The 57,671-nt window shown below is 35.7% G+C and carries 63 protein-coding genes and 2 pseudogenes (1 of these 65 cut by a window edge); 6 read left to right on the top strand and 59 right to left on the bottom strand.

Annotated elements, in window-relative coordinates:
* Positions 1-196 precede the first annotated feature (196 nt).
* The 7 genes and pseudogenes from CCK98_RS34835 to CCK98_RS13780 all read right to left on the bottom strand — a co-directional run.
* Positions 197-325 (bottom strand): annotated as a pseudogene (locus tag CCK98_RS34835) (alcohol dehydrogenase); the annotation flags it as partial.
* A 26-nt stretch (positions 326-351) separates the two neighbouring features.
* The gene (locus CCK98_RS13805; protein WP_088087121.1) at positions 352-1,536 is read right to left on the bottom strand and encodes an MFS transporter; all 1,185 of its coding nucleotides are present in this window, start codon (positions 1,534-1,536) and stop codon (positions 352-354) included.
* A 240-nt stretch (positions 1,537-1,776) separates the two neighbouring features.
* Positions 1,777-2,364: an SDR family oxidoreductase gene (locus tag CCK98_RS13800; protein WP_088087120.1), complete on the bottom strand. Its 588-nt coding sequence runs from the start codon at positions 2,362-2,364 to the stop codon at positions 1,777-1,779.
* Between the two features lie 192 nt (positions 2,365-2,556).
* Positions 2,557-3,540: an aldo/keto reductase gene (locus tag CCK98_RS13795; protein WP_088087119.1), complete on the bottom strand. Its 984-nt coding sequence runs from the start codon at positions 3,538-3,540 to the stop codon at positions 2,557-2,559.
* Positions 3,541-3,642: 102 nt separating this feature from the next.
* Complete coding sequence (locus CCK98_RS13790; RefSeq protein ID WP_088087118.1) at positions 3,643-4,083, bottom strand: nuclear transport factor 2 family protein; 441 nt, start codon at positions 4,081-4,083, stop codon at positions 3,643-3,645.
* Positions 4,084-4,360: 277 nt separating this feature from the next.
* On the bottom strand, positions 4,361-4,801 hold the full coding sequence (locus tag CCK98_RS13785; RefSeq protein WP_088087117.1) for a nuclear transport factor 2 family protein: 441 nt from the start codon (positions 4,799-4,801) through the stop codon (positions 4,361-4,363).
* Between the two features lie 277 nt (positions 4,802-5,078).
* The gene (locus CCK98_RS13780) at positions 5,079-5,519 is read right to left on the bottom strand and encodes a nuclear transport factor 2 family protein (RefSeq protein ID WP_088087116.1); all 441 of its coding nucleotides are present in this window, start codon (positions 5,517-5,519) and stop codon (positions 5,079-5,081) included.
* Between the two features lie 252 nt (positions 5,520-5,771).
* Between CCK98_RS13780 and CCK98_RS13775 the strand changes: the two genes are divergently transcribed.
* Complete coding sequence (locus CCK98_RS13775) at positions 5,772-6,317, top strand: TetR/AcrR family transcriptional regulator (RefSeq protein ID WP_088087115.1); 546 nt, start codon at positions 5,772-5,774, stop codon at positions 6,315-6,317.
* A 219-nt stretch (positions 6,318-6,536) separates the two neighbouring features.
* On the opposite strand, the gene CCK98_RS13770 is transcribed toward CCK98_RS13775, so the two are convergent.
* From CCK98_RS13770 to CCK98_RS13740, 6 genes are all read right to left on the bottom strand, one after another.
* Positions 6,537-7,709 carry an MFS transporter gene (locus CCK98_RS13770; protein WP_088087114.1) on the bottom strand — a complete coding sequence of 391 codons (1,173 nt, stop codon included), beginning with the start codon at positions 7,707-7,709 and terminating at the stop codon, positions 6,537-6,539.
* Positions 7,710-8,027: 318 nt separating this feature from the next.
* On the bottom strand, positions 8,028-9,032 hold the full coding sequence (locus CCK98_RS13765) for an aldo/keto reductase (RefSeq protein ID WP_088087113.1): 1,005 nt from the start codon (positions 9,030-9,032) through the stop codon (positions 8,028-8,030).
* 237 nt (positions 9,033-9,269) lie between these two features.
* The gene (locus CCK98_RS13760) at positions 9,270-10,250 is read right to left on the bottom strand and encodes an aldo/keto reductase (protein ID WP_088087112.1); all 981 of its coding nucleotides are present in this window, start codon (positions 10,248-10,250) and stop codon (positions 9,270-9,272) included.
* Between the two features lie 587 nt (positions 10,251-10,837).
* On the bottom strand, positions 10,838-11,251 hold the full coding sequence (locus CCK98_RS13750) for a hypothetical protein (protein WP_088087110.1): 414 nt from the start codon (positions 11,249-11,251) through the stop codon (positions 10,838-10,840).
* Positions 11,252-11,401: 150 nt separating this feature from the next.
* A complete protein-coding gene (locus tag CCK98_RS13745; RefSeq protein ID WP_088087109.1) occupies positions 11,402-11,620 on the bottom strand; it encodes a hypothetical protein in 219 nt (72 codons plus the stop codon).
* A 282-nt stretch (positions 11,621-11,902) separates the two neighbouring features.
* A complete protein-coding gene (locus CCK98_RS13740) occupies positions 11,903-12,400 on the bottom strand; it encodes an ATP-binding protein (protein WP_088087108.1) in 498 nt (165 codons plus the stop codon).
* A gap of 281 nt (positions 12,401-12,681) precedes the next feature.
* On the opposite strand from CCK98_RS13740, the gene CCK98_RS36815 reads away from it, so the two are divergent.
* The 3 genes from CCK98_RS36815 to CCK98_RS13730 are packed head-to-tail and all read left to right on the top strand — an operon-like array spanning position 12,682 to position 14,009.
* On the top strand, positions 12,682-12,852 hold the full coding sequence (locus tag CCK98_RS36815; protein WP_306298939.1) for a hypothetical protein: 171 nt from the start codon (positions 12,682-12,684) through the stop codon (positions 12,850-12,852).
* Positions 12,807-13,184: a GNAT family N-acetyltransferase gene (locus tag CCK98_RS13735; RefSeq protein ID WP_306298938.1), complete on the top strand. Its 378-nt coding sequence runs from the start codon at positions 12,807-12,809 to the stop codon at positions 13,182-13,184. Before CCK98_RS36815 ends, CCK98_RS13735 begins: the two co-directional genes overlap by 46 nt.
* A 54-nt stretch (positions 13,185-13,238) precedes the next feature.
* Positions 13,239-14,009 carry a hypothetical protein gene (locus CCK98_RS13730; RefSeq protein WP_088087107.1) on the top strand — a complete coding sequence of 257 codons (771 nt, stop codon included), beginning with the start codon at positions 13,239-13,241 and terminating at the stop codon, positions 14,007-14,009.
* Positions 14,010-14,455: 446 nt separating this feature from the next.
* Here the strand turns inward: CCK98_RS13730 and CCK98_RS13720 are convergent, their stop codons facing one another.
* Positions 14,456-14,827, bottom strand: a complete 372-nt coding sequence (locus tag CCK98_RS13720; RefSeq protein WP_088087105.1) for a hypothetical protein — start codon at positions 14,825-14,827, stop codon at positions 14,456-14,458.
* Positions 14,828-15,035: 208 nt separating this feature from the next.
* The gene (locus CCK98_RS13715; RefSeq protein WP_088087104.1) at positions 15,036-15,437 is read right to left on the bottom strand and encodes a hypothetical protein; all 402 of its coding nucleotides are present in this window, start codon (positions 15,435-15,437) and stop codon (positions 15,036-15,038) included.
* A gap of 273 nt (positions 15,438-15,710) precedes the next feature.
* Between CCK98_RS13715 and CCK98_RS13710 the strand changes: the two genes are divergently transcribed.
* Positions 15,711-16,241, top strand: coding sequence for a helix-turn-helix domain-containing protein (locus tag CCK98_RS13710; RefSeq protein WP_088087103.1), 531 nt, complete (start codon positions 15,711-15,713; stop codon positions 16,239-16,241).
* 296 nt (positions 16,242-16,537) lie between these two features.
* Here the strand turns inward: CCK98_RS13710 and CCK98_RS13705 are convergent, their stop codons facing one another.
* From CCK98_RS13705 to CCK98_RS13620, 21 genes and pseudogenes are all read right to left on the bottom strand, one after another.
* Positions 16,538-17,308, bottom strand: a complete 771-nt coding sequence (locus CCK98_RS13705) for an alpha/beta hydrolase (protein ID WP_088090404.1) — start codon at positions 17,306-17,308, stop codon at positions 16,538-16,540.
* 643 nt (positions 17,309-17,951) lie between these two features.
* Positions 17,952-18,236: a hypothetical protein gene (locus tag CCK98_RS13700; protein WP_088087102.1), complete on the bottom strand. Its 285-nt coding sequence runs from the start codon at positions 18,234-18,236 to the stop codon at positions 17,952-17,954.
* Positions 18,237-18,807: 571 nt separating this feature from the next.
* Positions 18,808-19,515, bottom strand: coding sequence for a CPCC family cysteine-rich protein (locus CCK98_RS13695; RefSeq protein ID WP_218780157.1), 708 nt, complete (start codon positions 19,513-19,515; stop codon positions 18,808-18,810).
* Positions 19,516-20,028: 513 nt separating this feature from the next.
* Positions 20,029-20,433, bottom strand: a complete 405-nt coding sequence (locus tag CCK98_RS13690; protein ID WP_088087101.1) for an SMI1/KNR4 family protein — start codon at positions 20,431-20,433, stop codon at positions 20,029-20,031.
* A gap of 118 nt (positions 20,434-20,551) precedes the next feature.
* On the bottom strand, positions 20,552-21,124 hold the full coding sequence (locus tag CCK98_RS13685) for a hypothetical protein (protein ID WP_088087100.1): 573 nt from the start codon (positions 21,122-21,124) through the stop codon (positions 20,552-20,554).
* Between the two features lie 136 nt (positions 21,125-21,260).
* The gene (locus CCK98_RS13680; protein WP_088087099.1) at positions 21,261-21,656 is read right to left on the bottom strand and encodes a DUF6262 family protein; all 396 of its coding nucleotides are present in this window, start codon (positions 21,654-21,656) and stop codon (positions 21,261-21,263) included.
* On the bottom strand, positions 21,649-23,781 hold the full coding sequence (locus CCK98_RS13675; protein WP_088087098.1) for a tyrosine-type recombinase/integrase: 2,133 nt from the start codon (positions 23,779-23,781) through the stop codon (positions 21,649-21,651). The genes CCK98_RS13680 and CCK98_RS13675 overlap by 8 nt, the downstream gene beginning before the upstream one ends.
* A 29-nt stretch (positions 23,782-23,810) precedes the next feature.
* A pseudogene (locus CCK98_RS13670) lies at positions 23,811-24,981 on the bottom strand (tyrosine-type recombinase/integrase).
* Positions 24,982-25,309: 328 nt separating this feature from the next.
* Positions 25,310-25,468 (bottom strand): hypothetical protein, encoded by a 159-nt coding sequence (locus CCK98_RS35340; protein WP_179195795.1) that lies wholly within the window; start codon positions 25,466-25,468, stop codon positions 25,310-25,312.
* Complete coding sequence (locus CCK98_RS13665; protein ID WP_142292153.1) at positions 25,461-26,051, bottom strand: hypothetical protein; 591 nt, start codon at positions 26,049-26,051, stop codon at positions 25,461-25,463. Before CCK98_RS13665 ends, CCK98_RS35340 begins: the two co-directional genes overlap by 8 nt.
* Entirely contained in the window at positions 26,038-26,259 is a 222-nt protein-coding gene (locus CCK98_RS13660) for a hypothetical protein (protein WP_088087096.1), read from the bottom strand. The genes CCK98_RS13665 and CCK98_RS13660 overlap by 14 nt, the downstream gene beginning before the upstream one ends.
* A complete protein-coding gene (locus CCK98_RS13655) occupies positions 26,256-26,489 on the bottom strand; it encodes a hypothetical protein (RefSeq protein ID WP_088087095.1) in 234 nt (77 codons plus the stop codon). Before CCK98_RS13655 ends, CCK98_RS13660 begins: the two co-directional genes overlap by 4 nt.
* Positions 26,486-26,884, bottom strand: coding sequence for a hypothetical protein (locus tag CCK98_RS13650; RefSeq protein ID WP_088087094.1), 399 nt, complete (start codon positions 26,882-26,884; stop codon positions 26,486-26,488). The genes CCK98_RS13655 and CCK98_RS13650 overlap by 4 nt, the downstream gene beginning before the upstream one ends.
* 14 nt (positions 26,885-26,898) lie before the next feature.
* A complete protein-coding gene (locus CCK98_RS35335; protein WP_179195794.1) occupies positions 26,899-27,051 on the bottom strand; it encodes a hypothetical protein in 153 nt (50 codons plus the stop codon).
* Positions 27,041-27,292 carry a hypothetical protein gene (locus CCK98_RS13645; protein ID WP_088087093.1) on the bottom strand — a complete coding sequence of 84 codons (252 nt, stop codon included), beginning with the start codon at positions 27,290-27,292 and terminating at the stop codon, positions 27,041-27,043. Before CCK98_RS13645 ends, CCK98_RS35335 begins: the two co-directional genes overlap by 11 nt.
* 94 nt (positions 27,293-27,386) lie before the next feature.
* Positions 27,387-27,764: a hypothetical protein gene (locus CCK98_RS13640; RefSeq protein ID WP_142292152.1), complete on the bottom strand. Its 378-nt coding sequence runs from the start codon at positions 27,762-27,764 to the stop codon at positions 27,387-27,389.
* Between the two features lie 178 nt (positions 27,765-27,942).
* Complete coding sequence (locus CCK98_RS13635) at positions 27,943-28,497, bottom strand: hypothetical protein (protein ID WP_088087091.1); 555 nt, start codon at positions 28,495-28,497, stop codon at positions 27,943-27,945.
* 315 nt (positions 28,498-28,812) lie between these two features.
* Positions 28,813-28,995, bottom strand: coding sequence for a hypothetical protein (locus CCK98_RS13630; RefSeq protein WP_088087090.1), 183 nt, complete (start codon positions 28,993-28,995; stop codon positions 28,813-28,815).
* 381 nt (positions 28,996-29,376) lie between these two features.
* Positions 29,377-29,550, bottom strand: a complete 174-nt coding sequence (locus CCK98_RS35330; protein WP_179195793.1) for a hypothetical protein — start codon at positions 29,548-29,550, stop codon at positions 29,377-29,379.
* 64 nt (positions 29,551-29,614) lie between these two features.
* Entirely contained in the window at positions 29,615-29,956 is a 342-nt protein-coding gene (locus CCK98_RS13625; RefSeq protein WP_088087089.1) for a YolD-like family protein, read from the bottom strand.
* Positions 29,957-29,977: 21 nt separating this feature from the next.
* Entirely contained in the window at positions 29,978-30,373 is a 396-nt protein-coding gene (locus CCK98_RS13620; protein ID WP_088087088.1) for a hypothetical protein, read from the bottom strand.
* A 172-nt stretch (positions 30,374-30,545) separates the two neighbouring features.
* On the opposite strand from CCK98_RS13620, the gene CCK98_RS13615 reads away from it, so the two are divergent.
* The gene (locus CCK98_RS13615; RefSeq protein WP_088087087.1) at positions 30,546-30,755 is read left to right on the top strand and encodes a hypothetical protein; all 210 of its coding nucleotides are present in this window, start codon (positions 30,546-30,548) and stop codon (positions 30,753-30,755) included.
* Positions 30,756-31,100: 345 nt separating this feature from the next.
* Here CCK98_RS13615 and CCK98_RS13610 read toward each other — a convergent pair whose 3' ends face one another.
* The 23 genes from CCK98_RS13610 to CCK98_RS13510 all read right to left on the bottom strand — a co-directional run.
* Complete coding sequence (locus CCK98_RS13610) at positions 31,101-31,574, bottom strand: hypothetical protein (RefSeq protein WP_088087086.1); 474 nt, start codon at positions 31,572-31,574, stop codon at positions 31,101-31,103.
* Between the two features lie 141 nt (positions 31,575-31,715).
* The gene (locus CCK98_RS13605) at positions 31,716-31,961 is read right to left on the bottom strand and encodes a TA0938 family protein (RefSeq protein WP_088087085.1); all 246 of its coding nucleotides are present in this window, start codon (positions 31,959-31,961) and stop codon (positions 31,716-31,718) included.
* Between the two features lie 168 nt (positions 31,962-32,129).
* Positions 32,130-32,270 carry a hypothetical protein gene (locus tag CCK98_RS35325; RefSeq protein ID WP_179195792.1) on the bottom strand — a complete coding sequence of 47 codons (141 nt, stop codon included), beginning with the start codon at positions 32,268-32,270 and terminating at the stop codon, positions 32,130-32,132.
* Between the two features lie 186 nt (positions 32,271-32,456).
* Positions 32,457-32,807: a short-chain dehydrogenase gene (locus CCK98_RS13600; RefSeq protein WP_142292228.1), complete on the bottom strand. Its 351-nt coding sequence runs from the start codon at positions 32,805-32,807 to the stop codon at positions 32,457-32,459.
* A gap of 127 nt (positions 32,808-32,934) precedes the next feature.
* Positions 32,935-33,468: a GNAT family N-acetyltransferase gene (locus tag CCK98_RS13595; RefSeq protein WP_027323054.1), complete on the bottom strand. Its 534-nt coding sequence runs from the start codon at positions 33,466-33,468 to the stop codon at positions 32,935-32,937.
* 471 nt (positions 33,469-33,939) lie between these two features.
* Positions 33,940-34,920: a hypothetical protein gene (locus tag CCK98_RS13590; RefSeq protein WP_088087083.1), complete on the bottom strand. Its 981-nt coding sequence runs from the start codon at positions 34,918-34,920 to the stop codon at positions 33,940-33,942.
* Between the two features lie 27 nt (positions 34,921-34,947).
* A complete protein-coding gene (locus CCK98_RS13585; protein ID WP_088087082.1) occupies positions 34,948-36,624 on the bottom strand; it encodes a hypothetical protein in 1,677 nt (558 codons plus the stop codon).
* Positions 36,625-36,916: 292 nt separating this feature from the next.
* Positions 36,917-37,633 carry a hypothetical protein gene (locus CCK98_RS13580; protein WP_088087081.1) on the bottom strand — a complete coding sequence of 239 codons (717 nt, stop codon included), beginning with the start codon at positions 37,631-37,633 and terminating at the stop codon, positions 36,917-36,919.
* 52 nt (positions 37,634-37,685) lie between these two features.
* Positions 37,686-41,216: a hypothetical protein gene (locus CCK98_RS13575; RefSeq protein ID WP_088087080.1), complete on the bottom strand. Its 3,531-nt coding sequence runs from the start codon at positions 41,214-41,216 to the stop codon at positions 37,686-37,688.
* A 734-nt stretch (positions 41,217-41,950) separates the two neighbouring features.
* Complete coding sequence (locus tag CCK98_RS13570; protein ID WP_088087079.1) at positions 41,951-43,414, bottom strand: NAD(P)/FAD-dependent oxidoreductase; 1,464 nt, start codon at positions 43,412-43,414, stop codon at positions 41,951-41,953.
* A 526-nt stretch (positions 43,415-43,940) separates the two neighbouring features.
* The gene (allC, locus tag CCK98_RS13565; protein WP_088087078.1) at positions 43,941-45,185 is read right to left on the bottom strand and encodes an allantoate deiminase; all 1,245 of its coding nucleotides are present in this window, start codon (positions 45,183-45,185) and stop codon (positions 43,941-43,943) included.
* Positions 45,186-45,301: 116 nt separating this feature from the next.
* On the bottom strand, positions 45,302-45,448 hold the full coding sequence (locus CCK98_RS35320; RefSeq protein WP_179195791.1) for a hypothetical protein: 147 nt from the start codon (positions 45,446-45,448) through the stop codon (positions 45,302-45,304).
* A gap of 126 nt (positions 45,449-45,574) precedes the next feature.
* Positions 45,575-45,913: a hypothetical protein gene (locus tag CCK98_RS13560; protein WP_256942342.1), complete on the bottom strand. Its 339-nt coding sequence runs from the start codon at positions 45,911-45,913 to the stop codon at positions 45,575-45,577.
* A gap of 87 nt (positions 45,914-46,000) precedes the next feature.
* Positions 46,001-48,028 carry an ABC transporter ATP-binding protein gene (locus CCK98_RS13555; RefSeq protein WP_088087077.1) on the bottom strand — a complete coding sequence of 676 codons (2,028 nt, stop codon included), beginning with the start codon at positions 48,026-48,028 and terminating at the stop codon, positions 46,001-46,003.
* Between the two features lie 13 nt (positions 48,029-48,041).
* Positions 48,042-48,932: an ABC transporter permease gene (locus CCK98_RS13550; protein ID WP_088087076.1), complete on the bottom strand. Its 891-nt coding sequence runs from the start codon at positions 48,930-48,932 to the stop codon at positions 48,042-48,044.
* Between the two features lie 32 nt (positions 48,933-48,964).
* Positions 48,965-49,879, bottom strand: a complete 915-nt coding sequence (locus tag CCK98_RS13545; RefSeq protein ID WP_088090401.1) for an ABC transporter permease — start codon at positions 49,877-49,879, stop codon at positions 48,965-48,967.
* A gap of 39 nt (positions 49,880-49,918) precedes the next feature.
* Entirely contained in the window at positions 49,919-51,568 is a 1,650-nt protein-coding gene (locus CCK98_RS13540; protein WP_088087075.1) for an ABC transporter substrate-binding protein, read from the bottom strand.
* A 16-nt stretch (positions 51,569-51,584) separates the two neighbouring features.
* Positions 51,585-52,925: an LLM class flavin-dependent oxidoreductase gene (locus CCK98_RS13535; protein WP_373408531.1), complete on the bottom strand. Its 1,341-nt coding sequence runs from the start codon at positions 52,923-52,925 to the stop codon at positions 51,585-51,587.
* A gap of 76 nt (positions 52,926-53,001) precedes the next feature.
* Complete coding sequence (locus tag CCK98_RS13530) at positions 53,002-53,271, bottom strand: glutaredoxin family protein (protein WP_088087073.1); 270 nt, start codon at positions 53,269-53,271, stop codon at positions 53,002-53,004.
* Positions 53,272-53,293: 22 nt separating this feature from the next.
* On the bottom strand, positions 53,294-54,316 hold the full coding sequence (locus CCK98_RS13525) for an LLM class flavin-dependent oxidoreductase (RefSeq protein WP_088087072.1): 1,023 nt from the start codon (positions 54,314-54,316) through the stop codon (positions 53,294-53,296).
* A gap of 54 nt (positions 54,317-54,370) precedes the next feature.
* Positions 54,371-54,928, bottom strand: coding sequence for an NADPH-dependent FMN reductase (ssuE, locus tag CCK98_RS13520; RefSeq protein WP_088087071.1), 558 nt, complete (start codon positions 54,926-54,928; stop codon positions 54,371-54,373).
* Positions 54,929-55,340: 412 nt separating this feature from the next.
* Positions 55,341-56,399, bottom strand: coding sequence for an LLM class flavin-dependent oxidoreductase (locus CCK98_RS13515; protein ID WP_088087070.1), 1,059 nt, complete (start codon positions 56,397-56,399; stop codon positions 55,341-55,343).
* A gap of 470 nt (positions 56,400-56,869) precedes the next feature.
* Positions 56,870-57,671, bottom strand: the 3' portion of a protein-coding gene (locus CCK98_RS13510) for a Ger(x)C family spore germination protein (protein WP_088087069.1). 362 nt of this gene lie beyond the right edge of the window; only the last 802 of its 1,164 coding nucleotides appear in the window; its start codon lies beyond the right edge, outside the window; its stop codon occupies positions 56,870-56,872.

The following is a 57,671-nucleotide window of genomic DNA, read 5'->3' as shown; positions in this document are numbered from 1 at the left end:
GGATTGAAATTGTGTATTTTAGAGGGCCATCCCAGAATTAAGAGTACGTATCAATTGAAATTATTTATATTATAGAATGACGTGTCGTGGGGTTGATTGAGGATTGAAATACGTAAGACAATAATAGGGTCAACCAATAGAATTAATTGGTTGACCCATCTTCTTTGGTTCATGTTAAAAAAAGAATCGTTAAAATTTACAGAGTAGACATGTCTATGACGAATCGATAACGCACATCACTACGGAGAACACGCTCATATGCTTCGTTTACTTGGTCAGCACGAATTACCTCAATTTTAGGGGCAATGCCGTTTTGAGCTGCAAAATAAGCATCAACATCAAGATGTGTTTTTATGACTTCACTTCAACATTTTTACGAGAGGTGTTGCTAAATCCTAACGAACCAACTGAAATAATGACTGCAATTAAGGCTGATGCAGCCCCTACCCAAGTGATCGGTTGCATTGTACTTCTTGTCGCAACCCCTCCAATACCAGCTCCCGCCGCAATCCCAATCTGAATAATAGTCATGTTTAGACTTAGCAAGATACCAGATGCTTCCTGTCCAATTGTGACTATTTTGAAATTCTGGGTTGTCGAAAATGTCCAAACAGCGATTGACCAAATCATAATTAACACGATGGAGATAATTACAGAATGAGCAAACGCCATCAAAACGATAGACAAAATTGTAAGAACTAAAAATTGGACAGAAAGGCTGCCGAAGAGTGTACGATCGATGCCAATTCGGTCTGCCAGGAATCCTCCAAGTTTTGATCCAACTAAGCTAGCAATACCTAACGCAAAGAAAATAATGCTGATTTCTCCTTCTCCCATATGCAAAACTGAAGAAAGGAATGGGGTCATAAATGTATTGAATACCGAATAACTAATAAATCCAAATAAGGTAACTCCGATAGTTAACGCAATGACTGGTCTTTTTAAAAGTCCCATTTGCATTCTAAATGGGATAGGCTTTGCTGCTTCTGTGGTTGGAATCCAACGTGCAATAGCAAAGATCGCCAATAAGCTTAATAAACCAATGCCCCAAAAAATAACTCTCCAATCGTATGCTTGAGCTACAATTCGACCAATTGGAATACCAATGATAAGCGAAGTACTAAAACCCGCAAAGACAGTAGCTATCGCACTACCTTGACGGTTGGGAGATGCTAGTTTTGGTGCAACATCCATGGCGGTGATGACAAATATGCCAGTTCCTACGGCAAGTACAACACGTGATACTATTAAGAAGATGAAACTAGGAATTGCAGCTGTCATAATACTTCCGAGCACAAGGATCGCTAAAGAAATCATTAATAACTTACGCTTATCCATTTTCGCCAGAGCCATTATCACCAATGTTGGTCCAAACGCATAAGCAATGGAGAAAACGGTTATAAGCTGTCCTGCTGCCGAAACCGATATATGTGCTGAGTCAGCCACTTTATTAAGGATCCCCGCAATAACGAACTCGTTCGTACCAACGAAGAAGCCAATGAAGGCTAACATATAAATTTTCCAAGTATTTCCCATATTATTTTTCTGTTCTCCTTTTCCTTTATTGAATCTATCTATCTTTTAAAAAAACTTAAAACAATAATTTGCTCAGCTATTTCCAGAAAAAATGACTGGATAGTATTTTACTATTCCCAGTCATTTTCAGGTGCTGTTTGTATAGCAACCAAACATTAATCCTTAATCTTTAAACAACTTAGCTTTGTGATGTTCGTTTATAATTAATCGTATAGTGAGAAATAAGTGTCTTGACTATGCTTATTCAGGTTTATTTACACCCAAGCTGCTACGAACTTCCAATCCTGGCGTTACAGCCAATTTAACAATCAAATCTGCAATACTTTTTCGTGAAACATCATGCCCTTTGAATGGTTCGCCTTTTTGAGTTGTCTCATAGTCAATTTCATCCCTATTGGTAAACCATCCAGGTCTCAAAATCGTATAGTCAAGGTCTGAGGCTTCAATGACCGCAGCTGATTTTCGATATGGATTTAAGATGCTACCATGACTTTCTCCTGGGACTTCATTATATATGCCCATTGAACTAACCCAAATGAGACGATTAACACCTGTATCGTCCATTGCATCCACAATTGTTTTTGCCATTTGTTCCAGATTACCTGCAAGATTGGCATAGACAACATCCTGTCCAATCATCGCCTCTTTTAGTTTTTCAAGGTCCATAACATCGCCTTCAATTACTCGGACACGATTTGTATCAATGTTTCTTAGTCTTCGTGAGTTTCGTAAATAAAGCGTCAACTGTGCATCGGTTTCTTTAAGGAACATATCAATAGCTACACTAGCAAGTGAACCGTTTGCTCCAATGATTAAAACATTCGTCATATTTAAACTTCCTTTCATACATTCTAAAGTTGATTTTTACATTCACATTATTATTAAGAACTCCCTAGTAATAGGACTAGGGCGTTCTTAGAGATTCCTTCTGTTCAACCAAGTCTGGTTATCCAATATTTTTAGTATAAACAGCCTTCTAATCCTCTCATTAAAGAATATTGATTTATGATGGTAATACAATTAGAAAGTCATACCTAGCACTGGATGTGGAACATATGGCTCTTCAAGCATCATAATTTCTTCAGGTGTTAATTTAAGAGAAACAGCTGCTACCGCATCTTCAATATGGGGAATTTCAGTCGTACCGACAATTGGAGCTGTTACTGGTTCCTTCTGAAGTAACCATGCAAGTGCGATTTGTGACATCGGTACACTACGTTTTTCAGCTATTCCAGTTAGACGTTCAACAACTTGTCGGTCAGCATCTGCTGTTACAGAATAAATAGCTTTTCCGATGACATCTACTTTAGCACGCTCGTCCATTTCACCCCAAGGCCTTGCCAATCTTCCTGCGGCCAACGGACTCCATGGCATCACACCGATTTTATCTTCCTTACAAAGTGGCAGCATCTCTCTCTCCTCTTCACGGTATAAGAGGTTGTAATGGTTTTGCATGGTTACAAACTTGGTCCATCCGTTACGCTCAGCGACATTCTGTGCTTTTAAGAACTGCCAAGCAAATATAGTAGATGCTCCTATATACCTCGCCTTACCAGCTTTCACCACATCATGCAATGCTTCCATGGTCTCTTCAATCGGAGTATTGTAATCCCAGCGGTGGATCTGATAAAGATCTACATAATCAGTTCCCAGTCTTTTAAGAGTTTTATCAATTTCACTCATAATATGCTTTCGGGAAAGACCAGCACCATTTGGACGATCATTCACTGGGTAAAAAACCTTTGAAGTGATGACAATTTCATCCCGATTGGCATACTCCTTCAATATTTTTCCAGTAAGTTCTTCGCTTGTTCCAGCTGAATAAACATTCGCTGTATCAAAAAAGTTGATCCCTAACTCAAGGGCTTTTTTAATCATAGGACGACTTTTCTCCTCATTAAGTGCCCAAGGAAAATCTCCCCGTTCTCCTATACCAAAGCTCATACAGCCAAGACAAATCCGAGATACATCCAAGCTAGTATTTCCAAGTTTCACATATTCCATTTAATTGTTCCTCCCTTTACTATCCATGTAAAATTTAGTTTCGATTTATATATAAGGTAAATAACTATGGTATTTGCTTTTTAATCTCCCAGTTATAAACAATTAGCTTTGTAGTGTTCGTTTGTCATTAATCGAAAAGTGAGAAATACGAGTTTTGATTGACCAAGTTCCGTTTTGACGCACATACTCATCGTCATATCGAATACTACTATCGGTGATGACTTCTTTCCCATCTTCTTCGCTCACTAATTTAACTTGGCAGTAGGCAATACCTGTGGCAGTATCGCCATCAATTTTGACAACTTGTTGTCCGTTCATATGAAATGAACGTTTAACATTAGCTGTGAAACTTGTGAATACTTCTTCCAGTTGTTTTGTTCCTGAAATATCAAACAATAAATTTTCACCCATGTACACTTGAACTTTGGTATCAGGTGTAAATAAAGGCATTTGACCTGGAATGTTTTTTTCATCGGCCAAATTTGAGAATGTATCAACTAATTCTTTTAATTCTGATTTTGCTTGTAAAATTTCTAATGACATGGAATTTCCTCCTTATTTTTAATTTCTGTTCCTGTGATTTATAGCGAGCTAGTTTAGGAACAGAAAACTGTTTTCTTATTCCTCTATCTTGATGTCATTAATAATTCACATTGATGAATTATGTGACATCTGTATATAATTATAAACAGAAACAAAATGTCTACAATTGTCAATTAACCTTGATCCGTGAAATAATGCACAAACCGATTAAAATTGTTCATAATCTTTTAGAATGTTTGGTGACTACCGCATGTCTAAGGTGGATAGAAAAATCAAATTAGCTTTGTAATGTTCGTTTGTCATTAATCGAAAAGTGAGAAATACGGGTCTTGATTAACCAAGTTCCATTTTGACGCACATACTCATCGTCATATCGAATACTACTATCGGTGATGACTTCTTTCCCATCTTCTTCGCTAACTAATTTAACTTGGCAGTAGGCAATACCTGTTGCAGTATCGCCATCAATTTTGACAACTTGTTGTCCGTTCATATGAAATGAACGTTTAACATTAGCTGTGAAACTTGTGAATACTTCTTCCAGTTGTTTTGTTCCTGAAATATCAAACAATAAATTATCACCCATGTACACTTGAACTTTGGTATCAGGTGTAAATAAAGGCATTTGACCTGGAATGTTTTTTTCATCGGCCAAATTTGAGAATGTATCAACTAATTCTTTTAATTCTGATTTTGCTTGTAAAATTTCTAATGACATGGAATTTCCTCCTTATTTTTAATTTCTGTTCCTGTGATTTATAGCGAGCTAGTTTAGGAACAGAAAACTGTTTTCTTATTCCTCTATCTTGATGTCATTAATAATTCGCATTGATGAATTATGTGACATCTGTATATAATTATAAACAGAAACAAAATGTCTACAATTGTCAATTAACCTTGATCCGTGAAATAATGCACAAACCGATTAAAATTGTTCATAATCTTTTAGAATGTTTGGTGACTACCGCATGTCTAAGGTGGATAGAAAAATCAAATTAGCTTTGTAATGTTCGTTTGTCATTAATCGAAAAGTGAGAAATACGGGTCTTGATTAACCAAGTTCCGTTTTGACGCACATACTCATCGTCATATCGAATACTACTATCGGTGATGACTTCTTTCCCATCTTCTTCGCTCACTAATTTAACTTGGCAGTAGGCAATACCTGTTGCAGTATCGCCATCAATTTGGACAACTTGTTGTCCGTTCATATGAAATGAACGTTTAACATTAGCTGTGAAACTTGTAAATACTTCTTCCAGTTGTTTTGTTCCTGAAATATCAAACAATAAATTATCACCCATGTACACTTGAACTTTGCTATCAGGTGTAAATAAAGGCATTTGACCTGGAATGTTTTTTTCATCGGCCAAATTTGAGAATGTATCAACTAATTCTTTTAATTCTGATTTTGCTTGTAAAATTTCTAATGACATGGAATTTCCTCCTTATTTTTAATTTCTGTTCCTGTGATTTATAGCGAGTAGTTTAGGAACAAAAAACTGTTTTCTTATTCATCTATCTTGATGTCATTAATAATTCGCATTGATGAATTATGTGACATCTGTAAATAAAATTATAAATAGAAACAAAATGTATACAATTGTCAATTATCCTTGATTCGTGAAATAATGCACAAATGGATTAAAATTGTTAATTATCTTTTAGAAAGTTTGGTGACTCTCACAATGTCTAAGGTGGATAGAAGAATACTCAAATCTCAAGAAGCCATAAAAAAAGCTGTTATTGAACTGATGTCTGAAAAAAATTTTGATCAGATTACGCTACAAGAAATTTCCGACAGAGCAAATGTTAGCAGAAGAACCATCTACCTTCATTACCTGGATAAATTTGATTTACTCGATAAACTAATTGAAGAACATATCAACCAACTAAAGGATTTGGCCGAATCCGCATCAGATATGGATTTTATAGATGGGAATCTGATCTGGTTTGAATATTTTGAAAGACATTATTTATTCTTTTCAACAATGTTAGCTAGTAAAGGAGCCCCTTCTTTCCGTAGGCAGTTCCTTGAGTTTGTCATGGAAGGGTTAAAGGGGGAAGTTAATGTAACAGAAGGAAAAAATCACGGAATAAATGAAGAAGTTATTCTTCGATTTATTGCAGGTGCTTATGTGGAAATAGTGGAGTGGTGGTTCATGAATGGAATGCCTTATACGCCTCATATTATGGCGGAACAAGTGGGTATTTTGATAGAAAGAATTGTATAGTTAAAAAATCAAATAACAAAAAACCCTGATCTCCTTCTTTATCTAAGGAAATCAGGGTTTTGCTTTCAAAAAAAACATAGTTCAAACACTAATACTTGGCCATAAAAAAAACATTGGCAACTAAATGCATGTATTTTGTGCATGTCAAATAGATTAAAATTGTTAATTATCCACCCATTCTAAAATAAAAAGCTGCCAATTGACAGCTTATTTAATTCCTTATTTTGAAAGTTGTTTTATAGGGCTATTCCTGTAGGTTCTTAGTATAATAGATGATAAGCCTAATAACAAGAATACCGAACCCCCTAATAATACGTACTGTACACCCATTCCTGATATAATTAACCCACTTACAGCAGTACCAATTGTTATTCCTAAGTTGCCGCAAGTTAGAAACAATCCATTGGCGAAATCAGGAACTTCAGGAGCTGCAGACGCAATCCAATATTGACTAATATTATTTCCTATAGCAAATAATACTCCCCAAATCAAAACAAATATTATAGCTATGGGCCCAATGAAATTAGTCATTAAGAATGCTAGAATGTAAACTATTCCTAATACGATTGGGAAAGTTACTACAGTTTTAAGAGTGTTTTTAGCAAGTAACCTCCCCGCCACGATGTTTCCAACAAGACTGGTTATACCAAAAAGGAATAATACCAAACTCAAGGTTTTCCCAGATATATGAGCGAAGTTTCCAAGATACTCAGCAACGTAACTATAAACCCCAGAAACTGCTGAATTAATAAAAATGACAGTAGCAATTGATAACCAAATAATAGGTTTTTTTAATACACTTACTTGTGCTCCGTAAGAGATTCTATGTTCTACGGGCATAGATGGTACAAAAAGCAAGGTAACTATGAATGCAATGGCATTAACGATAGCAAAGAATGACATCGCCAATTCTAATGAAGCTACATTCGCTATAAAAGTAACAATCGGTACACCAAGGATCATACCAGCAGAAACTGCCATCATTATTTTAGATATAGATTTTCTTGCTTCTTCTGAAGTACCTGATGTAGCGGCCACTGTCAAAGCTAAAGAGATATAAATGGGGTGAAAAAAAGCAGGAATGACACGGGCGATTAATAAAATCGTAAAGTTTGATGTAAGCATTGAGACAATATTTCCTAAGATGAAAATGCCAAGTACAAGTAACATGACCTTTTTGCGGTTTATACCAGAAAACATTAACGGCATCGTGGGACCCGATATTGCAACAACAAGTGCAAAAAGACTTACAAGCAATCCTGCTTTAGACACACTGATATGAAAGGTGTCAGCAATTACAGGTAATATACCAACAATCCCCATCTCGGTACTTAAGATACCAAAAACCCCTATGACCAATATAAATATAAGCAAGTTATTTGATTTAGCCATCACACATCTCCCTAAATTTTTTACTTTTTATACCTCTTACTTTATGGTTTAACTAACCCTTAAAAATTTACATTAAGGTATTATTAGACATCCGTACATAATATAGAATAAAAAAAAGATAACTACAATTGCCAAATAATCAAGTTCCGTGCATTAATAGACAAATCAAAATAAATTGTTCATAAACTTAAAGGAAATTTTTAAACAAAACGGCCATTCCAATATAAAAGTTAACCAAAGGCAAAAAAAAACCCGACTTCCAGCATTATTTAAGGAAATCAGGGTTATCGCTATTAAAAAGCTATTGCTGAAACAAAATTACTTAGATTCTAAGGCACCAACTACAGGATGTGGAACATAAGGCTCTTCCAAGTATGCAACTTCTTCATTGGTTAACTTTACCGATAGAGCACCCACTGAATCTTCAAGGTGAGAAATTTTTGTAGCACCAATAATAGGAGCTGTGACTGGTTCTTTCTGCAATAACCAGGCAAGTGCGATCTGGGATCTTGGCACACCATGTTTTTCCGCCAATTCCGCAACTCGTTCCACGACTATACAATCATTATTTTCAGTTGCACCATATTTAGATTTTTGGGTTGCGTCTGTTTCAGAACGGAGAGTGTCTTCCGACCAATCACGGGTTAATCTACCTGAAGCAAGAGGGCTGTATGGAATTACGCCGATTTTTTCTTCCCTACATAACGGCAGCATCTCCCGTTCCTCCTCACGGTATATGAGGTTAAGGTGATTTTGCATGGAGACAAATCTAGTCCAACCATTTTTCTCAGCCACATGGTTCGCCTTCAAAAACTGCCATGCATACATCGCAGAAGCACCGATGTATCTTACCTTGCCAGCCTTCACTAGGTCATGTAGAGCTTCCATTGTTTCTTCGATTGGTGTGTTGTAATCCCAGCGATGAATCTGATACAGATCCACATAATCAGTCCCAAGACGTTTCAGACTCTTATCAATTTCTCTCATAATATTCTTTCGGGATAATCCTATACTGTTCGGGCCTTTGCTGTTTAAATCTTTGCCCAATGGAAAATAAACCTTAGTTGCAATGACAATTTCATCCCGATTGGCAAAATCTTTAAGGGCACGTCCGAGAAATTCTTCACTCGTTCCATCCGAGTAAGTGTTCGCAGTATCAAAAAAATTGATACCTAACTCAAGAGCTTTTTTAATAACTGTACGACTTTTCTCTTCATCAATTACCCACGGATGCATCCAACGTTCCTTTTCTCCAAAACCCATACAGCCAAGGCAGAGTCTAGATACATCCAATCCTGTATTTCCAAGTTTCGTATATTCCATGTGAATATTCCTCACTTTCCAATTGATGTAACATATTTAATCTTTGATTTTAAGTAAATAAATAAACATTATTTTACATATCAAGTCGATTGATACTAATTTATTAAGTTCTTAAGACCAATCCATTTCCCAAATTTGAGGGTTGTTATGTGAAAAAACAACTTCACTTTGGTATCTAAATTAGCAATTATCCCTATATTCTGACGGCTTAATTCAAACTCAACTTTTATACCAGATTTAATTATGACCAACTATTGAATGAGGCACATATGGCTCTTCTAGAAAAGCAATTTCTTCAGGTGTTAACTTGAGTGATAGAGCACCTACCGCATCATCAAGCTGAGAAATTTTCGTAGCACCGATAATAGGAGCTGTTACTGGTTCTTTCTGCAGCAACCAAGCAAGTGCAATATGAATACGAGGAACATCACGTTTCTCTGCGATTGAAGCAACTCGTTCTACCACTAGTCTATCTAAATCCGCAGATGGTTCATATTTAGATTTTAGAATCTTGTCTGTTTCTGAACGATGAGTCTTTTCCGACCAATCACGTGTCAATCTCCCTGATGCAAGCGGACTATATGGAGTCACCCCTATTTTTTCTTCCTTGCAAAGAGGCAACATCTCCCTTTCCTCTTCACGGTATATGAGATTGAGATGATTTTGCATGGAGACAAATCGAGTCCACCCATTTTTCTCTGCTACATGTAAAGCCTTTTGGAACTGCCATGCGTACATAGCAGAAGCACCTATGTATCTTGCCTTTCCAGACTTCACCACGTCATGTAATGCTTCCATTGTTTCTTCAATTGGGGTATTGTAATCCCAGCGGTGGATGATATAAAGATCTACATAATCTGTTCCCAGTCTCTTAAGACTTTTATCAATTTCACTCAGGATGGCCTTTCGGGAAAGCCCAGACCCATTTGGGCCTTGATGCATACGCCCCCAAACCTTTGTAGCGAGAACAATTTCATCACGATTGGCATAATCCTTTAATGCCCGTCCAACAATCTCTTCACTGGTTCCACCTGCATAAATATTTGCTGTATCAAAAAAATTAATACCATAATCAAGGGCTTTTTTAATAATAGGACGGCTGCTCTCCTCATTAAGTACCCATTGATGTCCCCCAGGCTGCACCTCACCAAAGCTCATACAGCCAAGGCAGAGTCTTGAAACATCCATTCCCGTATTTCCGAGTTTTGTATATTCCATTTACATTCCCTACTTTCCAAGTATTTTTAATCTTCAATTATAAGTATAAAAATAAATGTGAGACTTACAATTGTTAAATAGTTATAATTTGTTAATTAATGAACAGATGGAATAAAATTGTTTAATAACTTTAAATAATTGATGGCGAGTAAGTGTAATGGCGGACCACGCTTATTTGGAACAATAAAACAGCCAGTGTATATAACCTGGCTGTTATCCTTCAATCTCCTAGTAATAAGTGTTCCTCGATAAACTGATTAAGTTCTTTTGATTTTATACATCCTTTTCTCCGTTTTTTCTTTACAGCTCTAAAGTGAACCTTCATATTATCCATATTTATTAATTCTTTTAGCGATAAGTCTCCCACAAGTAGCTTAATAGCCGTTTCCTTTACCACTTCATCAGTAGTTTCGTTAAATAGAAGAAATGCCCAATTTATATTTAGGTTAGATAAGCGAAACAGTTGATAATTAAAAGACCGCACATTTTAGACATAACTAATATGTGTGGTCGAATTCATTTTTTTCTTAAACTAAAGCACCCGATAGTTTAAGTACAATGTTTCACAAACTTTAGTTCAATAACTATCATTTTCTTTTCAAAATAAATCTCGGTGGGGGACCATAAGACTGCTCTGCTTCGAAGTATGCAAGTTCACCTGGAATACAAGAGACAATGGATGGCATTCCATATCCAACAGCTTCATTCAATGCAGTTGTTAATGGTAAATCCTTTCCGTCAATACTATCACTCCAAGATATTGAATAACAGGACTTTCTTGCACCGTACTTTTCCAGTAATTGAGCAATTTCCTCTGGGGCAGAGTTTGGTTTAGGTATCTCAATCAAAAATTCATTTCGGAGAGTCTTCAAATAATTATGACACAACCTGCTTAATGCATCGTGTCTTTTTTTCGGAGAAAAAAGTTCAAACAAAACTCTTTGTTGAATTCTTTTATTAAAAAAAGATTTAACAATTATTTCTTCAAGTTCTTTATCCATTCCACCCCCTCCTTCAACTCAATTTTTATAATTCGACTTGGCATTCTTCAAGTCCTTTTTATTGAACTATCCCGACTGTTAGCGGAACAAGCAAAGAAAGCTGTCGCAGCAGTCACCGTTATTAAACTCTTGCACCCGTTAATTGAAAAGTTAATGATAGATAATTAAAAGAATCCCTAAAAATATAAATCCAAAAAGAATGATTAAACCACTTGTGTCTAGTAGGACACCTATTACCGCCCATAAGAAATAGAAAATTTTAATTTTTGTACTTTCATTTTTATAATTTTTATAAGACTCTTTAATTAACCATCCTAAAATGCTACATCCCACAACAACCAATATAATACCAATAGTCATTATTTTCATAAACGTTCCTCGGTTATAAAATAATTTACTTCATATACCTGTTAGTTTGTCACTTTTCTTGTTCCACTAACCTGCCACTTTAGTTGAAGAAAAAACGAGATCGCCGCAGCTATCCCATCTTTAACATAAGCACCCGTTAGCTTAAGTGCACCACTTCACAAAGTTACACCGATTTTAACATATATACATTGAAACTTTTCTTACTCACATTTCATTTTATATCATATAGAGCACCTCCCAGAACAAAAGGTACTCTATACATACGATTCATTGAACTTCTTGTTATTCTTTTCCGCTAAACTCTAAAATATTTAAACCCTCGGATTCTTCTGGTGCTTCAAAAAAACTAGTTACATGAATAAACACCGCTTCCGTGTCAAAAGCCGCTCTTTCAGGTTGTTCGTTACGCCTTTGTGCAATTTGACGTAAGCATTGGTCGTTATTTAGATTAAGGAAAATTAGTTGATGGCTTGCATTGACCTCTGATGCCATATCCAAAAACCACTTTCGTAGTTTTTTAGTGTTAGCTGGAAAATCCATTACAACATCTGTACCGACACTCAATATGTTTTGGACATGCTTTTTCACCAACGGTTTGAGCTGTGCTGAGAATTTTATATAATCTTCAAATGATGCGAACTGATTGGGGTAAAGAGATGAAAGCCATTCATCCTCAGACAACAGTACCGCATTTTTATCTATCGCCAATTGTTTTGATTTAGTTGATTTCCCTGCACCCATTTTTCCACAGAAAAAGTATAGCGTTCCCAATTGTTTCATATTTTTTAACCCCCTTTTGGTTTAAACTTTTTACTTCTTTAGTTCCCATAGACATTCTCCGCTTATTAATATTTAGATGTTAAGATTTATATCCAATTACTTATTCTACCAATTTCATTTATATTCCTTCTTAAACAAACCTGCCCGTTACTTTAAGTACAACATTTCACAATCTCTACTCTTGAGCGTTTCTGTATAAGCAGAAACGCTTTTCATTACTTGATGGAAAAACATAAAGCCTTTATATTGAACTTAATAAATAAAAAAAGCTGGTGGACTGAGTGGGAGATTCAATAGTTATCGATCAAATGCAACAGGATGATTGGGGACAGGTTCGTGAAATCTATTTAGAAGGAATTGCAACTGGTAATGCCACTTTTCAAAATGAGGATCCGTCATGGGAAGAATGGATAGTGGTCATATTAAAGAGTGTCGTCTCGTTGCACGCTTAGAGGATAAGGTTATAGGATGGGTTGCGTTAAACCCAGTCTCTGAGCGATGTGTCTATGCGGGCGTAGCCGAAGTGAGCATTTATGTTAGTCAAAGCAATAATGGAAAGGGGATTGGTAGTAGACTTTTAAATTCCTTGATTGAACAAAGTGAGCAGAATGGTTTCTGGACCATACAATCAGGTATATTCCCTGAAAATGTTGCTAGCCTTAAATTACATAGTAAGCATGATTTTCGGGAGGTTGGTAGACGAGAGCGTATTGGGAAAATGGATGGTGTTTGGCGTGATACTATTTTGTTAGAACGAAGAAGTAATATCGTTGGAATTAATTAATTCTATTCCAGCGAAAACATAGGGTTAATTCTATGCTATTGAAGGTGAAATAAATTGCGTATACTAGATTGTTCAACAATTGAAACAACAATAAAATCTCTATCTACTTTACTTAAAACTGATCAAAAGACCGTAAATTTGTTCATTGAATCGAATAAGTACCGAATAACTAATAACGATAAAAATACTTATTATGATAATCTTTCTATAGAAAACGTACTAAATTTTTTTAATCTACGTGAAAATGAGATTCTACCTAATAAATTGCTTATGTTCCATTTAACTTCTGGAATTGATGACACCAGTTTTCGGCAAAATGGAATATTGAACTTAGAAACGGTTATTAAAAATGGAATATTGTCTGATTTCTTTTCTGAATCAGGGGTCCAAATTAAATATGAGGAAGGCTCGCCTCCAATTATAAAATACAAGGGAAAAGACTATAGTGATGAGATGCTTTTCCATCGTTTTAACACAGATAATTGTATAAACGGCTTCTTGATAAAGGAGGATGCAGAAAACAATAGAAATGTAAGCCATATTAGGGAGTGTCCTGAATTTATATGGGATATTAGTAAACTAATAAGAATGCCACAATTAGTTGGAAAATGGACAGAAAATGCTAAACCAATGAAACTATCGCTTCTTCTCAACTTCGAGGATGTCCAGCATTATAATCCTTCGGAATATGTCCTAAAAGCAATTGAGTATGTTTTATTCAAAAATACCTCTTTTTGGGACCCTGATAAAAACTTTATGGTCTTCTTACATGAAGATGTTTGTATATCACCTAAAAATATAATGGAGGTAACCCAAATCAGTTAAGTTTTTACTAAAAAAAGAAGACCGACAAAGAACGGTCTTCTTTTATGTGGTTAATTTAGAAAAAACATATTTAAGTGTTCCTCTACAAACTTATTTAGCTCTTTACTTTTTATATAGCCTTTTCTCCGTTTTTTCTTTATGGAACTAAAATGATTCTTGATTATATCCATATTTTTTAAATCCTTTACGGTTAAGTCTCCATTTAATAACATAATTGCAGCTGCCTTCACTTCTTCATCAGAAGTTTCATTGAATAGAAGAAAAGCCCAATTTATATTTAGGTTATTGAAGTGAAATAGTTGATAATAAAGGGAAAACACATATTAGTCATATAACCAATATGTGTTTTCCTATTTATCCTGAAGTTAAACTAAAGCACCCGTTACTTTAAGTGAATTTTTTCACAAACGGATGAAGTATCCTAAAATACAAGATTCCTTTTGACTTTAAAATTTATTAATATTATGAACCTTTTTTGCTAAAATCATTGCTATGTACTGAGGAATTAAATTCAATAGACTTACTACTATTATTAGTTGAGAAGAAGAAAATGGTTTAAAGTAACCACCATCCCACATTTCTGTATCCGACATACCTCCATTAAAATAAAACGAAACCATCATAGATAACATATTTCCAATTATAAAGGGGATGAAATTGCAAAAATATTTCACAAGGAATGCAAGAAGGGAGGTTGCCACAATCATTATAAGATAACCTATCATAGAACGGTTAGCAAAGTCTTGTTTCATAGAAAAGTATACAAATGGAAAACAGTATAAAATAACTAAAAAGATACCAATGCTTATTTTTTTCAAATTTAGAACCCCCTATGTTTTAAAAACACTAATGTGTAATATTACACTAATTGTAACATAAGGTTCATTCGTTTAATACAAAAATTTCCGTATTCTTATTCAACTAAACTGCACGTTAGCACAATAAGAAAAGCTGCCAAAATGACAGCCCCGATCTTCAACTCTTGCACCCGTTAGTTAAAGAACGAATCATCATAACCCATTATGTTTATGTTCTTTTTTTAAAAGAATCTCGTAAAATTAAATAGCTAAATATTGGTATCATTACCACCATTGCTTCGTCATTTTTATAAAATAAAAAATACAGTCCAAATATCCAGGTAAATAATAAACTGATTACAATTAAAATGATTTTTTTTAATCTTTTCCCTTTAACATCTTCTTCAACTTTTGTTGTTTCCACGTTCACACTATTTGTCCGTTTAAATTCTTTTATAATGTCTATGAAAGTGAATATTGAAACAAGAACACAAAACAAACCTATAAATATGGCACTTACTCGGTGGTCATAAATCAGTTTACTGATACCAAAAATTAAACCAAAAAGTAATAAAATAGTATTTCTTAAAATGTCAGAATCCTTCTTTAAAAATGCTTTTATTCTACCCAATCTAAATCCACTTATCTTATAAAATTGTAAATTAATTATATCTCATTTAAGGTTTCCCTTCTTCAAGAAAACTGCTCCGTTAGTTTAAGTGCAAACTTTCACAAACTTACTTAATACAACGAAAAAGTATATAGATAATATATATTATTGATTACTGAGGTTAAAAAATAAACGAAATAATCATTTACATTTTTTTACACATATACTAAAATATAATTAAGTAAAAAAAATTTTAGTAAAAAATACTTTATCAAAGGGAAGGAGTGTTTGAAAATGAGCCTATTAGATATTTATTTACAAAAGAACGAAAAAAAACGATACGATGTATTCAAAGAAACTGGAATAAGTCAACAAATGCTCTCAAGTGTAAACAATAAAAGTGTCAGCAGTTATTCAGTTAAAACTTTACAAGCAATCGCTAAAACATTAGGGAAAAGTGAAGGGACTGTGCTTGATGAATTATTACGATTAGAAAACGAAAATCCTTACTTCGAGGTTTTTAATGCTGAAGATTTACTATTAGCATTGAAAAATAAGGAATCGTATATTCTAATTAAAGGCGAATACAAAAAAGAAATGGAAGAATTAGCGAAGTCACAACTTTCAGATACAGAAACATTAGGTTTGGAATTAGGTTCTGCTGGATTGGTAACTGTTTTGGCAGAAGTAATACTTCAATTAGTAGATTTATTCAGTAGTAAAGATGATGACAAAAAGAAAATTGAAAGCCAAATCCGTAAGTATAAGTTTAAAAAACTTAATGAAAATGAAATCCTATTGTATTTACGCCAATTAGATTATTAAGAGCATAAGAAGAAGTGATACTGCTTGGGAGTGGCAAGTAAAAGAAAGGTAACTGGAAATAACAAATAAATCTATCCTTGAGAAGCCCTCTTGGATGGATCTTTATTTGTTAATAGCATAATCCATTGATTTCTACATTGAATTGTTTAATTTCTTCTTGAAGTAACCTGCCCGTTACTTGAAGAAGAAAAAAGCATTACCGTTGTTTCAGTAATGCACCCGTTAGTTAGATGGTAATTCTAATTATTAATACTTCGTTTAATATCCTATTACAACTGATTTAAAGGGAATATTATCTATTTTGCTGACACTAAAAAAGATAATATTTTAGGGAATCTTTCTCTAAAGAAAAAATAATTATGTTCCGCATCGTTAATAATTTCAAACTTTACATTTGATATTTTCTCTCTTAAAATTTCATAAATGGAATTATTTGAAGCTACAAATTCCTTACTAATTAAAGCTTCACCTGAAGCTTCTTTAGTTCCACAGTCTAAGTAAAAATCTTCAATCGATGATAAGTCGGAACTTTTTAATAACTTTTCTAGCTCCTCCTGGTTACGGTAAAAAGCAGAAGAAACAGCAGCTACTCTGGTGAAAATGTGAGGATAACGGCACGCAGCAAAAGTGGAAATTAGCCCTCCTAGTGAAATTCCCGCCATCGCAGTACGGTCTTTTAATGTAAGGTATTTATTATCTATGAATGGCTTTAGTTCATTTACGATAAAGTCTATATACTCTGTCCCTTTTCCACCTTCTGAACTAGTATAACCTAATATTTTCTTGCTGTATTCTCCACTTACCCAAGGACAATATTCATTTTTTCGGTCTTCACTATTTTGGTCTATACCGACAACAATAACTTCCAATCCAATTTCATCTAAGTAGTTTTCGAGTTCTAAAGATTTGCCACCAATTGCATCATTATCACGAAAAACATTTTGCCCATCGTGCATATACAATACGGGGTACCTCTTATTTTCCTTGTTGTAATTTTTAGGTAGATATACTCTAATCAGTCTTTCTTGTTCAAACGGAGTTATATATACAGGAAATATTTCTAACACGATTATTCCGCCTTTCACCATCATTTCAATATTTTATTTTTTGATTTAATCCCTTGCATCCTTGTTGAACTAACCTGCTTCTGTTAGTTGAACAAGAAGTACACAATATGTTCGTATTGTTCATTCTCTTAATACTCCTATCAATGTAATTATGGCAATATAAATAATCCAAATCCAAGGTTTATTAAAGTATTGAGATAGTTTTTCCCGCCAGAGTTTCATTGCTATTCATCCATTTTGTTTCGAAATATGTGTCAGATATGCATTAAGCGTTTGTTACTTGAATCTTCTTGCTCCATAATAAGCAACAGCAGTACCATTAAAATCCACCGACTAGAATAGGAGTTAAATTGTTCCACTCAAAATAAAGAAACTAAAGCACCTAAGCAAAACCAAAGAAAGAATTTTATATTCAATGGGAAATCACCTTCCACTGACATTTACCTAATCTTTATTCCATACTAGTCAATTAATTTCCTTCTTGAACTGCTTCGTTAGTTCAACAAGAAAAAGACCGCCTCAGCGATCTTCAACTATCTTTAACTATTGCACCCGTTAGCTCAATAAGAATCGTCAAAACGTTCATTATCATATTCAAATTAAGACCTTTAATAAAATGAAGCTCTGAAAGAGATTTTTTCTGCTATTGTGTTCTTTCTAACCTGTTCCAAACATAGATAAAAACCATATCAATCAGAGATATTCCTATAATAGTGCCTAAATAAATCATAACTCCTATTCCTTGACTGATACCATCAGTTTCAGTTAGGAACCACCATAGGCTTCCTAAACCCATAACAACTATATTTACCAATAACGCTTTTATAATTGCTGTCACTGGTCTTTTTTTGTTTGAATCTTTTCGACCTAATATAAGAGAAACTAATAAAGAAAAAACGATAAGACCAAAGAAAATAATTAACTTCATACAAGTCCACCTCCAATTAATTTTTTCCAATCGTATCCAGTTACTAAGGGGTAATTACCAAAACACTGTAAACCTAATAACAAGTCTTCCCATATCAATCCCTAGTGTACATAAGTGTAATTTTACACTAATTATAACATAAGGGTAATGTAAGAAGTATAGAAATTTGCTAAAAATGCCCATCCATTATTGAGCTAACCTGCTTCGTTAGTTTAAGTACATTCTTTCACAATCAATATGAAAGACAGACTAAACACGGAACTCCACAGCAGCTTTCATAATGCCCTGTGATTCAAGCTTGAGTATCACTAATGTAAAAAGAGGGGCGGAAGGGAAAGGGAGGAAAGGAGATAGAACCGCTTAAAACGCCACCACCAGCCATTCTGAGCGTCTATATCGAGCATGGGTTGCTTATAAGGCTCATTAGACTCATTAAATGGACTTACTATGCCTCCGCTAACCTATCCGTTAGCACGAAAAAAACGTTCCTGTTTGTTACAGAAACGCTGCTGTTCAATAAAAAAGGCGGCATTCTCTGTTATAGAAATGCACCCCGTTCATCAAGGTACTTCTATTTTATATAAAAATTTATATCGTCTAAAGCCGAACGAGACTGTTCCCTTACAAAACTACTTTCATCTTTTAAACCTTGATTAATTATTGGCAAAACCAGTTTTTTGCTTATCTTTTCATGTATTTTTGCAATGTGACCAAAACAAAGTATTGCAGTGCCACGAATTTTAGCATTCTCGTGTTCACTGTATCTAGTCATAATATCTTGGATAAAATCTAGGTCATCTGAATTCAAGGCTAGTCCTAATAACCCATTTACAACTTCATCTGTATCATCGGAATTTATCAGTTTACAAGCATTTTCGTTCTTTTCGACATTATTACTATATCTTTCAGTTTTATCATCTACAATTTCATTTAAAATCTTCTCATAAGACTTTATTTTGCTCCAAAGTGACTTATATTCCAACGAATCTTGTTCATATTTGTCTAATTCACCAAACGCATTTATTAAAGATTTTTTTGTTTCAATTTCTTTATCTGTTTGACTATGTATATTTCTTCTATCTTTATACATAATGAGATTTTCTTTAAAATTTCTTCTTGCTTCTGTAAGAGAGTAATCCCCATTTGGACCACCCCAAACTTCATCTGCATATGGGTCATCTTGTCCATCATCTTCCCAATGACAAAGTTCACATATCTCAAAATTCCCTCGCTCTTCTAATGTTGGAAAGCCACAACAAGGACACTTGTCACGTTGCACTAAAAATCCCACCCTCATTGTTTTAGTTTTTAATAATATCAAAATCTTTCTTTACGGGTTAAACATTCTTATTTAGCTAAACTGCCACTTATATGTAGTATGATTTTCCACCGTAATCAACGTAAGTAAAGATACAAAAAGTGCCATATTCGTATCTTTGTAGAAGCATTATATATAGTAAGTAATTATAGTTTTTAACGTTAACAAACATAGGACTTTACTTGGAGGGGTGGGTATGATAGGCTTGCATGCCTGATGAAACAACGGCTTCAGCCTTTCAAGACCAATCATGCCCACAGAGGCTCCAAGTCAAGTCCTTACACGCTTTTCTATGGTTACATGTAAACATAGATAAAAGGGGCTTTCTATCAATCTTTTTGGACTGATACTATATATAATGGCAGTTTAGCTCAATAAGAAAAGTTGCTAAAATGACAGCCCTGGTTTTCGCTAACGCACCCGTTACTTCAATAAGGCTTTTACTTTTTACTCATCATCAAAGTCATCATATTCTTAAGAAAATATAATAATAAATTCCTTTAAACTAGGTGCATATTCTTCTAATTCTGTTGATTCGTGATTCCAAAGATAAATGGTATCTCCCATTTTCCCGTTCATTTTTTTAAAGCAAAGTATATCTCCCGAACCATCATCACCAATCGCAATAAGGTCCTCAGACATTCTTTCATCTCTTAATTCCTTATTTTGTCTAACAACATCATCCCAAGTTTTTTTAGGATTTATTTGGGTTTTAATAGAATAGAGAATCCATTCACCAATCTCCGCATTATTTACTAACTTAAAAAGTTCTTTGTACTGTTCAGGAAAAATCAAACCTAACTTTTCCTCTGCCAGCTTAATATCCAATTCATCAACGCCTGATTTCTTTGTTTCGATTAAATTCCGTACATTCTGCATTTAGATAAAACTCCTTCACCCATAAATCTTTCATTATTATTAATTCAATAACAAATTTATCATTTCCTTCTTCAAGTAACCTGACACGTTAGTTTAAGTGAATCATTTTACAAACTTCTTACTTCTTGCGTTCCATTGATTTAGAGTAACCAAAACAATCTCTATATAACTTCCTGCCAATATATTGTTCAAAATTATTGTATCTATTTCTGTAATATTCGTTCCAATAGCTAATCATTCTATTATAGCTTTTACAAAACGGCATAATATTTTCTAGACAAAATCTCTTAATCCGTTCTGTATTCTGTTCTTTTAACATTTCATAAGTCATTTCTAACATTTCTACGACATATTCATCACATATTTTTACAATATAAGGAATAGCCCAATCTTCATAATCCATCTGAAGCAACGAATACAAATGCTTTTGGCGAACAAACCCATCACAACTCCTAGAATAAATGCAATGCAAAATCATTATTTGTCGTTCACTTAAATTCTCTATAACTTCATCTGAAATATCAATGTAGTAGATACGATACGGAAATCGAATCACGTTATCATCTTGAAAGTATTTAATACTATCCTGGGAGACACCAATAGTTACATTATTGTAAGTCTTTTGTGGAATCAATCTAACTGCTTTAGTCACATCATCTTTCAAATAGTTAGGAAATCCATCTTGAAACATTCAATCACATCCTTGGTTCGTATAATGCTACAAATGGTGTACATTAACCAACTGCGTCTTCAGTACAACAAGAATTATTCAACAGAGATTAAAAAACCTCCTTCTTATAAAAGTAAACTGCCCAGTTGAAGAATGTTTAGATCTCTAAAAAGTATTCAGTAAGCTTTTCATTTTCTTTTGAACGTAATTGCTTATTTTCTTTTTCAAGTACTTTAATCTTTTTCTCTAGTTTTTCGATTCTTCTTTTTAGAGAATCAATGATAGCTTTTTGATTGTTTTCATCTCTTTGAATTCTACCTATTATATAGGTCTTTTCTGTTTGTTTTTTTAAGAAGTCAATCCGTTCTTTCAACTGTGGATTATTATATAAGGTAGCCTTGCTTATCCCAGCTTCTTTTGCCACACTGTTAAAATTAATATCTTTCGAATTCTTTATCAATCGTTTGATTGCCTCTTCTACTTTATCAAACGTTTCTTTTTTGCGTTTTTCGTGTAATTGTTTTAATTGTTCTGCACGATCATAACTAGCCACGTTTAGCACCCTTTCTATTTCTTTCCATTTCCTTTTGTATACGTTCGAAACGGCCAAAAATCACACTTCCGCTCTTAATGGTTTCGTAAATTTTTTGGTACCGTTCCAAATTGTTTTCATTTGCTTCGACCATATCTTTTCGTCCGAACTGTTTTGCTGCTTCAATCATTTTCATGGTTGACTCAATGTGAAGTTCATATTTTCTTACATCCATGTCAGAAATTCCAACAGCCAAATCAAAACAGGGTTTCCCATTATTTGCAGTTAAACAGGGAGGTTCTACTGCAAGTGGACAATTGCCATTAATTCTTGCACGACATGACCCGTAAGGGTTGTCTAAAGCGTTAAGCTTTTCATTCTTCCACAACATATCCATAACATCATTGGGAATTTCTTCGGATTCTTTTACTTGGTGCACCTGACCATTGAGGTCAAATGTAAAAACCCCTTGTTTGACTACTTTTTCGAAAGCTTTCCGTTTAGTATCATCCAACAATCGGGCGTATCTCATTGTCATTTCAGGCGAAGCATGTGCTAATAAATCTTGTACGGTTAAAATATCTGCTCCGCCGTTTAACATCTTTACTGCATACGTATGCCTGAACTGATGGATTTTAAAGTGAAAGATATTGCCTACCTCATCAGTGATGTTCTTTTTAATTGCCAGTTCATTTAGTTTTTGTCTTACCCAACCTTGATTAAACGGCCTCCCTTTTCGGGAACCATTGTAACGAACGAAAATATATTTTTCAGGATTGTTATCATCGTTGCTTCGTTCCTTGGAGCTATGGATTAGAACAGCGATTATATTTGCTAGCTGATCATCAATTGGAATTTTATGACCTTTTACATACGTCTTTTCAATATCCGTTTGAATGGAGTATTTACCATTTAAGCGAATCAAACAATCTTGAGTTAATCCTAATGTATCACTGATTCGCAGACCTGTTTTGAAAGAAACCCACACAACTGGTTGTAAATCGGGATCTAGGTCCTTCAGATTTTCAAACAGTTGTTCTAATACATAATCAGGAATGTAATCAATATCATCATCAGATTTCTTATCTCTTTTTGGATAATCCTCAGAATAAATTAGCTTGAAAATTGGTTTCCTTGGTGCAATACTGTATTCAAAACGTTGAATGTCGAGAAGAAAGGGGTTTACACATTCCAAACTACTTTTTATATAAGTCTTAGGATTTGAATTTTTTCGTTTTAACCTATCATTTTCATTCTCATGAAGGAACTCTAAATATTTTTCAATATGGTCCCTTTTAAGGTCACTTAAATCGTTCCAATCAGGTTCAAGTTCGACAATGAAGTTTAAAAAAAATGAAACATTGAATACATATCTTCTAGCAGTTCCCCACGAAAAATTTTTTCCGCTTAACAATCTATTTTTGACATATTTTTTTAAATAAAGTTTATAATTTTCATTTTTGATAAAAGTAAAATCTGCATAATATTGGGATACTGAATGATTATATGGAATTCCGTATTTCTCATTTAAAATTCTTATATCCCATTTATCTTTTCCCCATTCTTCTCGTGTGTCTGTTAGATTAGATAATTTTTCATATACCGAATGTAAGAATATTACCATAGGTGACTTATATTCTGTTTCTCCATAGATAAGGTCTTTTCTCTTTCTAGTTATTTTTATATTGTTTTTATTAAGCCACCAAACCCATTCTTTTTCAGCTTTATCAATATTTAAATCTAGTAGAGAATTTAGTCGAGGGTGTTTTTCATCTATAAATCGACTAAATCTATTTAAGTTGTTGTAGTATGTCGTAAATAGAGACCCAAAACTCAAATCATCTTTAAACAATTTGTTATAGAAAACAAATTTTATTTCTAAGGCAATGTTTGGATTTTTAATCTTGAACCTTAAATTTTGATTTGTCCCTTTGTATTTCTCAAGTCCTTCCTGGAAGTTTGGGATTTCGCCTATGTCATTTACGTTCCAAATATCGTTAACTAAAAAATAATCGTCATTTACGATGCTTCTTTTTACTTTCCCATCGTTGGAGACTTCCGTAACCTCATAAGAGGAAAGGGTAGAAGTGATTAAATCCCAATATTGACTTTTGGGAAGTGTATAATTTTTCATGATGTTTTTCAAAGGGATTTCCTCCTAAACTAATATTTGAATTAAAAAGGAAGCATTTCATCAAGGATACTATCTTTCTCCTCATTTCCTATTCCCTGTCCTATTTGAAAAGCAGGGGCGGCTTTTTCCCAGTCTTTTCTTATATCATCTTCCGAAGGATGAACATATAGGTCGATTGTGGTTTGGATATGTGCATGTCCTAAACGTTCCTGGACCATTTTAATATTTTTGGTAAGAAGGTAATAAATTGTTCCATGAGTATGGCGAAAAAGGTGAGGGGTTACATAAATCCCCGTTTTTTTCTCCAGTTCTTTAAATGTGGCATAAACATCTGAATACGTCATTGGTTGACCCGCATTTTCTCCACGGAGTTTTACCAGAACAAAGTTATGATCAGGATTAAATTCATCAATGACTTCGTACAAATAGTCATCATATAAATCCATCAATCCTTGAGAAACGTCCAAACTTCTTTCTCCAGTTTTAAGCTTTCCACCATTAGGAAGTTCGCCTCTATTTTTTAAAGAGATTTTGTGTTTTCTTTGTTTGCTGTCAAAATTAAAATCTTCATGAAATAAAGCGAGACATTCGCCTATACGAAAACCAGTTTCAAAAAGCAGCCGAATCAAAAATTTATCCCTTATGTTGGTGGTAGCCCGATAAATGGTTTCTACTTGTTCTTTTGTGAAAACTTTTACTCTCTCTTTTGGTTCGTCCAATTTTAGAATGTTTCTGTTGTAATGCTTATCTTCATTTACATGATGCAGAAAGCCTTTGTATCCTCTACCACCAGGCCCCTGCATATACCTTTTTCATCAATTTTTCAACTACATTTGGTTCAATTAATTCATCTCGATATAGAAAGTCATAAAAATTGGTTACTGCAGTAATATACAAATTAACCGTCTTCTCTGTTCGTTTAGGCTTTACTTTTCCATGGGGAATCACTTTGCTGCTCTCAAATGGATTTCGAAGATACGCAACAAAATTTGATAAATCTTCAAACATAATATGGGTATACTTTAGGTTTTCTTTATTGATGTATTCAAAAAAATGTTTTAATGCAGTACAGTACGTGTGCAAGGTGTTACTGCTCATTTCTCTGTTATGCAAATGCTTCATATATTTAGCAACAGGAACAACAGGTTTTCCTGATGAATCGACAAGCAAAAAAACCTTTTTGTGATTTATGCTTATTTCTTCTACCTTCATAAATGCCTCCTACGAGAATTAACTTCTACATAGGAATTATTTAAGTGAAACATATTAAACCCTTTTTTTAATCTGCAAATAATTATTCAATTATGTACAAAAAAAAGATAATTAGTTCTCAAACTGAACCAATTATCCTTTGTTTTATTATCTAAACTTAACCCAATCGGTTACTTTATCCATTTCTAAGCTTCGTCACCATCCCAATTGCCCCATATTTTGATTTCTTTATAATTCACTGGCTTTCGGCTCTTATTTTCAATTAAGAGCAGACCCCGATTTAGCTTATAATCATGGCAAAACTTATATTCTTTTGGCTGTTCATTATCTACGTAAAAGTAAACATCAATGTTAGGTCTATGCCAATTAATGTCTGTATCATTTTTAAGGCGAACTTCATCCCAATTAATGCTTCAATGTCGCCACATATTCCTCTCATTTCTTCGATAACCAGTTTTTCGATTCTATTAATAAGGCTGTCACTCATTGCTATTCTCCAATTCTTTTAATCGTTTATAAGTTTTTTCTTGCGATTCTTTATAGCCTTTAATGAAGTGTTCAATGTATCTTTCACGAGCTTGAGGTATTATGAAATCTGCTTCATTTGCGTCTTCCTCTGCGATTTTGCGTATTTCTTCATCAGTGTCTAGGTAATCTTCGGGAACAATTTGGCCTAACAGTCGTTGGCGTTCATGTTTCTCATACAACTTTTTGCAATCATCAAGAAACTTAATCCGCTTTTTCTCTTCTTCTGGATCCACTTTACCGTTTAGCTTGTCTATGACATCTTGAGCGTCTTTTCCCGTGAGTTTAATAGGTTTGTAATTGTTCGGATAAAACCGTTCCTTCACTTCCTCAACCGTACTATAACGGTTCGGATCATGCTCTACCCATTCTGATTCGGGGAGTTTTGCTCTTTCTTTAACCATTAATTCTTCATCTTCTTCCTCCAAATTCGAAGGGAATTCTCTGCTATAAAAATATGTTTCGTGCAACAGTTTTAACGTCCTAATCCTTTCACCATTATCCATTGATTCGATTGCTGCAACAATGTCCTCAGCTTTCATCATCGTCCTCCTTTACCAGCGGCGGCTTAATGATTTTGATAATTATGAATGGTAAATCGCTTTCCTTTGTTCTTTCCGTGAAAAACTTAAAGAACTCGGCTTGATTCGCAAATTGAGGCAGTATTCGTACTTCATCGGCTGTAATATCAGCAGTGAAAATAACTTCATCACCTGTTCTTAATTTAAGTTGATAAGTATATGATTCTCTCATTTCTTCACCTTTTGTTCTTTCTTCCATTTCTTATAGAATTTATCGAAATCCTTTACGCTGTTAAATACTAACCGTGTTTCACGTTTGAACTTGATTTCTTTCGGCGGTTCCGAAGGGAACAGAATCTCCTTCGCCCTTTCGACAGCTTGGTCGAGTGCTCGTTGCCTTGCGACTGGATCCTTTATATAAAACGGATGTTTAGTGATGTCTTTTTCCCTTTTAGCAGTCATTTGTAATCACCTTTTCTAAATGGAGGTAAACTAGCTCTAATTCGTGCTTGTTCCATCAATTCATCCGATACTCTCGCATCTTTTACCAAGCGGTAAAATTCATCGACTATTTTACCAAACGCTTTTTTCGCTTTTTCATTAGTTTCGGTTTTTATTAAATCTTCAATATCACGGATAACACTTAATCGAGCTGCTAAATAGGTTGTCGAAGACATATTATTTAACTCTTCGATAAACTGTTTTAATTCACGCTGGTATCTCTGTTCTTCTAGCGGTAATTGACTTAATTTTAATTGCTCGTAACCTCTACGATAATCGCTTATTTCACTTTCTGTCCTTATATCGCTCCAATGCCAATGTTTGTGTATTTCACGAATTACTTTTTCAAATATCAAAAATTATTCACCGCTCATTTATCGTCCCGCCTGGGATTAATAATGCTGGCAAAATGCTTGGCGATTTCAGGCCTATTCTTAACCATTTCTTCATACTCTTTGCGAATCATTTCGTCATTTAACTTTTTTGCCGTTTCTTGCAACCATTTTAATTCTTTATCGTCCATTGTCGTCCTCCAAGTGTTTTCGCAAGATTTCGGCTGCTTTTAGGCATCCATAAGCATAATCACTTTCATCCATTAATTTTTGTACTGATTCCTTGATTACTTCTACATAATCAGAATCACTACTTTCGAACAATTCAAGCCATATACGATGCTCATTTAATGTTCTTCGCCAATTTTCATACTCGGTTTCAAGGTGCTCTATTACGAGTTCCAATTGCGAATCGCTGTTATTATCGCTCATTCTAGTCCTCCTTCAAATCATAGCGTGATAATGATTCCTCATCACGGACCTCAACGGTAGTAAAAAATAAGTCCTCTGGAACCTTTCTGTCCTCCTAACCCATATTTAAGATGACGCTCCCTTCTTTAAGGGCCACTGCTGTACAAACATCTAAGAACTCAAGAGTTCGCTCTTTTTCTGCTTTTGCGTCAAGCTTTTGGACTCCTCCAGCAATGGTGAGCATGCCAACAATCGGATCGAGTTTTTCTATCGTTGGCTCGCTATAAAACTCAATTTTTTCTATATAGTTATAAGCATCCAATAATTGCACATCTGTAAATGATATATCACCTTTATCTCCGCTGTAATGGCCGTAAGGATTTTCCAACCCCAGTGACTTATAGAAATGTTCCACATTCGGATTCCAGACCTGAAAACTCTTACTGCCAATCAATCTACCCTCTTTGGTTCGTGCTTCGGTGTAAAAACCCATTAATCATCGCACTCGCTTTCTTTAATTATTCGGCCATCGGGATATTTACGAACAATATCTCCTTCCTTATTCTTGTAAACGATATAGGTGCCATGCTTTCGAGCCTCTTCTAGAGCGTATTCACCAGTCTTGCGAATGATTTTACTATTTCATTATCAAAGAATGTTTTAACCACTCATTACCCAACCACTGCACTGATTACTGCACCAGCCAATGGATTATCAATCTTGCTATTGCGGAACAAGTAATTGATTAGCACAGGATCCGTGTAGAACTCCTCTACTAGAACTTTCCCTTCCAGAAACAACATAATAAACTCACATTCTATTCGAATTTCCACACCATCTTTGTTCAATATCCTTATATCATTGGCCCACTCGTACGAATACCCGTCATCATCGTCTTCAACGTTTATATCGTGGAGTTCTCCATCTTCGGACATGCCTTTTTCGTAATAATCGAAGTTACCGTTTCTGTGCTCACCTAGGATTTCCCGCAAGAACTCATAGAATCCCTTGATATTTTCCTTGAATACGTTATTTTTAAGGAAGCCTTTTATCGTGCCATCTTCTTGCAATTCCAAATCGAAAATTGACGTATCGATTCGTTTATCTAATGCTTCCTTCCATTCAGCTTCTGTTAATGCTAGATTTTCACGGTTCCATCTTGTTGGCCCTTTGGTTGCCTGAGCACCGAATTTGTTAATGATTCCTAGTGTATAAAATGTCCCCACGTTTTGTTTTCCTCCTCAATTTTGTTTTGGAAGGTGGTCATTTAAACCAATCCTCCCAAACTATGGTTAAAAACATTAATAAAATTAATACGTTATTAAATATTCAATCTCGAAGTACTCTTCGGTATTCAATCCCACTAATTTGAGTACGTCTTTTGGTTTTCCTATATTACGTACATTCACGATCGTATCGCCTAGAGTCATAACTGAAAATAAGACTCTTAATCAATTGATAAAAGTATCCAGTCGTTCGACCTTCCCACCAGAACAAGGATGAAGTAATGGGTCAGAATGTTAAAGATTCCATCCCATTGGTTAACTCTTAGTCTTCCTTTTGGGGATTTCAGTTAATTCTTCAATGAATTTAAGCTTTTCTACGCTCGTTATATGCTTATATTGAAGGGTTGTTGAAATAGCCGATAACCTCATAAGTTCGATCATATGTTCATGCCTTTGCATCATCATTTTCAATCTTATTTCATCCCATTCTTTACCCATGACTTACCTCCTGAAATTTTTTATAGTGAGAACTAATGCAATTACAAAAATAATAAAAGCCAACTGCGACAAGTACACTAATGATTGTTAGTGCTAACATATTACACACACTCACTTTTTCCTTTTTCTAAACCATTTTCGAAAACATACGGTAAGAATGATTGGGAGCCAAAAAATCCCGCACACGATCAGCAGAAATGGAATAATGACTTTATATCCACCAATCGGTTTACAAACCTCTAATAACCTTTCAAATTCATGAATAATTTCTTCGGTCCCTTTTTCTATCTCCTCATCAAGTTCTACGATTAGTTCATAACCAAAAGCAAGCCCAAGGATGATATAAGAAGCAAATATAACAATTTGAGATGGTATGAGGACTCACCTCTTCAGTTCCTTGGTTAATGCTCTGATTTTTCCCTTCTCTCGGAGGTTTTCAAGTTTGTTTTGGTACATTTTTATTTCACGATACGAGTTTGCTTCACTTAGCTGTTTTATAAGTCCTTTATATAACAGTGCTTCTTGAGGCGTAAAAATGACATCGGACTTTTCCATCCTATAACCCTCCATGTAAGGGCGAAAATGAACGTTTTTTATGTTCCTAGACCTTTGTATGCTATTAATAGGAATTCATTTCTGTAACACTAGTTATATTAAAATATGGAGTTTTAAATTTGGATTGCAGTTCATCTTGAAAAGCAATTGTTTTAGCCACTAAATCAATTTGAACGACCTGACATACCTTTTTATTAAAAAATCCACCTTTCCAAGTAGTAACTTGAAGTAAGGTGCCTTGCATAAGGCTTTTTTGCAGCAATCGTTCCATTTCTTCAATCTCCATTTCATCTAGGACAGGGCGGGGTTGCTTGTTTGCCTCGTTCATCATTTTCTTTAATTCACGTATGTGTTCAGGCATCATAAAAGAGGCTGTCCATTTTTTTGTTCCTCGGTCCCTTATCATCGTTGTTTTACTCCTCCTTAACTAATGAATAAATTGGTTGGAATAAGTCCTTACAAAAAATAGTTGTTTGATACGTTCAAGGTTTTTAAAGTACCAATCTTGAATGGCCAGTAATACTTCTTCATTCATCGGTACGAAAATCGTTGTGTGATCAACCCTCTTTCCTCGACTATCCAACCATTCATCGCTTCTCCTCTTTAAACATTCCTTATTTCGAACTTCAAATTCTTCTGTGACTTTAAGGAAAAAGAAGTAAATGTAATCTTCGTCTTCCTTTTCTCCGTAAAGGCCCCAAATATAAAGTCCTCTACTGTCCTGGTTTTGATATGGCCTCATAGATGAAAATTTTAAAAAATGATTTTCAGTCTCGATTTCGTTTGTCCCCCTTTCTATTAATGTATGCTGCCTTACTTTCATTTTATAAGAACGTACGTTCCTAGTACATAGCACTAAATAGTGTTATTTTGCGTTTAATAGAGATTGGCGAACCTGCAATAACTAATGGAATTTTATTGATACAGAACGTATGTTTGTGTTATGATGTTAGTAAGAAATTTCATATAAATAAAGGCCTAGAGGGTGATGAATATTGACGGATAATCGGGAAAGGTTTGGAATTTATCTTCCTCCAAAGTTAAAAGATAGACTACGAGATCTGCACGATGAAACAGGCTATTCAATGAATCAATTAAGCCTAATGGCGATTTGTCATCTAGTGGCGGATTACGAAGAAAATGGGGCCACAATTTTTGAGGAGTTGCAAAAAATTAAGAAAGAAATGAATGGTCGTTTGAGTTAAACTGGAATACGATTGGTTCATAGGGCGTTTATAAATTAAAAAATTTCATAAAAGTTCAATATTGGACAAAAAAGAGAGATGATAATTTATTTAACGGGTTCTGTTACCTGTCACAATACTCGAAAATGCAATCGAAAATGTAGCCTAATTTGTACTGCCTTTTGTATCTGGTTTTGCAAATAAAAAATAAATCGGCTCAGTTCACATACTGAGCCGATTTTTAATATCCATTTTTGGTAGCTTGTTGAACAAACGCACCCGATAGTTTAAGTACAACATTTCACAATCTTTCTTTTGGAATAAGAAAAAAGGCGACCTTCATTTTGAAGAATCGCACCCGTTACTTTAATAAGCATTAGTTTTTTTGTATTTTTCAAAAAGGTATTGAAATCCATATAAGAAAAAAGCCTTGTAAAAGAAATATAGAAAAAATTGAAATTCGTTTAATCGAACTAATTTATAGAGTTTTAATTTTGTAAATATTCTTGTAATTGGAAATGCAAAAATTGCATGGAAAATAGCATTTAACATAATAAACTTTTTAAAATTTCCGTATGCCCAATTTAATGTCCATAATCCTACCATTAACATTGGACCTAGGAGAAAAGGAAATTCATTTTGAATAAAGGACTGTGGTTTATTATTAAAAGACCACCATCTGCGTCGTTTTCCAATTGGAACATCTATAAAACATAATAGAACTCCAAGGATAGAGGCTGGTAAAAATCTCTTTATATTCAGCCTTCCTAACAGAGGCATTGTTAGCCATGAGAGTATTATCATTGCAATATTAAATACCCACTGATTTTTCATTGACATATTACTACCCCCTATCCAAAAATAATCATTTAACTTATTATATCTCCTTCGTTATTTAACTATTCTGCTCCGTTAGTGGAACAAGAAAAAAGCCGCCGCATCGAACATTATCCTTAGCAAAAGCACCTGTTTAATTAGATATTAATCATTTATAATATACTTCTCCCATTTGATACTTCGAACTTCTTCATCTGTTGGTATTGTTACTCGATTATCTTTGATTTCCGTTCGTGCTTTCTGTGATTTTACCTCTGTTGGGTTATTCCATTCATTATCACACTCATCACACATCACAAATAGTTCATCAGTTTCAACATCTTTTACTATCTCCACCCAACCCTGAGAACAAATCGGACACCAAGCAACTTTATTTTTATAATTTTCCATTTTTAAATCACCCTTTGAACATACTACTTATATCATAATCCTTCTTCCACTAACCTGCTTCGTTAGTTGAATAAAGAGAAAAAAGGACTGCCGAAAACAGCCCCATTGTTGTAAAAGTAAAGCACCCTTTAGTTGAAGAAGAGGTAACATTTGTTAAATTTTAAAGTTTTAATACTGTTGAATTTCTGAAACGTGTACAAGTTCATTTCTAGTGTTTTCAATATTTTTTATTTCACAATATCCACTTTCATATAACCAATGAATTTTAAATTTTTCTTCATTGAAAATAACTATGTCACCAATATTCAATTATAATGCCCCCTGACAAAAGACCTAATCATTTAATTAATTATATTATAACTTAAAATAGAAAAAGGAAGTGATTAATTTCACTTACCAAAAATTACCATTTCAATCTAAATTAATTTTATAATAATTGCATTTCTTACGTAAGAAAAGCACCCTTTAGTTTAAGTACATTCCTTCACAAAAGGATTATATTCCAAAGTGTATCATGTACTTATTTTCCTCTTTAGCCTTTATTATTTTAGAAGCTAACTGATTAAGTTCAGCAGAATTTTTATATATCGTTGAAGATGTAATCACATCATAAAACATTGATAAAGATTCAGGTGGAATAATTGTAATTCCCCAGTAAGCTAACCCAAACTCAGGGCGTTCAAGCGAATGAAAGTAGGTTCTCATTATAGAAAAATGGTCATTTAAGTGAATAATAATTTCATCATCAACAGAAATACAATTATATTTTTGTGGTTCATAACCAATATTTCTTTTCACATTTTCAATATTATCAATTATTCCAAATTCATGAACAGGCATTATTATCGACCTCCTGATACACATAGTAAAATGCTTATTGCACTAAATTGCCCTTTAGTCTAATAATAAAAGCCATTAACAAGATGGCAGCTGGATATTAAACTCTTGCACCCGTTACTTTAATAAGCCAATCTTATTTACTATTTTTAAGAATTGAGTAGACATATGTATCGTGTGCTTTACCATTTTGATACATATAATCCCTTAGGACACCTTCTTTTTGAAATCCAACTTTAGTTAGCAAATTATTAGATGCTTCGTTATCTATAAAAACGACAGCTCCTAAGCGAGTAAGACCTAATTCATCAAAGCCATATTGAAGGACTTTCGATACTGCTTCCGAGGTATATCCCTTTCTCCATTGTTCGGGATGAATTTCATAACCTATTTCCGCACGTTTATGTTTAGGCGACCAGGCATTAAAGCCAATGGTTCCAATTATTCCTTGAGTTCCTTTTCTTTCAATTCCCCACCGTATGCCCCTTTTTTCTGTAAAACTTTTTGCAAAAAAATCAACGAATGTTTCCGCTTGTTTTATATCCTCTAATGTTTCTTGTCCATAATAACGTGTTACATTCTCATTAGAAAAACAAGCAAATATGTCTTTTGCATCATCTTTTGTTATTTCTCTTAATAGTAATCTTTCTGTTTTTAATATAGGAAACACCTTTTTCTCTCCCTTTTTGTTTATCTGTTTAAATTTCAGTTAGAACTGTAATTATTCCTCAAATTCAAATAATTACTTCCCTCCATATTAGCAGATAATGGTATTTTTTTATATGTGCTTCTTCCACTAACCTGCTTCGTTAGCGTGAGTACATTATTTCACAAACTTTATTTCAGCTTAACGTATATATCCAATTATATGTGCTTTCTAAGTATTTTTTGTAAGCCAATTTGTATATCAAATTGAGGGTAAAAATGTAAGGGTACAATGGCTGTTGTACCCCTACATTTTGGGGTGCATTTTCCTATACAAATTTTTATGTAATTTCCACACAAATGGCTTTAAACCAATAAAAAATGAGTGTCAATTGCATATACAAATTGGCACTCATTTTAACCTACATTTTTAATGTTTGTGATAGGAAACGGAACCCGTTATAATTTATTATCTCTCTCTTTTTTGTCCAGAGTATCACTTAAAGAACTTATCTAAATTTAAGGAGGTGCTTTTGAATTTTGCTGACTCTAGCAGTGGATTGAATTCCAAATGTGCATCAATTAACTTACTCACATCTTCAAATAAATCAATAATATCGTTTGCATAATTTATTAATTCTTTATGAATCTCATCTAAACTATATAGAGATTCGTTTTTTATATAATCCTTTGCTCTGAATTTTTCACCTGAATTGTATTCTATATCGATATATAAATCATCCTTAAATTCCATTTTTAAATTTCCTACAACAGTATTAGGAGCAGCTTCATCAAAGAAAGGTATAGTACATGCTAACCCCATTTTGTTGTCTCTAAGATTAGTCTTTCCTTGTGGGGTATCAACATTAAAATCAAACGGTTTGTTGATTTCTTTAACTTTTAAACTATGTTTATGCTTGATTTGATTTGCAATTGTTCGAACTGTAAACGACTTAGAAGAATTAAAGATATTTGTGTTCTTAAAACTTTCAAAGGTTTGTATTAAATTTAAAAGGGCTGGATCATTTTGAGCACTAAAATAGTTTAACACCTTTTTTAAAGAACATGACTCTTCCGCAGTCTCTACCCAACCGTCATTATTCCTTATAATTGTTATTGGATTCCCGCTCCAATCTTTTCCATTATTTAATCGATTGGGTTGATAAAGACTTCCTCCTGGGTTGAATTCATTCCAAATACGATAAAAGAACCAAGAAATTTGAAGTAGTAAATCAAAACAATTATTTAAATCGATAACAGCATGTCTTAAATGAATTCGCCGAATAAAAGCTAATTCCAATTCGTTAATATTGGGATGTTCCTCTGGATTTGCATAAGTTAAGCCAATATATGCATCCCCAAGTGTCTCTAAGAAATCATTCATCTTTAAAACTGCTAGCCGAATATCGTACCCCTCAGTCTCCATATAATACTCAGGTGAAAATAACTTATCAGGTACATTTTTTAATATATACATACGCTCTCCCCCTATTAGGTAATTCCCTTAATGAAACTTATTTACTTCAACGCTAAAGTCATCAAAAAGCATATTTCCAATCTCATCTATTATTTTTATAAATTGGTTCTTATGAATGGTATTTTTCTTAAGATGATAGGAGTTTTCTTTTAGGAAAACTTTAAAAGGCAAATATCTATTTGTTTCGAGACTTTTATTGTTTAGCATATTAAATATCGGCCTCTTCCGCTCTATAAGCATACAAAGCATTTCAAACTCTTCAATATCGAGATGATAATACCCCTTTATCGGTACTGAAAAATGGCTCGACAAATTTTCTTGTATTATACCTTCGTAAGGTTTGAGAGTAGGAAAATACCCCTGGTTAACCACCATTAAATATATTTCATCAATACCTTTTAATGATTCGTGCCCTAACTCCCTCAATTCATTAACTCGATCATGAACCTGTTTGAGTGGAGCAATAATCATCTTGTTAGTATCCTTTTTTATTGATTCTACATTTGCCTCAGCTGCTGAAGGTAATGAAACTCTATAACTTTTTACTTCTATTGCCAACAGTTTGTTGTTAAGCCTGAGCATAATATCGGGGGAATGTTTCACCCCTGCTTTGCCATATGTAAACTCAGGAAGAAACACATAAGGTAGTTTTGATTGATTAATGGATTCTCTGAGCAAAATCTGTGTATATTTTTCGAAGGGTTTCCCAAAAAACGAAAGGAACCTTGTATCCTTATCAGGATAAATGTGTCTAACTTTATGAAATAGACCATTAAATAATTGTTCATTTAACAATTTCAAGCTAAAAGGGAGAAATTGTTCATTTTCCAATAATAATAGAGGCTTCTTTCTAAATTCGGTAAAGTCCCAAATAGAATCCAATTCTTGCTTTGCCCATTTAGAGATTGTTTCATAATCCACAATTATAGAGTTGATGATTTCTCTTGCTAATGGGGCTAATTTTGTATGCGATAACATTTCCTCTTTGTGCTGAGTCCAATTCAAGCCCAAATCTTTTGGTTTAAGAAACACAACAATCAAACTGTAAATAACCGCAATATATTCCTTAATCTTGTAACCATTCACCCTATAAAAATCTTCATTAATGTCCAGAAATTCTTTGTTATTATATAATTCTTTGTTCTTTGCAATATCTGAATAAATCATAACCGTGCGAGCGATAGTGGTAAACAAATTATCTTCATTGTTAAATACAGTATTGCTAAATAAGTATGCATAGAGTTGTTCATTTGAAACACGCTGGTTTGGTTGATCGAGATGATCATTCACTAATAAAGCCAGGTAACATATTTGTGTTAAACAACCGTTCTCTTGGTAAAGATCAATCTTCTCAGGATCTCCATAGGCCAATACCCATTTCCATAGCTGAAGAATACTCTGTTGAGGGAATAGGGCATTTTCAAGAGTTTTATTAAACTTGTCCAATAAGGTTGTATATACTCTTTCACTGACCACTTTTGGAGGGGGATTGCCATCAAACTGCTTATTTAACAATCCAATGTATGTTTCTTTAAACTCTTTCTTCAATACATTTTCGTCTACTTCGTTTGAAGAAATTTGTGACAGTAGTACAAATATTGATAATAGAGGCAACCTAAATATCAGTTCCTGAATTTCAGCTTTAGGTTTTTTGTTCCCTAATATCTCTTCATTAGTGGCTATTACTTTAACGTGTTTTAACATACTGCCACCCCTCATTCTAGTATTTATGTACCAAAATAATAATAACCAATTTTACTATATCTTTACAATGATTCTATAGTAAGTTCCTTTGGCATCAGCGGATAGATCACAGCATTAGCACAATATTAGGGCATAACTTGATCGCATAGCCTCGAACTAAAATAGTACGCAACACAAGAACATATGTTCCACGTGAAACTTTTATAATAATATATTTTTAAACAAAAAACAGCGGTTGACTATTTCCACTGTTTCTCATAATACATTCAATTGTCTGTCATTTTCTTCTTGGTTATTTGATCGAATAAACTCGTTCAATTTTTAATTTATCTACTCTTACCAGTCTTAAATTATTTTTATGTTCAGCTATTGAATCCACTGTAATCAATTTAAAGTTGGGATATAAGACTTTTTGCTTCTTATTAAACTTGGCTGCTATTGCTTTATCATTGTAAAAATCAATCACCAAGTAATCAGTTGTGTTGCCAACTAAATAGAACTCATGTTGTTTCATTGCATATGATACTCCAACCATATAGGGTATTATGAGCATTAATATCACCCATACAGCCAAGAACAATTTTTCGAATTTTTTTAAATGACAAAAACCCATCCCAAACAACAAAACTATCCCAATGAAGTTAATTCTTGTTGCTTCTTTAACGATAAACCAACCAAATAAAAAAAAGATAATACCTACCATACACAGGATTTGTAACGATATGTTCCAGTTCCTATTCGTCACGTTTATAGAAAATAACTTTGTAAACAAGGTCTTTATATCGCTCTTTTCTTGAAAAAATGTCACATACATCACAATAAACGTAAAAAATACTCCAAGAAGAGCGATGCTTTTCGTTACATTGGCTACTGATAAATCGATAAAGGATATTGGAATTCCGAAATAACTGTTGTAGCCCCAGCCGAACAAAAAGGCCGTAAGATAACCAAAGCCTGTTAATAAGAAAATATATAATGCAACATCTATTCCTTTTAATTTAGATAACATTTTTAACCCCTAATAATTGGTTCAAACAAAAAATATAGAGCCGATTTTTAAATCAATTTAGCACTGTTCTGATTATTTCGTTCAAATTTTTGATACTTTGTGGTTCTAAAATTCCTGCTTCTTGTAGCATCATTGGCAGCTTTTCTAAAAGTTCAATTCCATTTGTCTTATTCAAAATTAATTCACATAAGTATTTGGTGACAGCACTCTTATTGTCCTTGTCTTCTTCCCACAGCCAAATTAGTAAGTCTATTATAATGGAGAAAGCATATTCATAATGAATGTCATGTTCTTTAAGATAATCAAATAATCGTTCTGTTTCACCAGATATGAAAATTTCATTTTTAGTTAAAAAATACCGATAGACCTTCTCACCAGCGGTAATATAACGATAACCAATAATGATTAACTTTCCGATAGCTTCAATAAATTTTTCATCTGATATTTCCTTTCTTGCATTCAGCGAAGAAATCAAATCAACTACTGAAAAGATCTCAACATTATAACGTTCTTTCGAATAATCTTTTATTAAAAAGCTATCAACAAGCATATTATACGAAAATTCCATGCACAATTTTAAAGAATCATCGATAGTATTTAATAGTTCCTTTTCATCATCATTCCTTGGACTTATTAAGGCACTTCCCACCTTTGTACAGTGCAGATCAATCCATTTTAAAATTTTGTCCATAAGTTGTATGGTTTGGTTAACCTGCTCAGGAGTGGCTTCATCCCTAACCAAATTCCCTTCATAATAGGCTATTGTCTGAACCCCTTTGGGCTGAGACAATCTTAATTGTTGATACTCAATAAATAATGTTTCATACTGTTCCTGCGTAATATATAGATCGTACAATTCCGAAAGTTGATCAAGTAAATCTAGGTAATTAAGAGTAAAAAGAGAAAACAAGTCACATAGTACCTGACGTGATTTTCTTGCCACTTTGACACCGCTAAAAGCCTCTTCAATGCTCCCAGTATGATTTACCCAAATATGAAGATTTGGTTGATTGATAATACTAGCCCATAGTTCAAAAGGTTTTTTATTGGTTAATTGCCTGAACATTTCTAAGCTCATTCTGTGCTCATTATAAACTGACACCAAATGGGCTTGTCCTTCCGAAATCTCTTTTAATTTGTTTATAAATTCTTCCGAAATTCCTCCACCTTCCTCTATTACTTTATATTGTTCAAATGGAGGTCTCTCGTCAGGGAACTTTTTGTTAAACTGACTTAAAACCTCATGGTAAGCATCAATATATTCTTTTTTCATAATTTCTTCAGGTACAATTGTAGACAGCATTATAAATTCACTGAAATAGGATCTCCATACTTCGGGTCTATCCTGCCCAAGCTTAAACGTTTTGTACGCAAATTCCAATGCTTTTTCATAATATCCCAGTGTTTTATATGCGTGTGTCATTAAATTAAAATCTTGAACTGAAGCATTTTCCTGTATTTTTTTCTCTGCAAATGAGAGTGTATTAAAACATTCCTGAGTCTGTCCAAGATGGAACAAGCATTCAGCAAATCTTATTAAAAACTTAATGTTTTGAGTCTTATGATAAAGTGATTGGAACATTTCCTTGGATTTATCAAACCATTTATTTTCCGAATAAATAGCTGCAACGACTTCTTGTAAAAAGACAGGTGGCTCATTAGATTCGTTATGATAAAAATTTAAAATTTCTGCGTAATCACCCAAATTGTAAAGTGCCTCAATGTATTGTCGAACCAGACGCTCATGTTGTTTCCAGTGCTTTAGAGTTGTAATAAGTTTAATAACAACTTGCTGATCCTCTTTTTTTCCCCTATTCATATAAGCATCGATTAATAGGGGCTTTACTGATACTGCTGTATCATCATCATCTTTATTTTCTATCGCCTTATTAAATAAATCGCAAGCCTCATCCCAATCATGTTTCAAAAAGGCTAAAAATCCCTGTAAAACATATGCAATAGTTATTGATATATTTTGTTCAACCTCTTTAATAAAGGACTCCATTTCGGTTGTTTTTAATAATAAAAACAGAGCTTCCAATTTAACAAAGTAATAATCCATCGGTTCTTGCCCTGTAATATTGTCGAAGAAAGTCTCTAAGACTTTAATTGCATCATAAGGACTCCCTTCACTTAAATTCAACCTAGCTAGAAATACAGCATTTTCTTCCTCGTATTGAGGAGACTCCTTCCCTTCAGCCAAGATTTGTTCAAGTAATTTAATTGCACTATCTATATCACCACTTTGGAAATAAGACCAAATTGCATTATTAAAATATTGTTCATTTTCCTTACTTGGTTCCTCAGAATAAAGTTCGTGAAAATAAACCGCAGCCTGCCTAAATTGCTTATTCCGAAAATATAAGCCTGCTTTTAGAGCTTTTACTCTTTGCAATTGTCTAGAATTCTCATTTTCTTTTTCAATCGTTTCTAAATCCATTATTACTTCACGTAAAGTTTGTTTAGGATCTAACGAACCTCCATTTAAGACGGAAAGTTCCATTTTTAGAACGGTTGCATCCGCTTTAATAAGAAGCCATTCCTTGGAATCTGGTTTTTCTTCTAATTGTCTTTCAGCAATTGCTATAACTTCTTCATATCGACTTAAACTTAACAATATATTCGCTTTTACACTTTCCAAGGCTGAGAATGGATGCTTGTCGAGTAATGAAAGACCTGTCTCATAATCACGTTGTTGTAAAAAAATGTTTAACAATAATTGTACATTTTTCTCTGTATATCCATCGTTCTGTATATTTAGTTCCACTAGTTTACCTGCCTGATCTAATTCATTATTTATCAAATGAATGAGAGTGTTGAGTCGGTTTTTTCGTGAATTATCTTCACATTCCGCAAGTGCCCCATACAAGAATGGAATTGCTTCTTTTTCATAACCTAGACATAAATAACTGTTAGCAATGAGTGCGTTTAACTCTAATTTTTCAACAGATTTTTTTGCATGCTTTAGACGTTCTTCAGCTTTTTTCCTTGCAGTAATAATTTTCCCTTCGTTCAAGAGTTCTTGTAAATCTTCAAATCCAACAGAACCTAGATAATTTTCAAACAAAGCCTGCATATTTTCGTTGATTTTATTTTCTTGATTTACTTGTTGTTGTTTTAGGCGATAAAAACCATTACGCATCTCGTTTTTAATTACATCGATTCCATTTAATATATTTAGAATTTCAGGATCCCAGTGTATCTCTTTATACTCAATAATATTATCGAGGATTAACTTTAGAAACGGAATAATCTTTTCCTTTTCATCAGGATAGTTTTCAAAATAAGACTCTAACTCTAAGGAATCGTCAGAAAAATCTTCATATGAAACTCCTTCAATAATCCATCTAAAGATTTCATTTCTAATGCTAATATCCTCTAGCAATTCTTTAATAAGACCTTCTGGCAGTTCTAATAGTGCCTTGGCATCGTCTACCCCAGCTTTAAACATAAGGGTAGTTTTTAAGGCGTAATTATCTTTTAACCATCTCTTTCTAAAATCTCTAACAACTTTTGAATTTTTTATTCGAGGTTGTGCAAATGAAAAAAATGCAGTTCCTAAACTTTTTAATAATGGATCCATTTAGTCACCTTTTCTCTAATTGGTTACACATAATACCATTATACTATTAAACGAATTTCTCTGGTAATTACAAACAATCACTATTTGCCCAAAACAAGTAAATGGTTGTTGTTTGAAGAGGTCTTCTAAGAGGTCTATTTAACTAATTCCCCTTCATATTAAATTGTTTTTATTATTTATATTAAAAAAACCGAGAGGACAGTTAATCCTATCGATTTATATGAGGGATATTTAAATGTTTATTTTACTTTCAGAACTTTTTCTTCAAATTCATTTATTGAGATTAATCCATATAGTTAAATTTTATTTAATATCCCACTTAATTTTTAAAAGCATAGAAATACTGAAAGGATAACACTAGCACTCTCTTTTTGTGTAGTACTTCTTATAAATTATAAAACCCTATATTACCTTTCATTGTTTAATTGTTGTATGTTAAATTGTGTCGTTGCATAAAAGATTGATTATGTATTCTGATGTTCTTCTAATATGATCTCCATTCTTAAAATATGTTTAAGGGTTTCGACCCTTTCTAATGTTAAACAGTTCAATGCTTTTGGTTCTCCAAACTGGTAATACAATATGAGTGTGAGGAATAATAAAGATAGGCAATACATCGAGGAAAATAAGGGATATAAATTATCTAGCACAATGTAAAATGATATTTGAAGCATATATTTGCCTAATTTACTTTGAAGCATAAGCTTGCCACTGCGGCAATATTATGCTTCAAGTTACAGCCCTGGTAATGGTCTAAAAAGATAGCTTTGCGCCAAATCGTGCGCACCGCCGTAGGGATCCCCGGGTCCTGAGTTCGGGTTAAACCTGGCAATCGTATCCGGTGTGACGACGTATTTTCCGATCACCGCACTTGGGATGTTTGGTATATGTTTGCTCACCACATTTAGGACGCGTTCTGTGAACCGCTCGGTTAAATCATGCGTCCATGTACCATCTCCGACATCGATAAGGTTAGCCGCATCCCTACGCGGACGGATGGGCACTTCCAGCACTTGAATGCGCATGATTGCTTTTCCTTCCGGTGCTCTCGTTGAATCGAGGTTGGTAGAACAATCGACCGTAAAGGTAGGGTTGGACGGAAGCAGATTGGCCGCCCCCTGGGCAATCGCTAGAGTGAATCCGTCCAGTCCATCTGTTAGATGCGGCTGCCCGACACGGTTAAACCGTTTATCTGGCCAGTTTGGCGGCTCACTTAGCGCTAGATGAATTTGGACGCAGCCTCGGCCGTATCGATACTGTTTCGCTTGTGCTCGAAGTGGTGGTGAAATCTCCGTATCGGCCAAGAGCGAGAGATAGAGCTGATCAGGTGTGGTTGAGGCCACGACTGCCTGCTTAGCACGATATTTTTTCCCCTTTGAAGTTCGGACACCAACCGCTCGACCGTTCTCCACTAAGATCCGCTCGACATGAGTATGCGTAAGAATCTCGCCGCCTTGATCCTTTATCAGTTGAGATAATGCTTGAGCCAGTTTCTCACTGCCGCCTTCAGGTATCGGCATTCCGCCGCCCATCAGTGCCATCACGGTCAGCGGTACCCAAATCCCGCTTCCGACTTCATCCGGCGTGCGGCCAAGGTGTGTAACCCAGGAGGCCAGCATCGCCCGTGTCACTGGTGACTTTAAAGAACTGACGGTATTACGGGCGGTTGAAACTAGCCAGGCAGCAAAAGGCGAATATCCCGCCCCGCCCCCTTCGTGAAGCAAGCGCTTCAGGATCGGTGCAGCTTCAGGACTGGAGAGATCCATATTGAATAATCCAAATACATCGTTAACATATGGATTTAACTGTTCAAACATGCTGGCCAGTGCTGCACCGTCTCCGGGAGCCAGCCGTTCCGCCTCAGCTATGAGCCCTTCAAATGAACTCGGCAGGACAGCCGTTCGTCCGTCTTCCATCGAAACACCGGTCGGCAGGTCCGTATTTATGTATCGGAGCCCGCGTGCCTCTAGATCCTCTCTTAGTTCAGCGTAGGCTGGTCCGGTTGTAAAGAGAGGATGTGCAGCAGCAAACACATCATGTTTAAAACCTGGCAGCGTCAGCTCTTCGGTGCGCAGAAATCCGCCAGGGCGATCATTTTTTTCTAAAACTAGGACACTGCGGCCCGCGCGCGTTAAATAGGCAGCCGTAATTAAAGCATTATGGCCGCTGCCAATCATAATGACATCAAAGTTCTCCATCATATCGCTCCTTTAATAAAATCAAGCCATATCTACGTAAAAAGATATTCTGGAGGATGGATTTAAGTACTAAATCTTGTACATTTTTCCAATTACTGAGGATGAACCTGTTATTAAAATAGTTTTCACTTTCTTCCCCCTAAACTTTTACCAATAAATCTATCTTATTTAGGAAGAACAAACTCTATGTCAATTTGCATATCAAAAAAACATCAGATGATGGGTACTTCATTTACCCAAATTCAAAAAAGAACTGGCTCACGGTAAATGTAAGACCCCTTCATTTACCCAAATGCAAAAAAGAACAGCCTCACGGTAAATGTAAGACCCCTTTATTTACTCAAATGCAAAATAAAAGGATCTTACAGTAAATGTAAGACCCAGCCGTTTATTCAAAAAGGAAAAAAAGGTGCCACGCTCCATGATGTGAACCAATAACGAGCTGCACCTTTTTTTCTTTCATATTTATCGATCTAGAATCATTTCGTAATCATCGAAGTGGCCTTTGTATGATGATTATCTCCCTTTAATAGGCCAGGTTATATAAAAGTTCAGTTAATAGTTCAATCCCTGTTTCTAATTCTTCCAAACTCGTAAATTCTTTTGGAGAATGGCTGATTCCATTTTGGCTCGGTACAAATAGTAAGGAAGTGGCACAGACGGCACCAAATACTTGGGCATCATGTCCAGCACCCGAGATCATTTCTTGATAGCGGTAGTTTTTCGCCTCTGCAATTTCACGGGCCCACATACACATCTCCCCATCCATCTTAACCGGCTTTACATCCATCCACTGGGAGATGGTCACTTCCATATTTAAGTTTTCAGCGAATCGTTTAAACTCCGCGAAAATCACGTCACAATAATGGTCCATCACAGTGTCATCATGATGTCGAATATCCAGGCTGAACTCTACCTCACCAGCGACTACATTCGGTACATTCGGTTTGACGTTTAACCTTCCAACCGTTGCGACTAATTGCGGGTCAACAACTTGCGCTTTTTCTGTTAAAAAAGAAATAAAATGGGCGGCTGTGCTAACTGCATCCTTCCGATATTGCATCGGAGTCGTCCCCGCGTGGTTACTTTCTCCCTTGATTTGAACCGAATAACGGCGTTGTCCGACAATATGGGTCACAATCCCGATTTGATTCTTATTTTTCTCGAGAATCATTCCTTGTTCAATATGAATCTCCACAAACCGTTCCACATCCCGAACTGCAGGAGTATACTTTTCCGGATCAAACCCCGCTTGTTTCATCGCTTCTAAAAATGGAATTCCTTCTGAGTCCTTGACCTTTTTCACTCGGTCAAGGTTGTAGGCACCACTGATATTTCTCGACCCCCAAAAGGCGAGCGGAAAACGACTTCCTTCTTCTTCGCATAAAGAGACGACTTCTATCGTTTTCTTTGGGAGACCATAGGTTTGAAATAGCCTTAATACAGCGATGAAACTGGCAATGATTCCATAGGCACCATCGTATTTTCCACCATCGACTACCGTATCGATGTGAGATCCAGTCAAGATGGTTTTCCCATTTGATTCTGAACCTGGTAATCTTCCAAATAAATTTCCGACACTGTCAAAATACGTATCTAGTTTCGATTGGTCCATTTTACTTTTTAACGCCAGCTGTGCATCGAGCCAGGATGGAGAATACAAAAGTCTTGTCACACCCCCATTCTCTGTCATTCCAAACGAAGCAAGCCATTCAATCATTACTCCCACATGACCTTTTTCCAAAAACTTTTTGTCTCTTTGAATGGCCATCCACTTCACTCCTCAAAAATAATTATGTAATGTTATGTTATGATTCCTTTACTAAAAAAAAAGCCTATTTCCATAAAGAAAATAGACTCTAGAATCGATTGCACCTCTTATAAAAATTAAAACAACTTATTTATGTCATTTTTAGAAACCAATACCACCTTCCCCCGTTCATCTTCTTTTTTAATTTCGTACAGACCGTTTTTATAATCGTATATGATCGTATATACATCTCCAGCGAAAAGAACTTTGTCATTCGTGCTCATATGAAGCCCTCCCTAATATTTATATATAGATAATTTAATACAATTATCTTTGTGAGTCTCCATTTTTGTTAACTTATCTTACGTAATATTTACAAAGGAGAAAATCAATGTATGCGATTGTCGTCATTATTTAAGATTAATGCCCTGCATAAATCCCTGCAGCCTTCGAATGAGACCTCCATTTCCAAATCGGATAAATTTCTGTTGGTCCTTCACAACCCCAAAATCTTTACTAAAATCTAAAAATTTCAATATGAAGATACGGCGATATTGAACGCGTTCAATTCCAATTCCGTAAAACCACTGGTCAATCGTATTATAAACTCCCTTATTTAACCCATATTGTGAATGACACCATTGAAAAAACTGTAAGTCCGGCAGATTTAGATATTCACTTTTTTCTAAGGAATACTGTTTTGTTGTTTTTAAGTGAATCCCTACAGAACGAGAATTTGAGGTATGCATAATGAATATCCTCCTTTTAAGTATTGATGCGGTCCTATCAAAAGATTTATTTTATTGCGAAAAAATACACTTGTTAGTCTAGTAGAACTAGACTGGATCATGACAAGCAACCCAATGCCCTGTAGCAATTTCCCTAAATAGGGGCTGTTCTTCCCGACACCGAGCAGTCGCTGCTGGGCAACGAGTATGAAAACGGCATCCTGTTGGAGGATTAGCAGGAGATGGGATTTCCCCCTGAATGGAAATTCTTTCTCTAGGACGGGTTGGGTCGGCATGGGGTATCGAGTCAATTAACCCTTTTGTATAATGGTGGGCAGGATGCAAGAACATTTCTTCACTCGTTGCAATCTCAACCAATTGACCCAAATACATCACACCAATGCGATCAGATATATGACGAACGATATTTAAACCGTGAGCAATAAATAGATAGGTTAAATCCCGCTTACGCTGTAAATCTTGTAATAAATTTACAATTTGAGCCTGTACAGACACATCTAACGCCGAAACCGCTTCATCTGCTAGAATAAACTGAGGATTAAGTGCGATGGCTCTTGCTATCGCAATCCGTTGACGCTGTCCTCCTGAAAATTCATGTGGATACTGATTGTAGCCATTTTTATTTAATCCAACTACATCTAATAACTCTCGGACTCTCGCCTCCTTTTCTTTCTCACTAAGTGATTCATGGACTCGAAGAGGTTCTCCGATAATGTCTCCTACTTTCCAACGAGGGTTTACTGAACCGTACGGATCTTGATAAATCACCTGCATATCCTTCCGCATTTCACGTAATTCTTTCGCACCAAGAGCTGACAAATCCTGTTCTTGAAAAAATACCTTTCCACTAGTTGCTTTCTCTAGCTGTAAAAGAACTCGCCCTAAGGTGGACTTTCCGCTTCCAGATTCTCCCACAAGTCCAAAAGTCTCCCCTTTTTCGATCGTAAAGGAAACCTTATCGACTGCTCTTACATGGGAAGGATTTCGCGAAAATACACGCTTGCCAATCGGATAAAATTTGCTCAATTCTTGAATAGTAAACAACGGTTGACGGGTTTGTTCTGATCCGGTTTGAACTACTTCTTTTTCAGACCATACGTCTGTGTTAATTTCTACTCTAGGCTGTTTCCAATTATCTGTCATGACTAGATCCTCTGCGTGCCAGCATGCGGTTTGGCGGCCATTCACTTCTAACAATGGAGGTGATTCGACAGAACAGCGTGCAGTTGCAAACGGACAGCGTGGATGAAACTGACATCCAGAAGGTAATTGGGATAACCCTGGAATAGACCCTTTAATGGAATAAAGTTTTTTACTTCGATCACTATCCATTGTCGTAATCGATTGCAACAACCCAAAGGTATATGGATGGTGTGGCAACTCGAACAATTGTTTGACGTCCGCATGCTCAACAATTCTTCCTGCATACATCACAATAATCCGGTCGGCCATTTCTGCAGCAACGCCCATATCATGGGTAATTAAGAGAATCGACATTCCAAACTCTTCTTTTAACTCTTGAAGAAGCCTAAGGATTTGTGCTTGTATGGTGACATCGAGTGCTGTCGTTGGCTCATCTGCAATCAGTAAGTCGGGACCACAGGCCAATGCCATGGCAATCATGGCCCGCTGCAACATACCTCCAGACAACTCATTGGGGTATTGTTTCATCCTCATTTCTGCATCCGATATACCCACCTGCTTCAGTAAATAGAGCGCGCGTGCCTTCGCTTCCGATTTACTAGATTGCTTATTTTCAAGGATCGTTTCAATAATCTGGCTTCCAATCGTAAAAACAGGATCGAAAGCGGCCATTGGTTCTTGAAAAATCATCGCCACTTTTTTCCCGCGAATGGAACGAAGCTTTTTTTGAGGTAGATGTGTCAGATCAATACCATTTAGTACGATACTTCCATCTGTTATCTTTCCATTTTCATAATCAATCAGTCTCATGATCGTTTTGGATGTAACCGTTTTGCCGCTTCCTGATTCACCTACTATACAGACAGTTTCACCCTGGTGAATATGCAAAAACACATCTTTAATGGCTGTAAGGTCTCCATGATTATTCGTGAAATCTACTTTCAAATTCTGAATATCTAGCAGCTTCTCCATCTTTTACTCTCCTTCATCTCATTCTGCTTGTTTTCGGATCAAAAATATCCCGAAGTTTATCTCCAATAATATTTACCGAAAGGACAAAAAGAGTAATCGCTAGCCCAGGAAATGTGGAGATCCACCAACCCACTGTTAAGTAACCTCTTCCCTGGGAAAGAAGTGCCCCCCAATCAGGGATTTCTTTGATCACGCCAAGTCCAAGAAAGCTTAATCCTGAACCCACTAAAATGGATGTTCCCAGACCAATTGTCCCCATGACTAACATTGGTGACCAAGAATTCGGCAATATATGCCAAAGAAAAATCCGCCATTTAGGCGTACCAATCGATCGAGAGGCATCCACATATTGACGTTTTTTAATACTCATCATTTGTCCTCTCATCACACGGGCATACCCCGGGATAGACGCAGCCGCAACAGCTAAGACAATATTAAACAAGCTTGGTCCGAGCACAGCAGCAATGGCTAATGCCAGAAGAATACCAGGAATCGTCATCAAGATTTCGATAAACCTCATAAAAATGACATCAATTAAACCACCAATATATCCCGCAAGAGCACCTATCGCCCCACCTATTAATCCGCCAATAACTACTGAAGCAGCACCAATAATGAGTGAATCCCTGCTCCCATAAACAACAAGGCTAAACACATCTCTCCCAAAATAATCTGTCCCAAACCAGTGGGCCGCACTTGGGGCACTTAATATAAGTTCAGTGTTCATAAATGTTGGTGAATAAGGTGCGATCCATTTAGGAAATAGCGCACAAGCAATAATGAAGAACACAATAAAACCAGAAACATAGATAAATAGGTTCGATACGGAAAAGTTTGTTTTATATTTGGCAAAATTCCATTTTGGTATCTTTAGTACTGCTTTGGTATTCGTCACTTCTCTCATCGTCATCACCCCTTTTTTTGATGGTCAGCCTTTTACTGAGACCGGCGTACTCGTGGGTCAATAATCGAATACGAAAGATCCACTAATAGATTGACAATCACATAGACTATGGCGCTAAAGAAGACAACACCTTGAATCACAGGCAGATCTTTCGCCATGATCGCATCGGCCACAATTCTCCCAATTCCTTGTCTTGAAAATACGGTTTCAATCACCACTGTACCAGACATCAGTTCTCCGATATTCAGACCAATAATCGTAATAGCTGGAATAAGTGCGTTACGAAGGGCATGACGATACATGACGACCCGTTCTGATAGACCTTTCGCACGCAGCGTGACAATAAATTGCTCATTAATCACTTCCAGCATACTATTTCGAACCATTCGAATAATTAATCCTGCCCCGACAAAACCAAGTGAAAGTGATGGCAGCACAATGGTTTTCCACCCCTCTGACCCCATAGCAGGAAACCAGTTCAATGAGACTGAAAATATAAGAATGAGTAAGATTCCTGACCAAAATGTTGGCATGGAAATTCCAAATAATCCAATTAAACGAGCGATGAGATCCAGACACTTATTCTGATAAATCGCTGACAACACGCCGAACGCAACCCCAATCACAACAGAAATAACCGCGCTAGCAAAGGTTAATGCGAGTGTTGCAGGAAAATGTTCTAAAATCTTAGGAAGGACTGGTTCGCTATTCATTAACGATTGTCCGAAGTCTCCTTGAAGAATATTGGTAAAATAGTGGATAAATTGCATGTAAAACGGTTGATCAAGCCCCAATTCCTTGCGCAAATTTTCAACCATTTCGGGTGTTGCCACAGAGGGATCAATCATAGATAGCACTGGATCCCCCGGAAGCAAATAGTTGATGCAAAAGACAAGGATTAAGGAGCCTATAATCGATACAAATGCAGTCGAGATTTTTAGAATCATCTTATTGACTAATGCCACATGTATCAGCTCCTCTACTCTTTATTTTCCAATCGTTACATCGTTAAACAATGGATAGCCTAATGCATCAAATCCAATTCCATTTACCTTCTTTGATGCAGCAACTGTGTACGGGAATACATAAATAGGTAAAATCCATGCCTCTTCAATAATTTTTTGCTGCACTTTTTTATAGATTTCTTCCCTTTTTGTTGAATCCGATTCTATTGTTCCTAGTTCCAATAATTGATCCAATTCTGGGTTTGATCCTCCACCTAACCCTTTAAATGCCGCCTCCTGTTCTGGAGTTTTTGTATGATATATGGCACGCAGCGCATTTGGATCGGAATTTACTTGGCTATTTCCATACAAATCATAGTCAGCGTTTTGATAGACGACTGAGGCAACATCTTTAGTAATATTAATTTCCACTGCAATTCCGATCTCTTTCAATTGTTGTTGAATGATTATAGCGATATCATTTCGTTTCTCCCGGTTAGGAGACCCATCAACATAATTCAATGCCAATCTCTTGCCGCCTTTTACTCGAATCCCATCTGCTCCTTTTTCATAGCCAAGTTCATCAAGGAGTTGATTTGCCTTTTTAATTTCCGGCTTTACACTGCCTTCTAGCGATTGATCGTACCCTAATATTCCTGGTGAAAGTGGTGACCAAGCTCTTGCATACGTGTTTAGGTAGAGCGTTTTAACAATCGCATCCACGTCAACCGCTAGCTGCACTGCCTTCCGAACCTTTACATCATTCCAAGGTTTTTTTCTTTGGTTGAAAAAGAGCGTATACGGAAGCCCGAGTGTATTCACTTGGAGCAATTGAGTTTTTGGATCATTTTTTAACGAAAGAATATTTTGTGGCGGTACTGTTTCGGCTGCGAGAACTTGCTCACTTTGTACACTGCCAATTCGAGTTGCTTCCTCTGGGATAATTTTAAAAGTAATTTTATCTATCTTAGGAGTACCTTTGTTTTCTACGATGGATGGAGCCCATTTGTATTCATTATTTTTCTCCACTTGAATGTCTGCATTTTCTGTCCAACTGACAAATTTATACGGTCCCGTTCCTACTGGATTTTTACCAAATTGATCTCCATATTTCTCTGCCGCTGTTGGCGATACAATCCCTAGTAAACCTTGGCTGATATTACTTAAAAACGATGTAGAAGGGGTGGAAAGGTTAATTTTGATCGTATACTCATCAATGACTTCTGATGATTCATAGGGTTGAATTAACGCTAACGCATTGGCCGCTTTTGTTTTAGGATCAATGATCCGGTCATAATTGTATTTCAAAGCTTCGGCATTAAAGGGTGTCCCATCGTGAAACTTCACATCCTTGCGCAACTTAAAGGTATAGCTTTTTCCATCATCCGATACAGTCCATTCTGTTGCGAGCCATGGTTGAATCGTATTGTCCGATGCTAGCACAACTAAACTATCAAAAATAGTTCTAAATGCACGAACCGCTACCGCTAATCCGCTGCGATGAGGATCCAGCGTATCTGGTGAAGTAGCCAATGCATATGTAAGCTCTCCACCTATAGGCGCCTTCCCCTCATTCTTGCCGTTGGTTTCATTGCTACTGCTCGTACTTGCACTACTGGAGCAACCCGCTAATAGGATTACAAGAACAGATGTAATCGTGAATAATTTCGTCCAATTTGCAAATAACTTCATTTCAGATTCACCCCAGCTATTTTTTTATTGTTTCTTTTGCATATCGATTGATTGGATAAGGCAGACCGAGATTTCCTCGTAAAGTTTCTGCTTCATATTCTGATCTGAAAAGACCCCGGCTTTGAAGAATTGGGACGACATGATCGATAAAATTTGTTAAATCGCTCGGAATATTCGTACCGATAATAAATCCATCGGCGGCGCGCCCTTCAAACCACTCTTGAATACGATCCGCTACTTGTTCTGGGGTGCCTATAAATGGAGTTCTAGGTGTCGCTGAACTGAGTGCCACTTGTCTGAGTGTCATGTTCTTCTCTTTTGCTTCTTGTTTAATCCGATCTGTGCCACTCTTAAAACTATTACTTCCTAAATCTCCTAATTCAGGAAAGGGTTCATCTAATTCATATTGAGAGAAATCGTGGTGCTCAAAGAATCTCCCCAAATAGGCAAGTGCCTTTTCGATTGTCACTAGGTTAGCAATTTCTTGATACTTTTGCTCTGCTTCTTCCTCTGTATGACCGATGATGGGCCCAATACCAGGCAAAATGAGAATTTCGTCTGGATTTCTACCAAAAGATGCTGCCCTGCCCTTTACATCTTGATAAAATTTCTGTGCCTCCTCTAATGATGGATGCCCAGTGAACACTGCATCCGCTTCTTTTGCGGCCAGATTTTTGCCATCTTCTGATGATCCTGCTTGAAATATAATCGGGCGCCCTTGCTTGGATCGAGCAATATTCAGCGGACCTGATACAGAGAAAAATTCACCTTTGTGATTCAATTCATGCAATTTTTCTGGATCAAAAAACACACCCGTTTCTTTGTCACGGACAAATGCGTCATCTTCCCACGAATCCCACAAGCCTTTCGCAACATCAATATATTCAGCGGCAATTTTATATCGTTTTGGATGGTCAGGATGCTCTTCAATCGTCTTACTGAAGTTTAATGCCGTTTTTTCTAGTGGTGAGGTCACCACATTCCAACCTGCACGTCCTCCACTGATGTGGTCTAATGACGAAAACTGCCGTGCAACATTGAACGGTTCACTGTACGAAGTAGACAGTGTTCCCGCAAGACCAATACGTGAGGTGACAGCCGCCAAAGCAGATAGAATAGTAATAGGCTCAAAACGGTTTAAGAAGTGAGGAATAGAGTTCTTGTTAATATGCAAACCATCTGCAATGAAAACAAAATCAAATTTTCCTTCTTCCGATTTTTGTGCTTGAGCTTTATAATATTCAAAGTTTACACTCGCATCTGATGGAACTTCTGGATGTCTCCAGCCTGAAATATTGCCGCCTACTCCATGAATTATCGTTCCAAATCTTAATTTTCTTTGTTCTGACAAAACCATTTCCCCTCTCATTCTCTTATTCTTAGAAATCAATCCAATTAATCCTATAAATTTAGTTGGTTTTAATCAAAAAAATTCAACGGTTCTGTAAAAATGGAGCTAATACCTTTTCAAGATGGTTGATCCCCACCTCGATTACCCCTTGATAAATGCCGTCTTGACCAATTTCAACCACTGGTACATGACGAATCCCATATTTAACCTCTAATATATCGCGGTATTCATCGTGATTAGTCACATCAACCGTTTGATAATTCACTTGTTTTTCTTCTAAAAATTGTTTAACCTCTGAGCAATAGTGACAACCTTGTTTTGACCACACAACAACTGATAATGGATTTGACATGACAATTTCCTCCTAAATTTTATTATTTCACTGGAACAGATATTTCCGAAAATGCCTCGCTTAGGAGTACGTATGATTTAAGTCTCTTCTCAAAATTTTGAACAGGTGTCACGACAATAACTTCTTCCAAATCGTATATATTTTGGAGGTGAAGAAGTTTTTCTCTTACTGTTTCCTTTGAACCATATAGGATGTTTGCTTCTTGTATTTCTAGTTGATAGCTTTCATTCGCCTGCTTCGCAAACAGTTCTGCTTGCTCCACGCTCCCTACAGTAACGGTCTTGCCACTCTTAAGATGCACTTTGACGATTTTAGAATTAGCCACGAGTTCCTTTGCTTCCTCCTCTGTATCAGCCACAATAACAGAGAGTGCTAGAATAAAAGAAAGGGGCTGTAACTTTTTCCGTTTCTGCAGATGGCTGAACTCGTCAAAAGCTTCATTAAGAATCCTTTCCTCACTATTAATGAACTGAGCAAATACAAATGAGTATCCTAATTCACCAGCGAGTTTCGCACTTGAGGCACTTGCTCCCAATAAGAATAGTTCGGGTGGCGTTGGTGGAACCGGCTCAGCTTTAAGTCCATAAAACGGATCATATGGTTCAAGCGTGTCAGAGATAAACTTTTTAAGGTCGACCAGCTTTTCCCATAATTCTTTTGGATTTCCATCAAAATCCTGCTGAAGGGCTTTTGTTGATAACGGAAGCCCTCCGGGTGCTTTCCCCAACCCTAAATCCACTCTCCCAGGTGATAATGAAGCTAATACATTAAAGGTTTCGGCCACTTTATATGGACTGTAATGCTGGAGCATCACACCTCCTGAGCCAATTCGAATTTGTTTCGTTTTTGCGAGAAGATGGGCTATTAATACTTCTGGAACTGATCCTGCTAATTTCTCAGCATTATGGTGCTCAGATACCCAAAAGCGTTGATAACCCAACTCCTCTGCCCGTTGTGCTAATTCAATTGTATGGTTAAAGGCGTCAAAGGCAGTTTCATTTTCAGCAATGACGCTTTGATCCAAAATGCTAAGTTTCAATCCCAAAAGGATCCCCTCCTAGTAAAATAAATATCTATTAAATCCAAGATGCTTAAGTGGTTAAATGATCGAGCTGATCACTCCTTTATCAGATAACAAGGACGGCTGTAACGTATTCAATTCAGTATCTAATCGTTTTTTAACTTCTCCATCAAGTTCATAACGATTATTCACTAGTTTTTTTACTTGACTATCTACGATATAAGTCCCTTTTAAGATGTGGGTAGCTCCGAGGGATGCGAGCACTGGTTTTAGTGCGTAATCAATCATAAGGAGATGTCCGATCGATCCTCCAATGGCAATGGGTAAAATCGTTTTATTCACCAAACTATTTTGTGGCAGAAGATCCAAATAAGTTTTTAAGACCCCGGTAAATGATGCTTTATAAACCGGCGTTAAAATTACAATAATAGATGAATCTTCGACGTTTTTATTTGCCTTAATTATTTCTGCGCTGTCAAATCTCGCTTGAATTAAATCCTCTGCTGGAAGATTGCGGATATGGATGATTTCAGGAGAATGATTCACTCCCTCGAAAAACTCTACAACATAATCCAATGCCCCATTTAATCTCGTATGTTCAGAAGGACTTCCCGAAATAATCGTTATTTTACTCATCTTTGTTACTCCCTTTCTTATGTGTAAATTGATATCTTTTCTAAAATCTCTGTTAAACCTAGTTGTTGATTTCCGCTCCAGGCGCTTCGCTTTCCGCGGGCGGTCCGGTGAGCCTCCTCGGCGCTAAGCGCCTGCGGGGTCTCACCTGCCCCGTCCTCCCGCAGGAGTCTTCGCGCCTTCCGCTCCAATCAACATGGCTATAAATTCAATAATGACTTTTTACACAACCTTTTTAGAAAAACTAACCCGACTTATCTCGTGTGCAATAGTGAGTTAAAAAAGTAAAAGCTCCTGTTTTTTTAACAGGAGCCTTTGGTAGACCAATCGGCGCAATCTTATTTTAATTTATCGATCCATACCACTGGATCTCGATTCATGGGATTCCTTGTATAAATAAGCCATGTTAGATATATTAGGTGGCACCCACTTCACTGGTTTGTTCCCAAACGGTGCTGGGTTTCTCCCGCCGCAACACTGGTGCCACATCTGTTGCAAATCTATGCAATTGTTCCTGCTGTTCTGATTCCGTTAAGCCATCAACACTGATGCTTAATACCTGATTTCCATATGCCTCATGGTAGTTTAAGATTTTCTCGATTACTTGCTCTGCACTACCAACCAAGACTGGCCCATTTGCTATATTATCTTCAAGATCTTTAAAAGGCGAGTTATTATGCTTCGCTGCTTCTGTATCATGAAAAGCATTGTAGTAAGGCCGGAAACGGTTGATTGCCTCCTCAGCAGTATTGGCAATATATAGACTGCTAGCACCCGATCCAACGATTGCTTTCTTAGGATCGTGACCATAGTAAGCCAACCGCTCACGATAATGATCAATTAACGCTTTATACTTGGCTTGGGGATGAAAAGTGTTGGATGAGAAAATAGGATCCCCATATTTTGCGGCCAATTCAGTAGAACGCGTACTTGATGCGCTCCCATGCCATATTGGAATGCCCTTTTGAAAAGGCCTAGGTTGTGTCGTGACATTGGTTAATGATGTTCGGTAGCGCCCCTCCCAGCTTACGTTCTCCTCATTCCATAAGCGCTTTAGTAATTCGTATCGCTCTGCAAGCGAATCCCATTGCTCCTCCTCGGATATTCCAAAAAGCGGATAATGACGAGGATCGTTGCCTTTCCCGATAATCAACTCTAACCTCCCTCCTGAAAGGTGATCTAGTGTCGCAAAGTCCTCTGCCACACGAATGGGATCCAGAACACTTAGAACTAATACTGTCGTCAATAACCGAATGCGTGAAGTTTTTCCAGCAATAGCCGTCAATACTACAGCTGGTGATGAGGAAAGGAATGGTGTTCCATGACGCTCCCCAACACCATAGGCATCAAAGCCTAGTTTCTCTGCTAAAATTGCCTGATTGACTACATTTTGAAATTTCTGCTGAGCAGTCAGTGATACACCGGTTACCGCATTGGGTTCATTCATCATAAGGGTAAACAATGCGAATTGCACTATATTAAGACCTCCAATGCACTCTTGTTTTTTCTGGGATTATCTGCCCTTTATAGTACTTTCATCACCAAAACCAATAAAAAAGACTCCTGTTAATAACAGGAGCCTTTGGTAGTCCAATCGGCTTTTACAATAATAGGTAAAACTCCAACAAAAGCAAAGCTTACATATTTTCATAAGTACAATTTTCATTAAATTTTTTGCTGCTGAGAAGAGGTCTCATTATCTAACTTAAACACGAACTCCTATTTCACCTACTGGTTTACTTGGTATTAAGATACTAACTGTTGAATACACTATAAATCTTAATTAGTGTTGTTGTCAATCCATTACTTTGAATTTTTAGATAAATTTTTTTATTAATTCCCACTTGACTTATTATTTAATAAATCTGCATCTTTATTAGTCACTAGAATAAAAAACTCGCCAATTGGCGAGCTTTCAATTGCTGTTTGTAATTAAGAGTGGAGTTAGAAGCCTTCATCGATTCTATGTTGTTCATACTTATAGCTATTAAAATGAAATATTTGCACCTTAACCTTCAGATTCGTTAAGGAGTCTTTTTTTAAATAAAAGCCTTTTGATTTTTTTAATTCCCTATATTGCTTCGGGTGTTCTCTATACCACTTTTCACCAACATTTAGTATATCTGTGTTATTTTTCACTCCATTTTTATAAATGGAAGTAAGTTTTCTTTTTATATCTTCTTCAATTAATTTCGTTAATTTCTGTTCGGGAATATCTTTGATTTTTTCGATCAAATCTGCTGGTACGGTTAATTCTATAGCAAACTTTGGGGTAGTCGTTCCCTTCTTGTATTTTACCTTCATTTTTGGAGTGGCTAGCTTCACTGCTGCGACAAGCTTTCCCTCTTCATCTACTCTTTGATTTAAAGAAACCTTTTTTTCTAATAACCAATTAGTATAAACAGCGTCCTTGAATGGAAGGACTTTAATAAATTCTTGCTGTTGAAAAATCGCATATCCATCGAAAAATACAATGGGGTACTTTCCGTCAGCCTTCCAGGTTTGAGAGTCAATTTTTACATTAGGTAGTTTAGCCACCCCCATAGGCTCATAATAGGCTCTTAAAAAATCCATTAATGCCATAGGCTTGATCTCATTTTGATACACTTCGTTCTTTTCCTTTCTAAAAAGAACCGTGTATATTGCTGGATAATTAAATAATGCTTTTATATTAAATATTTCGCTTATATTTTCATCCGTTGTCATGACTCGTATAGTATGCCTGAGTGAACGATTTCTTCCTATT

This window comes from Bacillus sp. OV166 (genome assembly GCF_900177675.1).
In the GTDB taxonomy this organism is placed as follows: domain Bacteria; phylum Bacillota; class Bacilli; order Bacillales; family Cytobacillaceae; genus Neobacillus.
The sequence above is the reverse complement of the archived record's forward strand: the minus strand, read 5'-3'. Positions and strand labels throughout refer to the sequence as shown.

Bases quoted from the DNA above. Each gene is read 5' to 3' on its own strand.
- CCK98_RS13805 (WP_088087121.1), bottom strand. From the start codon at position 1,536: ATGGGAAATACTTGGAAAATTTATATGTTAGCCTTCATTGGCTTCTTC.
- CCK98_RS13800 (WP_088087120.1), bottom strand. From the start codon at position 2,364: ATGACGAATGTTTTAATCATTGGAGCAAACGGTTCACTTGCTAGTGTA.
- CCK98_RS13795 (WP_088087119.1), bottom strand. From the start codon at position 3,540: ATGGAATATGTGAAACTTGGAAATACTAGCTTGGATGTATCTCGGATT.
- CCK98_RS13790 (WP_088087118.1), bottom strand. From the start codon at position 4,083: ATGTCATTAGAAATTTTACAAGCAAAATCAGAATTAAAAGAATTAGTT.
- CCK98_RS13785 (WP_088087117.1), bottom strand. From the start codon at position 4,801: ATGTCATTAGAAATTTTACAAGCAAAATCAGAATTAAAAGAATTAGTT.
- CCK98_RS13780 (WP_088087116.1), bottom strand. From the start codon at position 5,519: ATGTCATTAGAAATTTTACAAGCAAAATCAGAATTAAAAGAATTAGTT.
- CCK98_RS13775 (WP_088087115.1), top strand. From the start codon at position 5,772: ATGTCTAAGGTGGATAGAAGAATACTCAAATCTCAAGAAGCCATAAAA.
- CCK98_RS13770 (WP_088087114.1), bottom strand. From the start codon at position 7,709: ATGGCTAAATCAAATAACTTGCTTATATTTATATTGGTCATAGGGGTT.
- CCK98_RS13765 (WP_088087113.1), bottom strand. From the start codon at position 9,032: ATGGAATATACGAAACTTGGAAATACAGGATTGGATGTATCTAGACTC.
- CCK98_RS13760 (WP_088087112.1), bottom strand. From the start codon at position 10,250: ATGGAATATACAAAACTCGGAAATACGGGAATGGATGTTTCAAGACTC.
- CCK98_RS13750 (WP_088087110.1), bottom strand. From the start codon at position 11,251: ATGGATAAAGAACTTGAAGAAATAATTGTTAAATCTTTTTTTAATAAA.
- CCK98_RS13745 (WP_088087109.1), bottom strand. From the start codon at position 11,620: ATGAAAATAATGACTATTGGTATTATATTGGTTGTTGTGGGATGTAGC.
- CCK98_RS13740 (WP_088087108.1), bottom strand. From the start codon at position 12,400: ATGAAACAATTGGGAACGCTATACTTTTTCTGTGGAAAAATGGGTGCA.
- CCK98_RS13735 (WP_306298938.1), top strand. From the start codon at position 12,807: ATGGATAGTGGTCATATTAAAGAGTGTCGTCTCGTTGCACGCTTAGAG.
- CCK98_RS13710 (WP_088087103.1), top strand. From the start codon at position 15,711: ATGAGCCTATTAGATATTTATTTACAAAAGAACGAAAAAAAACGATAC.
- CCK98_RS13700 (WP_088087102.1), bottom strand. From the start codon at position 18,236: ATGAAGTTAATTATTTTCTTTGGTCTTATCGTTTTTTCTTTATTAGTT.
- CCK98_RS13690 (WP_088087101.1), bottom strand. From the start codon at position 20,433: ATGCAGAATGTACGGAATTTAATCGAAACAAAGAAATCAGGCGTTGAT.
- CCK98_RS13685 (WP_088087100.1), bottom strand. From the start codon at position 21,124: ATGTTTCAAGATGGATTTCCTAACTATTTGAAAGATGATGTGACTAAA.
- CCK98_RS35340 (WP_179195795.1), bottom strand. From the start codon at position 25,468: ATGAGTGACAGCCTTATTAATAGAATCGAAAAACTGGTTATCGAAGAA.
- CCK98_RS13665 (WP_142292153.1), bottom strand. From the start codon at position 26,051: ATGATGAAAGCTGAGGACATTGTTGCAGCAATCGAATCAATGGATAAT.
- CCK98_RS13660 (WP_088087096.1), bottom strand. From the start codon at position 26,259: ATGAGAGAATCATATACTTATCAACTTAAATTAAGAACAGGTGATGAA.
- CCK98_RS13655 (WP_088087095.1), bottom strand. From the start codon at position 26,489: ATGACTGCTAAAAGGGAAAAAGACATCACTAAACATCCGTTTTATATA.
- CCK98_RS35335 (WP_179195794.1), bottom strand. From the start codon at position 27,051: ATGGACGATAAAGAATTAAAATGGTTGCAAGAAACGGCAAAAAAGTTA.
- CCK98_RS13645 (WP_088087093.1), bottom strand. From the start codon at position 27,292: ATGAGCGATAATAACAGCGATTCGCAATTGGAACTCGTAATAGAGCAC.
- CCK98_RS13640 (WP_142292152.1), bottom strand. From the start codon at position 27,764: ATGGGTTTTTACACCGAAGCACGAACCAAAGAGGGTAGATTGATTGGC.
- CCK98_RS13630 (WP_088087090.1), bottom strand. From the start codon at position 28,995: ATGGGTAAAGAATGGGATGAAATAAGATTGAAAATGATGATGCAAAGG.
- CCK98_RS35330 (WP_179195793.1), bottom strand. From the start codon at position 29,550: ATGGAAAAGTCCGATGTCATTTTTACGCCTCAAGAAGCACTGTTATAT.
- CCK98_RS13625 (WP_088087089.1), bottom strand. From the start codon at position 29,956: ATGATAAGGGACCGAGGAACAAAAAAATGGACAGCCTCTTTTATGATG.
- CCK98_RS13620 (WP_088087088.1), bottom strand. From the start codon at position 30,373: ATGAAAGTAAGGCAGCATACATTAATAGAAAGGGGGACAAACGAAATC.
- CCK98_RS13610 (WP_088087086.1), bottom strand. From the start codon at position 31,574: ATGTCAATGAAAAATCAGTGGGTATTTAATATTGCAATGATAATACTC.
- CCK98_RS13605 (WP_088087085.1), bottom strand. From the start codon at position 31,961: ATGGAAAATTATAAAAATAAAGTTGCTTGGTGTCCGATTTGTTCTCAG.
- CCK98_RS13590 (WP_088087083.1), bottom strand. From the start codon at position 34,920: ATGTATATATTAAAAAATGTACCTGATAAGTTATTTTCACCTGAGTAT.
- CCK98_RS13585 (WP_088087082.1), bottom strand. From the start codon at position 36,624: ATGTTAAAACACGTTAAAGTAATAGCCACTAATGAAGAGATATTAGGG.
- CCK98_RS13580 (WP_088087081.1), bottom strand. From the start codon at position 37,633: ATGTTATCTAAATTAAAAGGAATAGATGTTGCATTATATATTTTCTTA.
- CCK98_RS13575 (WP_088087080.1), bottom strand. From the start codon at position 41,216: ATGGATCCATTATTAAAAAGTTTAGGAACTGCATTTTTTTCATTTGCA.
- CCK98_RS13570 (WP_088087079.1), bottom strand. From the start codon at position 43,414: ATGGAGAACTTTGATGTCATTATGATTGGCAGCGGCCATAATGCTTTA.
- allC (WP_088087078.1), bottom strand. From the start codon at position 45,185: ATGGCCATTCAAAGAGACAAAAAGTTTTTGGAAAAAGGTCATGTGGGA.
- CCK98_RS35320 (WP_179195791.1), bottom strand. From the start codon at position 45,448: ATGAGCACGAATGACAAAGTTCTTTTCGCTGGAGATGTATATACGATC.
- CCK98_RS13560 (WP_256942342.1), bottom strand. From the start codon at position 45,913: ATGCATACCTCAAATTCTCGTTCTGTAGGGATTCACTTAAAAACAACA.
- CCK98_RS13555 (WP_088087077.1), bottom strand. From the start codon at position 48,028: ATGGAGAAGCTGCTAGATATTCAGAATTTGAAAGTAGATTTCACGAAT.
- CCK98_RS13550 (WP_088087076.1), bottom strand. From the start codon at position 48,932: ATGAGAGAAGTGACGAATACCAAAGCAGTACTAAAGATACCAAAATGG.
- CCK98_RS13545 (WP_088090401.1), bottom strand. From the start codon at position 49,879: ATGATTCTAAAAATCTCGACTGCATTTGTATCGATTATAGGCTCCTTA.
- CCK98_RS13540 (WP_088087075.1), bottom strand. From the start codon at position 51,568: ATGAAGTTATTTGCAAATTGGACGAAATTATTCACGATTACATCTGTT.
- CCK98_RS13535 (WP_373408531.1), bottom strand. From the start codon at position 52,925: ATGGTTTTGTCAGAACAAAGAAAATTAAGATTTGGAACGATAATTCAT.
- CCK98_RS13530 (WP_088087073.1), bottom strand. From the start codon at position 53,271: ATGTCAAATCCATTATCAGTTGTTGTGTGGTCAAAACAAGGTTGTCAC.
- ssuE (WP_088087071.1), bottom strand. From the start codon at position 54,928: ATGAGTAAAATAACGATTATTTCGGGAAGTCCTTCTGAACATACGAGA.